The 57,671-nt window shown below is 58.6% G+C and carries 44 protein-coding genes (1 of these 44 running past the window's edge); 21 read left to right on the plus strand and 23 right to left on the minus strand.

Annotated features, from left to right (window positions below):
* The 7 genes from B1C80_RS26530 to B1C80_RS26560 form a co-directional block, all read left to right on the plus strand.
* Positions 1–1,435, plus strand: a 1,435-nt coding sequence (locus tag B1C80_RS26530; RefSeq protein WP_139361752.1) for a pseudouridine synthase, incomplete at its 5' end; no start/stop codon positions are given.
* An 86-nt stretch (positions 1,436–1,521) separates the two neighbouring features.
* Entirely contained in the window at positions 1,522–2,163 is a 642-nt protein-coding gene (locus B1C80_RS26535; protein WP_077924233.1) for a deoxyribose-phosphate aldolase, read from the plus strand.
* Between the two features lie 106 nt (positions 2,164–2,269).
* The gene (locus tag B1C80_RS26540; RefSeq protein ID WP_077924234.1) at positions 2,270–5,626 is read left to right on the plus strand and encodes a choice-of-anchor I family protein; all 3,357 of its coding nucleotides are present in this window, start codon (positions 2,270–2,272) and stop codon (positions 5,624–5,626) included.
* A gap of 124 nt (positions 5,627–5,750) precedes the next feature.
* Positions 5,751–7,208, plus strand: coding sequence for a TonB family protein (locus B1C80_RS26545; protein ID WP_077924235.1), 1,458 nt, complete (start codon positions 5,751–5,753; stop codon positions 7,206–7,208).
* Between the two features lie 203 nt (positions 7,209–7,411).
* On the plus strand, positions 7,412–8,884 hold the full coding sequence (locus B1C80_RS26550) for an energy transducer TonB (RefSeq protein ID WP_077924236.1): 1,473 nt from the start codon (positions 7,412–7,414) through the stop codon (positions 8,882–8,884).
* A 97-nt stretch (positions 8,885–8,981) separates the two neighbouring features.
* Positions 8,982–10,073: a glycine cleavage system aminomethyltransferase GcvT gene (gene gcvT, locus B1C80_RS26555; RefSeq protein WP_077924316.1), complete on the plus strand. Its 1,092-nt coding sequence runs from the start codon at positions 8,982–8,984 to the stop codon at positions 10,071–10,073.
* A 105-nt stretch (positions 10,074–10,178) separates the two neighbouring features.
* Positions 10,179–10,889, plus strand: coding sequence for a 2-phosphosulfolactate phosphatase (locus tag B1C80_RS26560; protein WP_077924237.1), 711 nt, complete (start codon positions 10,179–10,181; stop codon positions 10,887–10,889).
* Positions 10,890–10,972: 83 nt separating this feature from the next.
* Here B1C80_RS26560 and B1C80_RS26565 read toward each other — a convergent pair whose 3' ends face one another.
* From B1C80_RS26565 to B1C80_RS26575, 3 genes are all read right to left on the minus strand, one after another.
* Positions 10,973–12,304, minus strand: a complete 1,332-nt coding sequence (locus tag B1C80_RS26565) for a TolC family protein (RefSeq protein ID WP_077924238.1) — start codon at positions 12,302–12,304, stop codon at positions 10,973–10,975.
* Between the two features lie 81 nt (positions 12,305–12,385).
* Complete coding sequence (locus B1C80_RS26570) at positions 12,386–13,966, minus strand: DHA2 family efflux MFS transporter permease subunit (RefSeq protein WP_077924239.1); 1,581 nt, start codon at positions 13,964–13,966, stop codon at positions 12,386–12,388.
* A gap of 74 nt (positions 13,967–14,040) precedes the next feature.
* A complete protein-coding gene (locus tag B1C80_RS26575) occupies positions 14,041–15,159 on the minus strand; it encodes an HlyD family secretion protein (protein ID WP_077924240.1) in 1,119 nt (372 codons plus the stop codon).
* A gap of 128 nt (positions 15,160–15,287) precedes the next feature.
* Here B1C80_RS26575 and B1C80_RS26580 point away from each other — a divergent pair, with 128 nt between their 5' ends.
* Together B1C80_RS26580 and B1C80_RS26585 are read left to right on the plus strand one after the other, a co-directional pair.
* Positions 15,288–15,785, plus strand: coding sequence for a MarR family winged helix-turn-helix transcriptional regulator (locus B1C80_RS26580; RefSeq protein ID WP_077924317.1), 498 nt, complete (start codon positions 15,288–15,290; stop codon positions 15,783–15,785).
* A gap of 205 nt (positions 15,786–15,990) precedes the next feature.
* Positions 15,991–17,346 (plus strand): NAD-dependent succinate-semialdehyde dehydrogenase, encoded by a 1,356-nt coding sequence (locus B1C80_RS26585; protein ID WP_077924241.1) that lies wholly within the window; start codon positions 15,991–15,993, stop codon positions 17,344–17,346.
* Positions 17,347–17,365: 19 nt separating this feature from the next.
* On the opposite strand, the gene B1C80_RS26590 is transcribed toward B1C80_RS26585, so the two are convergent.
* From B1C80_RS26590 to B1C80_RS26605, 4 genes are all read right to left on the minus strand, one after another.
* Entirely contained in the window at positions 17,366–20,719 is a 3,354-nt protein-coding gene (locus B1C80_RS26590; protein WP_077924242.1) for a M4 family metallopeptidase, read from the minus strand.
* A 9-nt stretch (positions 20,720–20,728) separates the two neighbouring features.
* Positions 20,729–21,184, minus strand: a complete 456-nt coding sequence (locus B1C80_RS26595) for an FAD-binding oxidoreductase (protein WP_236648937.1) — start codon at positions 21,182–21,184, stop codon at positions 20,729–20,731.
* A gap of 134 nt (positions 21,185–21,318) precedes the next feature.
* Positions 21,319–21,825: a histidine phosphatase family protein gene (locus tag B1C80_RS26600; protein WP_077924243.1), complete on the minus strand. Its 507-nt coding sequence runs from the start codon at positions 21,823–21,825 to the stop codon at positions 21,319–21,321.
* A 90-nt stretch (positions 21,826–21,915) separates the two neighbouring features.
* Positions 21,916–22,704: a DUF1080 domain-containing protein gene (locus tag B1C80_RS26605; RefSeq protein ID WP_077924244.1), complete on the minus strand. Its 789-nt coding sequence runs from the start codon at positions 22,702–22,704 to the stop codon at positions 21,916–21,918.
* Between the two features lie 111 nt (positions 22,705–22,815).
* Between B1C80_RS26605 and B1C80_RS26610 the strand changes: the two genes are divergently transcribed.
* The 4 genes from B1C80_RS26610 (at position 22,816) to B1C80_RS26625 (ending at position 31,772) form a co-directional block, all read left to right on the plus strand.
* Positions 22,816–24,699 carry a DUF1080 domain-containing protein gene (locus tag B1C80_RS26610; protein WP_077924245.1) on the plus strand — a complete coding sequence of 628 codons (1,884 nt, stop codon included), beginning with the start codon at positions 22,816–22,818 and terminating at the stop codon, positions 24,697–24,699.
* A gap of 26 nt (positions 24,700–24,725) precedes the next feature.
* Positions 24,726–26,765 carry a c-type cytochrome gene (locus B1C80_RS26615; protein WP_077924246.1) on the plus strand — a complete coding sequence of 680 codons (2,040 nt, stop codon included), beginning with the start codon at positions 24,726–24,728 and terminating at the stop codon, positions 26,763–26,765.
* Between the two features lie 245 nt (positions 26,766–27,010).
* Positions 27,011–30,223 carry a SusC/RagA family TonB-linked outer membrane protein gene (locus tag B1C80_RS26620; RefSeq protein WP_077924247.1) on the plus strand — a complete coding sequence of 1,071 codons (3,213 nt, stop codon included), beginning with the start codon at positions 27,011–27,013 and terminating at the stop codon, positions 30,221–30,223.
* A gap of 16 nt (positions 30,224–30,239) precedes the next feature.
* Positions 30,240–31,772 carry a SusD/RagB family nutrient-binding outer membrane lipoprotein gene (locus B1C80_RS26625; RefSeq protein WP_077924248.1) on the plus strand — a complete coding sequence of 511 codons (1,533 nt, stop codon included), beginning with the start codon at positions 30,240–30,242 and terminating at the stop codon, positions 31,770–31,772.
* 220 nt (positions 31,773–31,992) lie between these two features.
* Here the strand turns inward: B1C80_RS26625 and B1C80_RS26630 are convergent, their stop codons facing one another.
* The 3 genes from B1C80_RS26630 to B1C80_RS26640 form a co-directional block, all read right to left on the minus strand.
* Positions 31,993–32,364 (minus strand): hypothetical protein, encoded by a 372-nt coding sequence (locus B1C80_RS26630; RefSeq protein WP_077924249.1) that lies wholly within the window; start codon positions 32,362–32,364, stop codon positions 31,993–31,995.
* Positions 32,365–32,423: 59 nt separating this feature from the next.
* Positions 32,424–33,080: an RNA polymerase sigma factor gene (locus B1C80_RS26635; RefSeq protein WP_236648939.1), complete on the minus strand. Its 657-nt coding sequence runs from the start codon at positions 33,078–33,080 to the stop codon at positions 32,424–32,426.
* Positions 33,081–33,204: 124 nt separating this feature from the next.
* Complete coding sequence (locus tag B1C80_RS26640) at positions 33,205–33,480, minus strand: UBP-type zinc finger domain-containing protein (protein WP_077924251.1); 276 nt, start codon at positions 33,478–33,480, stop codon at positions 33,205–33,207.
* A 67-nt stretch (positions 33,481–33,547) separates the two neighbouring features.
* Here B1C80_RS26640 and nhaA point away from each other — a divergent pair, with 67 nt between their 5' ends.
* Positions 33,548–34,870: a Na+/H+ antiporter NhaA gene (gene nhaA, locus B1C80_RS26645; RefSeq protein ID WP_077924252.1), complete on the plus strand. Its 1,323-nt coding sequence runs from the start codon at positions 33,548–33,550 to the stop codon at positions 34,868–34,870.
* A 346-nt stretch (positions 34,871–35,216) separates the two neighbouring features.
* On the opposite strand, the gene B1C80_RS26650 is transcribed toward nhaA, so the two are convergent.
* A complete protein-coding gene (locus B1C80_RS26650) occupies positions 35,217–36,563 on the minus strand; it encodes a sensor histidine kinase (RefSeq protein ID WP_077924253.1) in 1,347 nt (448 codons plus the stop codon).
* A gap of 167 nt (positions 36,564–36,730) precedes the next feature.
* Positions 36,731–37,234 carry a hypothetical protein gene (locus B1C80_RS26655; protein WP_077924254.1) on the minus strand — a complete coding sequence of 168 codons (504 nt, stop codon included), beginning with the start codon at positions 37,232–37,234 and terminating at the stop codon, positions 36,731–36,733.
* A gap of 237 nt (positions 37,235–37,471) precedes the next feature.
* Between B1C80_RS26655 and B1C80_RS26660 the strand changes: the two genes are divergently transcribed.
* The 3 genes from B1C80_RS26660 to B1C80_RS26670 all read left to right on the plus strand — a co-directional run bounded on the left by B1C80_RS26660 (position 37,472) and on the right by B1C80_RS26670 (position 40,526).
* Positions 37,472–38,518: a sensor histidine kinase gene (locus B1C80_RS26660; protein WP_077924255.1), complete on the plus strand. Its 1,047-nt coding sequence runs from the start codon at positions 37,472–37,474 to the stop codon at positions 38,516–38,518.
* Positions 38,519–38,536: 18 nt separating this feature from the next.
* Complete coding sequence (locus B1C80_RS26665; protein WP_077924256.1) at positions 38,537–39,607, plus strand: sensor histidine kinase; 1,071 nt, start codon at positions 38,537–38,539, stop codon at positions 39,605–39,607.
* Positions 39,608–39,734: 127 nt separating this feature from the next.
* Complete coding sequence (locus B1C80_RS26670; RefSeq protein WP_077924257.1) at positions 39,735–40,526, plus strand: LytTR family DNA-binding domain-containing protein; 792 nt, start codon at positions 39,735–39,737, stop codon at positions 40,524–40,526.
* Between the two features lie 24 nt (positions 40,527–40,550).
* On the opposite strand, the gene B1C80_RS26675 is transcribed toward B1C80_RS26670, so the two are convergent.
* The 8 genes from B1C80_RS26675 to B1C80_RS26710 form a co-directional block, all read right to left on the minus strand.
* Positions 40,551–41,249: a VOC family protein gene (locus B1C80_RS26675; RefSeq protein ID WP_077924258.1), complete on the minus strand. Its 699-nt coding sequence runs from the start codon at positions 41,247–41,249 to the stop codon at positions 40,551–40,553.
* A 298-nt stretch (positions 41,250–41,547) separates the two neighbouring features.
* Positions 41,548–43,077, minus strand: coding sequence for a PKD domain-containing protein (locus B1C80_RS26680; RefSeq protein ID WP_236648940.1), 1,530 nt, complete (start codon positions 43,075–43,077; stop codon positions 41,548–41,550).
* 135 nt (positions 43,078–43,212) lie between these two features.
* Positions 43,213–44,310, minus strand: coding sequence for a sensor histidine kinase (locus tag B1C80_RS26685; RefSeq protein WP_236648941.1), 1,098 nt, complete (start codon positions 44,308–44,310; stop codon positions 43,213–43,215).
* A gap of 154 nt (positions 44,311–44,464) precedes the next feature.
* Complete coding sequence (locus B1C80_RS26690; protein ID WP_077924259.1) at positions 44,465–45,406, minus strand: hypothetical protein; 942 nt, start codon at positions 45,404–45,406, stop codon at positions 44,465–44,467.
* A gap of 127 nt (positions 45,407–45,533) precedes the next feature.
* Complete coding sequence (locus B1C80_RS26695; protein WP_077924260.1) at positions 45,534–46,514, minus strand: cytochrome c; 981 nt, start codon at positions 46,512–46,514, stop codon at positions 45,534–45,536.
* Positions 46,515–46,553: 39 nt separating this feature from the next.
* Positions 46,554–47,879 carry a glycosyltransferase gene (locus B1C80_RS26700; RefSeq protein ID WP_077924261.1) on the minus strand — a complete coding sequence of 442 codons (1,326 nt, stop codon included), beginning with the start codon at positions 47,877–47,879 and terminating at the stop codon, positions 46,554–46,556.
* A gap of 324 nt (positions 47,880–48,203) precedes the next feature.
* Entirely contained in the window at positions 48,204–49,361 is a 1,158-nt protein-coding gene (locus B1C80_RS26705) for a hypothetical protein (RefSeq protein ID WP_077924262.1), read from the minus strand.
* A gap of 27 nt (positions 49,362–49,388) precedes the next feature.
* Positions 49,389–50,357, minus strand: coding sequence for a Gfo/Idh/MocA family protein (locus B1C80_RS26710; protein ID WP_077924263.1), 969 nt, complete (start codon positions 50,355–50,357; stop codon positions 49,389–49,391).
* A gap of 97 nt (positions 50,358–50,454) precedes the next feature.
* Here B1C80_RS26710 and B1C80_RS26715 point away from each other — a divergent pair, with 97 nt between their 5' ends.
* Complete coding sequence (locus tag B1C80_RS26715; protein ID WP_236648942.1) at positions 50,455–51,303, plus strand: DUF481 domain-containing protein; 849 nt, start codon at positions 50,455–50,457, stop codon at positions 51,301–51,303.
* Positions 51,304–51,324: 21 nt separating this feature from the next.
* On the opposite strand, the gene B1C80_RS26720 is transcribed toward B1C80_RS26715, so the two are convergent.
* The 3 genes from B1C80_RS26720 to treY form a co-directional block, all read right to left on the minus strand.
* The gene (locus tag B1C80_RS26720; protein WP_077924264.1) at positions 51,325–52,152 is read right to left on the minus strand and encodes a LysM peptidoglycan-binding domain-containing protein; all 828 of its coding nucleotides are present in this window, start codon (positions 52,150–52,152) and stop codon (positions 51,325–51,327) included.
* Between the two features lie 14 nt (positions 52,153–52,166).
* Entirely contained in the window at positions 52,167–52,652 is a 486-nt protein-coding gene (gene purE, locus B1C80_RS26725) for a 5-(carboxyamino)imidazole ribonucleotide mutase (RefSeq protein ID WP_077924265.1), read from the minus strand.
* Between the two features lie 127 nt (positions 52,653–52,779).
* Complete coding sequence (gene treY, locus B1C80_RS26730) at positions 52,780–55,494, minus strand: malto-oligosyltrehalose synthase (protein WP_077924266.1); 2,715 nt, start codon at positions 55,492–55,494, stop codon at positions 52,780–52,782.
* A 192-nt stretch (positions 55,495–55,686) separates the two neighbouring features.
* On the opposite strand from treY, the gene B1C80_RS26735 reads away from it, so the two are divergent.
* The 3 genes from B1C80_RS26735 to B1C80_RS26745 form a co-directional block, all read left to right on the plus strand.
* Entirely contained in the window at positions 55,687–56,211 is a 525-nt protein-coding gene (locus tag B1C80_RS26735) for a (2Fe-2S)-binding protein (RefSeq protein WP_077924267.1), read from the plus strand.
* A gap of 101 nt (positions 56,212–56,312) precedes the next feature.
* On the plus strand, positions 56,313–57,341 hold the full coding sequence (locus tag B1C80_RS26740; RefSeq protein WP_077924268.1) for a xanthine dehydrogenase family protein subunit M: 1,029 nt from the start codon (positions 56,313–56,315) through the stop codon (positions 57,339–57,341).
* Between the two features lie 159 nt (positions 57,342–57,500).
* Positions 57,501–57,671, plus strand: the 5' end (the start) of a protein-coding gene (locus tag B1C80_RS26745; RefSeq protein WP_077924269.1) for a xanthine dehydrogenase family protein molybdopterin-binding subunit. The gene runs 2,055 nt beyond the window's last position; the window shows 171 of its 2,226 coding nt (coding positions 1–171); its start codon is at positions 57,501–57,503; the stop codon falls past the right edge of the window.

A 57,671-nucleotide genomic window follows, 5' to 3' on the forward strand; every position in this document is an offset into this window, starting at 1 on the left:
CGACAAACCAGCTTTCAAACGCGTAGGCGGCTTCAACCGCGACGCCGACGAGCGTAACCGTTCGTTCGAGCGGGGCAACGACGATCGGCCGCGTTTTGACCGCAGCCGCGATGAAGATACCCGCAGCACCCGCCGGAACGATGATTCGCGCAGCAACGACCGCCCTGGCGATCGGCCCCGTGTTGACCGCGGCCGCGACGACCGCAACACCGACCGGCCCCGGCCTTTTTCGGATCGGCGGAGTCGGTCTGACGAAGGGGCATCCGAGCGCCCGCGCTTCGACCGCGGCCGAAACGACCGGCCCGACCGCGCCGACAAACCAGCTTTCAAACGCGTAGGCGGCTTCAACCGCGACGCCGACGAGCGTAACCGTTCGTTCGAGCGGGGCAACGACGATCGGCCGCGTTTTGACCGCAGCCGCGATGAAGATACCCGCAGCACCCGCCGGAACGATGATTCGCGCAGCAACGACCGCGACCGGACCGATGGACCGTATAAATTTACGCCGGAGCAACGCAAGGAATCGGGCGAACGGCGCACCGGCCGCTACGAAAAAGCGCCCAACTACAATATCGACCAGCGACCCTACGAGCGCCGGTCGCGCCGGGAAGACAGCGAACCATCGCGCCCATCGGCCGACCGTTCTGCCAAAGCCTACCGTACCGACCGCAAAGCCCCGGCGCGCCCCGTCGACGATCGGTCGCGCACCAGCGAACCGGGCGATCCGAACACGACCCGGCTGAACCGCTACATCGCGAACTCGGGCGTTTGCTCGCGCCGGGAAGCCGATGAACTGATCAGCAAAGGCGACATTACGGTAAACGGCAAAGTCGTAACCGAAATGGGCTTCCGTGTAAAAGACGGTGATACCGTGAAGTACGGCACCAAGGTGCTGAACCCCGAGCGCTTCGTTTACGTGCTGCTGAACAAGCCCAAAGATTACATCACCACCACCGACGATCCGGAAGAACGCAAAACGGTGATGGAGCTGGTAGCCGACGCCGGTAATTTCCGGCTGTATCCGGTGGGGCGGCTCGACCGTAAAACGACCGGTTTGCTCTTGCTGACCAACGATGGCGAACTGGCCGACAAGCTGACGCACCCCTCGAACAACATCCGCAAAATATACCAGGTCGAAATTGACAAACCCATTACCGAAGCGGATTTCGAAACGCTGCTCAAAGGGATTGAGCTGGAAGACGGCCCCATCAAGCCCGACTCGATGAGCATCATCACCCCCGACGCGCAGGTCGTTGGCATCGAGATTCACTCGGGCCGCAACCGCATCGTACGCCGGATGTTCGAGCACCTGGGCTACGAGGTTACCAAGCTGGACCGGACCACCTTTGCGGGGCTGACCAAGAAAGAACTCCCCCGCGGCAAGTGGCGCTTCCTCGACCCGAAAGAGGTAGTGAAGCTGAAATACCTGAATTAGCGATTGAGATGAATGAGTGATTGAGTGGAAAAACGGTAGATGCTTCCACTCAATCACTCATTCATTCAATCACTCAATCACTAGTTATGAATCACCTCTTCCCGTACATAGAGCGGACGCTGGTACACGCCAGCGTGACGATCAATGAACAGTACGAAGCGATGGACGATGTTACCCAGCTTGGCCTGGCGGGTCTGACCGTGGCGCCGTTCTGGGTAAAAAAAATCCGGCGGGAACTCGGCGACGATCATCCGGCGGTACTGTCGGCGGTGGTTGGCTACCCGTTCGGGTACCAGCGGACGGAGGTCAAGCAGCTGGAAGTTGAGCTCGCGCTCAAGGATGGCGCTACCGAGATTGAGGTGGTCATGAACACATCAGCGCTCTTCTCGCCGGCTTCGGTCTGGCTCAAAATCGAGGTAGCCAAGCTGGTGTCCATGGTTCACGCGCAGGAACGCCTGCTAACGGTTGTGCTGGACTCGGCCCTGCTAACCGATGACCAGCGCCAGCAGATGATCAAACTGGCAGCCGACGCCGGTGCTGATTTCCTCAAAGACCGGACCGGCGCTTTTCCATCGACTTTCTCGCTTGATGCCGCCCTTCGGTTTCGGCAGGAGGTCTCCCGCTCGGTCGGCGTCAAGATCGCGGCCGACGGAGCTACCCTGTCCGAGCTGGAAGCGCTGGTAGCGGCCGGGGTTGAGCGGCTGGCCATCCGGTCGGTTCCGGATTAATATAACCGGCACATTAAGCCCCCCGATTCATTCTTAAAATACTGATAATCTGTCAGTATTGAACTTTGCGTCAGTTCTAACCGACTACTAATCTGACCCAAAGTTCATGAAAAAACTTTACCTGTGCCTCCTACTCCTTTTGCCCCTTCTGTCGTTCGGACAGCTCTCGCCGGGCAGTATCGCCTTTACGGGTGTCAACGCTGACGGAACCGACAACTTCAACATTGTGGCCCTGGATGCCCTGCCGGCCAACACCACTATCTTTTTCCGCGACGACGAGTGGCAGAACCCGGGCTTCAATACCGGCGAAAGCATTCTGGTCTGGAACACGGGCGGAACCGTTATTCCGGCCGGTACGGTAGTGGCGTTCTCGAATATCAACCCCAGTCCGGCTTCGCCCGTGGTGGTGAGCGTCGGCTCGGCCACCATCAGCGGCAACCGGGGCCTCTCTAACGAAAACGATGCGCTGTTTGCCTACCTGGGCACCGATGCCGATACCCCGACCACGTTTCTGGGCGCCATCTCGAACAACGGCGTGGCGGCCAATACCTTCGGCACGCTGGCCGGAACCGGACTGACGCTGGGCGGCACAGCCCTGGCGCTAACCGGCGAAATTGCGGTGGGTATCTACACCGGTCCGCGTACGGCCATCAGCCGCAGCTGTTATCCGGTAGTCCTGAACAACCCGGTAAACTGGCAGGTACAGCCCAACAGTAGTGGCGATCAGTCTACCGATGGTATTGCCCCTGATCTGCCATTCAGCACGACGGCCTTTACGTTTGGCTCCGGTTGCCCGCTGCCGACGGTAGCCTTCAGCGCAGCCAGCCGAAGCGTCGGCGAAGCGTCGGGTACACTTTCGGTAACCCTCGCCGTAACCAGCCCCGGCAGCTCGACCGGATCGGTACAACTGGCGCTCGGCTCCGCATCGGCCCAGAACGGTCAGGATTTTGTGCTGGCCACGGCGCCCGTGACCGTTACGATTCCGGCCAATACCAGCGCCGTCACGTACCGGATTCCGCTCATTAACGATGGCCTGCCCGAAGCCGACGAATACCTGACGCTGCGGCTACAGAACGGCAGTGGCGTACAGCTTGGCTCGGTCAGCTCCCAGCTTGTGTTTATCCTCGATGACGACAAACAGGCACCGGCGCCCGGTTCGGCGCTCAGCCTGCAACTGCTGACCAGCTACCGCAACCCAACGGCCGGTTCGTCGGAGATTGTGGCCTACGAGAAAACCAGCAAACGGCTGTTTATCGCCAACTCGGTAGCTAACCGCATCGACATTGTCAACTTCGCCAACCCATCGGCCCCCGTAGCGCTCACGTCAATCAACGTAGCTGCGCTGGGTGGTAGCATCAACAGCGTTGCCACCCGCGACGGCCTTGTTGCAGCAGCCATTGAGAACACGAATAAAGTGCTGCCCGGGAAAGTGGTTTTCTTTGACCCGAACGGCCAGATTCTGAAGGAAGTAACAACCGGCTCACTACCCGACATGGTTGCGTTCTCGCCCGATGGCCGCTATGTAGTAACCGCCGACGAAGGCGAACCCAACGACGATTACAGCGTCGACCCCGACGGATCGGTTACGGTAATCGACCTGGCGGGTGGCATAGCCTCACTGACCCAGAGCCAGGTGACCACCGTCCGGTTCACCGCGTTTAACGATCAGAAAGCGGCTCTCCGCAGCGCGGGCGTCCGGCTCTACGGGCGAAAAGGCAATGTGGATAACGGGAGCAGCGTAGCCGAAGATCTCGAGCCCGAATACGTAACGTTCTCACCCGACTCACGCACGGTTTACGTAACCCTTCAGGAAAACAACGCGCTGGCCGTCATCAGCCTGACCAGCAAAACGGTATCGGCCATCAAGCCGCTGGGACTCAAGAACCACAACCTCGACAGCAACGCCCTTGACCCGACCGACCAGGGTGGCATACCGGCGCTGCAGAAACTGCCCGTGTTCGGCGTATATCAGCCCGATGCAATTGCTACGTTTACCTCGGGGGGCCAGTCGTACCTGATTACGGCCAACGAAGGCGATGCCCGCGAATACAGCGCCCTGAGCGAAGTGGTGCGGGCCGGAGCGGGTGGCTATGTACTCGACCCAACGGTTTTTCCGAACGCGGCCGACCTGAAAAACAATCTGCTGCTGGGACGCCTAAACGTGACGAACCAATCGGGCGATCTCGATAGCGACGGCGACTTCGACCAGATTCACGCGTTCGGGGCCCGGTCGTTCTCGATCTGGGATCTTAGCGGTAACCTCGTCTGGGACAGTGGCGATCAGCTCGAACGCATCACCCGCGCCCAGACACCCCTGCTCTTCAACGCCAGCAATACCGATGGCAACCCGGCCGTCAAAAATCGCAGCGACGACAAAGGCCCCGAGCCCGAAGGCGTTACAACGGCTATCATCAACGGGCGGGCCTATGCTTTCATTGCGCTCGAACGCATTGGTGGGGTCATGGTCTACGACGTGACGATACCCACCGCTCCGCAGTTCATCACCTATTCGGTAAACCGCACCGCACCTACGGCTACGGCCGCCACCGACGACCGGGGTGCCGAAGGCATCGTCTACATCGCGGCCGCCGACAGCCCTACCGGCAAAGGGCTGGTGCTGCTGGCCAATGAGGTCAGCAACTCGGTTTCGGTCTATCAGATCAGCAGCCCGGCCAGCAGCCTGTCGCTGGCGCAACCCGCCTACAACTGCGCTACGGGCCTGATCACGTACACGCCGGTGGGGGGCGATGGCTCACCGATTACCTTCCAGACGCCCGGTATCCGCAGTTCGGGGCCAACGAGCCTGACCGGTATCGTCGAAGCCGAACTACGGAACGACCCGAAACCCATTACGATTACCGCTACCCAGAGCGGCCGGTCGGTCAGCGTTACCTTCGATTTTGCCGCCTACTGCGCCGGTCAGAACCCAGGCAACGACCTGACGCTGCTGACACCCACGTACGACTGCTCGACCGGAGCCATCACGTTCGTAACGGCCGGGGGCGACGGCTCACCAATTACGTTCTTTGCGCCCGGTATTCGTCGGGCGTCGGTAACGAGTCCGACCGGTACGGTTGAGGCCGAGTTGCGGGGCGATCCGAAGCCGTTGTTCATTCAGGCTACGCAGGGTAACCGTACCGTCAGCACTACCTTCGACTTCGCGTCTTTCTGCGTGAGCCGCGCCCGGAAAGCCGCTGCGGAAGCCGAACTGGCCTTTACCGTCACAGTAGCAGGCAACCCCACCTCCGCAGATCAGGTGCTCGTTCGTGTGCGTGGAGCGGAGGGGCAGCCCCTGCGGCTGACCGTTCGCGATGTACAGGGCCGTACGGTAAGCGACCTGGCGGTAAAGCAGGCCGAAGCCATTGAGCAGCAGACCGTTGAACTGGGCCGCTCGTCAGGTCTGTACCTGCTGCAGGTCCAAACCCCCACCATGACCCGAACCGTGAAGGTAGTACTGCAGTAAATAGAATCGATACATACCCCGTCCCGATGACCGTTCGCTATCATGAATGATCATCGGGACATCTTTTTTTGGCCGAAAAGAACGTTTGGCTTATTTTAACCCTTGTTTACACCGCCTTCATCCTATGAAACTCTTTCCTTTTACCCTTCTTTTTCTATTGACCATCTCGTCGTTGGCTCAACCTGTTGTTTACCAAAGCTTTGAGACCGACAGCGCAGCCGAGCCCCGGGGCGGTATGCCTTCGCTGAGTACCTTTCTGCAAACGAATCTGCGTAAACCCATCGAAGCCGAGGCTCAGGGCATTGGCGGTCGCGTAGTTCTCTCGGGCATCGTAGAACCCAACGGACGCCTGTCTGACATCAACGTCGTTCAATCGCTGCGGCCCGATTGCGACCGGGAAGCCATTCGGGTCTTCAGCCGGTTTCAGGCCTGGCGACCAGCTTATAAAAACGGCAAAGCGGTGCGGCAGTTCGTTTCGTTTCCGGTTACGTTCAAAGCCAACAAGCCCTTCCCCTACGTGAATGGCAACCGGATCAGCTATTACGACGCCAATCAGAACCTGCTGCCCGACAGCAGCGACCTAGCCCAATACAAACAGCTCACCCCCACCGATTCTAATGGGCTTCCCAACGGAAATATCATGGTGTATCAGCTGAAACGGCAGGTCTGGAAAGAACAGGCAACCCTGCCATTTGTCCGGAAACGGAGCGACCTTTACAGCCGCTACGGAAAAGCGATTTATAGGATTGGGGTTGTACAACAGAACAACCAGTGGCAGGGCCGCGTAGCCGATGTCGACGAAATGGGCGCGCTGGTCAGGCAGGCCTTCTACAACAATGGCGAACGGGTTGGCTATCAGCTCGACTACTACAGCAACGGCCTGGTAGCCCAGCGCTCCGACGATGCCAATGGCCTGTATGTCTTCAACGCCTGGCACCCCAACGGGCAGATCAAACAGATCTGGACCGTTGACAAACCCAAACCCGGAACCCCAAAAAGTCCGGATCAGGTTATGGCCTACTGGGACAGCACCGGCCGCCAGCTCGTCAACGAAGGCAACGGCAGCGGCTCCTTTACCGAGTTGGTACAGTCGAAGCTTGACTCTACCCGGCAGACGTTGTTCATTGAAGAAGGCACCTACGCGGGCGGGCTGCGGGAGGGTCGCTGGACCGGCCGCTACGCCGATGGGTCTTATCTGTACGAAGAACAGTATGATAAAGGTATTTGCCAAACAGGTAAAGCCAGGACGGCCGGGCAGGATACGGTCCGGTATACCCAACGCGAGCAGCAACCCGAATTTACGGGCGGGATGCAGGGGCTGGGCCAGTTTCTGGCCAGTACGTTACGCTATCCGCCCGATGCGCAACGGGCGCACGTGCAGGGCCAGGTCATGATTAGTTTCGTGGTCTGCACCGACGGCACGCTCTGTGATTACGAAGTTGTCAAGTCACTACACCCCGCCATCGACCAGGAAGCCCTGCGCGTTGTCAAAGCCATGAATGGTCGCTGGAAACCAGGGGCTCAGCGCGGCCAGAACGTGCGGGTTCAGTATCGTATGCCCATCAATTTTGCGCTGGAGTAAGATTACTGCGGATAGCCTCCCCACTGCGCTTATTTGTCGGTCGTATCCATAGAGCGATGGCTAAGTTACAGCCGAATCTACTCCTGACATATCAAATTTTTAACGAGAGGTCGACTGTGAAGATGCAAGACCATTAGTATACAATTTTTTAATTTGTGTACTAATACAGTAATTTGACATTCTTCATACTATCCGCCTTTCTTATGAAATTGGTACGCTTTTTTATACTGCTGCTGATACCAGCATGCGGATTTTGCCAGTGGCCGGTTTACAAGTCTTTTGAGGTCGACACTGCGGCCCGGCCCCAGGGTGGCCCCGAAGCACTTCATTCCTTCCTGCTCACTAATTTTCAGATGCCACTGGCAGCCGGAGCGGCTGGCCTTAGCGGTCGTATCATCCTGGGTGGTATTGCGGAACCAGATGGTCAGATCAGCAACGCAATTATCATACGCGGTCTGCGGCCCGACTGCGACCGGGAAGCGCTGCGGGTCTTCAAGTTGTTCAATGCCTGGAAACCGGCCTTGAAAGCAGGACAGCCGGTACGTCAGGAGGTTGTTTTTCCGCTCATCATCAAGGCAGGCCCCCCGCTCTACGAGTATGCCGACGGTCAGTGTACTACCTATCTCGACGAGCAATTCAGTCCTGTCCAGCCTGGTAGTAGTCTAGCCCGGTACAAAGAAGTATCGCACCCGGACAGTACGGGCTTACCAACGGGCGATGCCGTTATTTATGAGCGCCATGGCAAACGCTGGGCTGAAAAACTAACGCTTAAGCTGGTTCGGGAGGAGCAGTCCGACACATCGCCTGACGGGCAGTTGATATACCGCATCGGCCTTAAAGCCCCGAATCACCAATGGCAGGGTCAGGTCTATGATTATACAGAGACCGGTCGCCGGATCGCTATCCGCAGCTTCACCAATGGTAACCAAACCTCCATTAATCGATTTGATCAGCATGGGATGCTGGTTGAGTCGGAACAGGATATAGCCCAGTCCAACAGTCAGGAGCCAGTGCAACAGACGCGGTGGCGATGGTACAGCAACGGCCAGCAGGAATCCATCGCTACCATCAATCGCTATAATCAATCGCGCGCCAAAGCCGAAAAATTCGAATCGATCTGGGATGCGTCGGGAAAGCAGATGGTGGCGGAGGGCAACGGACGGGCCATAATTCGCTCCCGCGTCGTTTCGAGAGCACCTCGTAAGCCTCCCATTGACATTATGGAAGAAGGTTCTTTTACCGATGGTTTCCGTGATGGCGTCTGGACGGGGCGTTATGCCGATGGGTCATTTTTTTACGAAGACCGTTACGATAAAGGCGAAGACCTGGGCGGCAAAGCGGTGGTTGGCACGCGAGATACCCTGCGCTATGCCAAAATTTACCAGCCTCCTTCTTTCAAAGGCGGTATGGCCGCACTGGGCGACTTCCTGAACAACACGTTACGCTACCCGGCCGAAGCACAGCGACGCGGAGTACAGGGCCGCGTTGTTATCGGTTTTGTGATCAGCGAAGAAGGGGCTGTAGACGACATAACAGTAATTCGGGGACTGGGCTACGGTACCGATGAAGAAGCGGCACGGGTGGTCAAATGGAGCAGTAGCCGCTGGACACCGGGTTATCAGCGCGGTCAGCCTGTGCGGGTGACGTATGTTCTGCCCATCAACTTTAGCCTGTAAGTTCCGATAACTACCCGGCGGTTATTGTGGTCACAAACATCCGGCGTGGAAAGCCGACCATCTGTTCGTAAATTTGCCCGATAACCTCCGGCACGAGATGTCCCTCAAGCAAGTTCCCCTTCATCATATTCATCAGCAACTAGGCGCGAAGATCGTGCCGTTTGCGGGCTTCGAGATGCCCGTTCGCTACTCGTCCGACCTCGATGAGCACCATACCGTCCGTAACGGCGTTGGCGTATTCGACGTATCGCACATGGGCGAGTTCATCGTCAAAGGCGATGACGCGCTGGCCCTGATTCAGCGGGTGTCGGCCAATGACGCCAGTACGCTCTTCGATGGCAAGGTGCAATACAGCTACCTGCCCAACGGCCGGGGCGGTATCGTAGACGATCTGCTCGTTTACCGAATCAACGAAACAGAGTACATGCTCGTTGTCAACGCGTCGAACATCGAAAAAGACTGGAACTGGATCAACCAGTACGTGCGCGACACCGATAACCTGACGCTCGTGAACGTATCGGACGATATGTGCCTGTTTGCGGTACAGGGCCCGATGGCGGCCAAAGCGCTGGAATCGCTGACCCCCGCCGATCTGGAAATGACCTATTACACCTTCGAGAAAACGGATTTTGCGGGCATGGCCAACGTCATCGTGTCGGCAACGGGCTATACCGGCGCGGGTGGTTTCGAGATTTACGTGTCCAACCACCAGGCCGAAACCGTCTGGAACGCGATTATGGAAGCCGGAGCACCCTATGGAATCAAACCCATCGGCCTCGGCGCCCGCGATACCCTCCGGCTCGAAATGGGCTATAACCTCTACGGCAACGACATTACCGACGACACCTCCCCTATTGAAGCCGGGCTGGGCTGGGTCACCAAATTCACCCACGACTTTGTAGATGCCGAAGTACTGAAACAGCAGAAAGAGCAGGGCGTTCCGCGCAAGCTGGTTGGCTTTACCATGATTGACCGGGGTATTCCGCGCGGCCACTATGCACTCTGCGATGCCGACGGCAATACCATTGGCGAAGTAACGTCCGGCACGCAGTCGCCCACGCTCGGCAAAGGCGTAGGCCTGGGCTACGTACCTACCGCCCTGAGCAAACCCGGTACCGAAATCTTCGTAAACGTGCGCGACAGACTCCTGAAGGCCGAAGTCGTAAAGCCCCCCTTTGTCCGGCGCTGAGACCTCACGGCCCGGCCGCCAGCCAATCGATTCATCTAAACACGGTCTAACTCATACCGATGGGCGGTAGTGACACTACCTACTGCTCATCGGCCAGCGACATACATGAAACACATTGACGTTTGTTTAACCCCGGACCTGCTGCATCTACACACGGTTGAAAACACCATCGTAGTCGTTGCCGACGTTTTCCGGGCTACTTCCTGCATGGTGACGGCTTTTGCCTATGGGGTAAAAACCATTGTACCGGTAGCGACTATCGAAGAATGTCAGCAGTGGCAGGAGCGTGGATATCTGGCCGCGGCCGAGCGTAACGCGCGCCGGGTCGACGGTTTCGAACTCGACAATTCGCCGTTCACGTATATGGACGAGCAGATTCGGGGGGCCAACGTGGCCATGACAACTACCAACGGTACGCTGGCCATCACCAAATCGCGGTCGGCGGTAAAAGTGCTGGTCGGCTCGTTCCTGAACCTCGACGCGGTGGCTCGTTTCCTGAAAACCGAGCCTTACGACGTCATGGTACTATGCGCGGGCTGGAAAGGCCGCGTCAACCTGGAAGACACCCTCTTCGCCGGCGCCCTCATCGACCGGCTCAAAGACAGCTACGCCCTGGCCGAAGACAGCGCCATTGTAGCACACCGGCTCTACTGCGACGGGAAAGAAAACCTGGTCGGCTACATGGCCAATGCCTCACACATCCGCCGGCTCCAGCGGCTCGGCATCCAGAAAGACATCACCTACTGCCTCCAGCATGACCTCTACGATGTCGTCCCCGTCCTCCGCGGCAACGCACTCGTAGCCATGGAAATGTAAAGGGAGTGATGAGTTAGTAGTGATGAGCGATGAGCGGGTGCCGGTCGCGTCCCACTCATCGCTCATCACTACTAACTCATCACTTATAACCCTTCTCCCAGCAGTCGTTTCAGTTCGAGCTGGTTGAGCAGGAGCTGGTATTTGAAGTTGAGTCGGCCCAGTTCGGCTTCTTCGACGCCGGTTTCGGCGCTTTGTAGCTCTACGTTCGTGATCACTCCGTTGCGCAGCCGGGCATTGGCGATGGTGAGCGCCTGACGCGCCTGCTGCACCTGCGTTTCGAGGTTGGCCAGGCGGGTCTGGTTGCTGCGGATGTCGGCGTTGAGCTGGGCGAGGTTCTGCCGAAGCTGCGCATTGGCGGTTTCTACGGCGTAGCGGCTGGCGTTCAGATTCAGCTGGGCGGCCTGGTTCTGTAACTGATAGCGCTTACCGGCGTAGAGAGGAACCACCACCGCAACACCGGCCGCCAGATTGGCACGCGGCTGCTCTACGTTGAGCGGATAGCCGTTTTTGAACCCCGCATTCCCGCTGAACCCGATGCTCGGCTTACCCGCCCGGCTGTTGACCAGAATTTCGGTTTCGGCCGCGCGGAGCCGGTCCTGCGCCAGCTGCACATCTTTGTTAGTCGCCAGCACCGGAGCCAGGTCGCCGTCGAGGTTGTAGGGCTGGGTGGCGCTGCTGGCCGCATCGGTCAGGTCGAACTGGGTAATGGCCTGGCTCACGTCCGGACTGGGATTGCCAGTCAGGAAGGTCAGCGCAGCCAGTTGCCGCTCCAGCAGGTTCTGAATCTCGATCCGGCGGTTTTGCGCGGCTTTTACCCGAACCGTCTGCGTCAATACGTCGTATTGCAGCGCATCGCCATTCTGCAGCCGCGTTGCCAGGAGCCGCACGTTGGCCCCGGCAGTCCGGATTACCGAATCCTGCACAACCAGGCTCCGCTGCAGAAAGCCCACCCCATAATAGGCTGCCGCTACCTGAAAGGCCAGGTTCTGCTGCGTAATCTCCAGCCCCCGACGCAACACCTGCACGTTGTCGGCAGCCTGCCGGACCGACGCGTCCGTTCGGCCAAAGTCGTAGATGGTTTGCCCGATCGATACGTTGCCGTTGAGGTTGTTGTTGGGCGCCAGCTTTAGCGTAGCATCCTGCCCGTTGACCGGAAAAGTCACCTGCGGAACGGGGGTCAGGTAGGTATAGCTACCGTTCAGGTTAACGGTGGGGCGTAATGCCGTACGGGCAATATCGACCCGCAGCTCGCCCGCCCGAATCAGCTCCTGCTGCTGTCGGAGTACGGGGTAGTTCGTGTTGGCCTGCTGAAGCAGCGCCCGCAGATCGGCAGGCACCGGAACCGGCTGAGGCTGCTGCGCCCGAACGCCACCGGCCGTTAGTAGGGCTATACAGGCAAGGTAATTTAACTGCATACGAATACGTGTTTGTCAGCCCCGGCGGGTTGCGGCATTATGAGATATACGGCCATGCATACCGCTCCCGGGAGCCAAGTACTAGTGAGCGGCATCGGCTACTGCTTTGGCAGCGGCCGGGTCCATTTTTTTGTTTTTCAGTAAGAACAGCAGCGGAAACGACACCACGAAGAACAGCCCCGCCAGCCGGAATGTGTCCAGGTACGAGACCATCAGCGCCTGCTTCTGAATAATCAGATCGAGGTTTCGGTATGCCCCCGTCGTGGCATCGAACGCATTGACGCCCCGCGCAATCAACCCCTGCGTGAGCGCGTTGAGCCGTTCGGTCAGGAGCGGATCGCCGGGTTGCAGGTTCGACACCAGGTCGCCCCGGTGAACGGCGCTGCGCTGGGTGACGTAGGTATTTGTGATGGCGACTCCGAAGGCCCCACCCAGCTGCCGCATCATGTTTACGATGGCGATACCCGTAGGCAACTGGCGCGGCTCGAGCGTCGATACCGACTGGTTGATAAGCGGCACATTGACCAGCGCCAGGCCGATGCCCCGAATGATCAGCGCCCCGATGAAATCGCCATTCGACGCGTCCATGTTGTAGGTAGACATCGTAAAGCAGAACGCAGCGAAGGCAATGTAGCCAAAGACCACGATCAGCCGGGGTGAGGTTCCTTTGGCCAGCAGCCGCCCCGTCAGCGCAAACATCGGTAGCGTGATAAGCCCGCCCGGAATCAGGAGTTTGCCGGTCTGGGTGGCCGTCATGCCGATAATTCGTTGCGCAAACAGCGGATACAGCAATACCGACGTAAACAGCCCGTAGCCAACCACAACGATCAGCAGCGAGCCAACCACCAGGTTTCGGTTCTTGAGCGTGCGCAGATCCACTACCGGCTCGCGGGTGCCCCGCAGCTCCCACCAGACAAACAGCGGCAGCGTCACCGCAGCGGCAAGGGTCAGGCCCGTAATCAGCGAACTATCGAACCAGTCGTCGGCTTCGCCCCGCTCCAGCACGTACTGCAGACTACCCACCCCAACGGCCAGCAGCAGAATACCGAACTGGTCAATTTTGATAGCAGCGCGGTTAATATTCAGCTCTTCTTCTTTTTTGTCGATGAAGGCCGAGCTGAGCATGACGGCCACAATCCCGATCGGCACGTTGATGTAGAACATCCAGCTCCAGTGGTAATTATCGATGATGTAGCCACCGAGCGTAGGGCCGAGTGTAGGGCCCAGTACAATACCCATCCCGAACAGGGCCGACGCCGTGGCCCGCTGCGAAGGCGGAAACGCATCGTACATCAGCCCCTGCGAGGTCGACAGCAACGCTCCCCCGCCAACGCCCTGCAGGAACCGGAAAAACACCAGCATCCACAAATTGTCGGACAGGCCACAGCCGTACGAAGCCAGCGTAAAAAGGAGTATGGAGCCGATGTAATAGTTTTTGCGGCCGAAGTACCGCTGCAAAAAACTCGTCATCGGAATAACGATCACGTTGGCGATGGCATAGGACGTCACCACCCACGATACATCCTCGATCGTAACGCCCAGATTACCGGCAATGTCGGTCAGACCCACGTTTACGATCGAGATGTCGATCAGTTCGATTATAGCTGCCGAAATGGCCGTGATCACCACGATCCACCGACGAAACCCGGTTGGTTGATTCATGTTCTAGGCCTGAAACAGGTAGCATGTCTTGTCCCGGGCACCGGCCTCACGGACAAACCCGTACATAGTATTCATTAGTCAGCAACCCGCACCTCGGCCTCTACGCTGAGGCCTGCCCGCAGCTGATTCCGGTACTTTTCGGGGTTCACGATCTCGATCTTGACCGGCACGCGCTGGGTGATCTTGACGAAGTTACCCGAGGCATTGTCGGGCGGCAGCAGCGCGAAACGAGCACCTGTTGCATCAGACAGCGAGGCTACCCGGCCTTTGATAGCGAGGTTGGGATACGCATCGAGTTTTACATCGACCTCCTGCCCGATTTTCATTTTCTCGAGCTGGGTTTCCTTGAAGTTGGCAACGACCCAGAACGTAGAATCGGCTACGATGGTGAACAGGTTCTGGCCGGGCTGTACGTACTGACCCGCTACCACGTTCTTACGACCTATTTTCCCGTCGATGGGGGCCGTTAGCCGGGCGTAGCCAACCCGCAGTCTGGCGTTATCGATGGCGGCCTGTTTGACCTTCAGTACGGCTTCGATCTTCTGGATGTTGGCCTGGGCTTTGGCAATACCCGCCTGCGCTACCCCCTGCGACGTACGCGCCAGATTGATCTGCTCTACGTTAGCCTCGTACTGGCGGCTCTGCACCTCAACGTTGTTCTGGCTGTCTTCGAGCTGTTTGCGCGTCAGCGATTGCTCTTTGTACAGATTCTGATCGCGCTGCAAATCACGCTGGGCCTTGCTCCGCCGGGACTCCTGCACCGCTGCGTTTGACTGAGCTACCCGGGCGTTCTGCACCACGTTACGGGCGTTGGCCTGCGCGTTCTGCAGATCGGCGCGGGCGTTTTGCAGATCGGCCAGCGACTGCTGATAATCGGCTTCGGCCTGCGCCAGCGCCACATCGTACTCCTGCGGATCGATCGTGACCAGCAGCTGCCCCTTTTTCACGTTGGTATAGTCGGCCACGTTGACAGCCTGCACATAGCCCGCTACCCGAGCCAGTACCGGCGCCGAGTTGCCTTCGATCTGCGCGTTATCCGTCGATTCGTATTGCCGGCCGTGTACGTAGGCGCTGTACCCGAAATAACCCCCGACCAGCAGCACGAGAACAACAATGATACGGGGTAAATAAGCCCGTACGCCATTATTTTGAGCAATATCCGGGCTGCTGTTTGTTGTAGTAGAAATAGCCATGAAACAGTTAATAAGTGTTGGCTTTGATGGGTACAAAAGTAAACCAGGTTGACTATAAAGTCAAACAAGTTGACTATATTTGTTTATGTACCCCACTTTGATTGATTGAAAAGATTATTTTTGTGTCTATGACCACGGAAACAGATAAAAATTCCTTTGATTTTGAACAATACCGCATCATGCGCGAACGGTCTATTGGCCGATTGCTCTGGCGGATGAAGCGGTACATGGAAAGCTTCGTTGAGCCCCGTCTGCACCAGCAGGGCTTCACCGACTTTAAAATGAGTTACCTGATGTTCCTGGCTAACATCGGCGAACGGGGAACGACCAATAACGAACTGGCCAAACGGGCCTGCGTTACCAAGCAGATGATGAGCAAGATTGTCGGCCTGCTCGAAGCCGACGGCTATATATACACCCAGAAAAACCCCGCGGACTCGCGCTCCAGCGTCATTTTCCTGAACGATCGGGGCAAAGAGCTATTCATGGCGCTCAAGGACAGCATGCAGCAGGCCCGCGACCAGTTCGACTCCATCGTGGGACACGACCGCATGGATCAGGTCATCGACACCCTGCTGGAACTTGTCACCGTCCTCGAAGCCGACAACCCAACGAGCGGAGAGTGAATGAGTTATGAGTTATGAACGATGAGTGGTTAGTCACCGTGGTGCGGGCGCCGTCACCGTGGTCCGTGTCCCCACGGACCACTCGTGCGTCAGCTATACCATCCGGTCATGTGTTCCGTGAGGACACGGACCACGGTAATAAGTACTCATTCATAACTCATCGCTCATCACTCATCATTCACAACTTACTCATCGTCCTTTAATTATGTTTGCCTCCATCAACCCCTACAATCAGCGTCGGTTGAAGACGTATCGGGCCGACAGTCTGGCAACTGTTGAACGAAAACTCAAACGAGCCGACCGGGCCTTTGCCGACTGGTCAGCTTTGTCGCTTCAGGAGCGGACTGACTTTATGCGCCGGGTCGGCTCCCAGCTGACAAACCGCCGGTCAGAACTGGCCGAACTGATTACGGCCGAGATGGGGAAAATTCGGCAGGAAGCCGAAGGAGAGATTCAGAAATGCGCCGATGCCTGCGCGTTTTATGCCGACCAGGCCGGGTCGTTCCTGGCCGATCAGGTTATAGAAAGTCCCGCCCGCCGGAGCTATGTCACGTACCAGCCGCTGGGAACGGTACTGGCCATTATGCCCTGGAATTTCCCGTTCTGGCAGGTATTCCGCTTCGCCATTCCGGGGCTGCTGGCGGGCAATGTTGGGGTATTGAAGCACGCGCCAAACGTATTCGGCTGCGCGCTGGCCATTGAACAGGTTTTCCGGGATGCTGGCCTGCCCGACGGCGTTTTTCAGTCGCTGCTGATCGATGTGGGACCCGTTGAAACGCTGCTAAACGATCAGCGCGTCAAGGCCGTCACACTGACGGGCAGCGGACGGGCGGGGGCGTCGGTAGCGGCCCTGGCCGGCAAAGCTATCAAGAAATCGGTACTGGAGCTGGGCGGTTCCGATGCGCTTATCGTGCTGGCCGACGCTGACCTCGATCAGGCCGCTAAAACAGCCGTGCAGTCGCGGATGCAGAACGCAGGCCAGAGCTGCATTGCCGCCAAACGGTTCATTGTGGAGAAGTCCGTGAAAAAGGCCTTTACCGAACGGGTAGTTGAACACATCAGCCAGATCCGGCAGGGTGACCCAACCCAGGATACAACGACCATGGGACCGATGGCCCGGCTCGACCTGGCCGACTCGATCGAACGGCAGTATCATCAATCACTGAAACAGGGGGCCAAATCGCTGACGGGTGCCCTGAAACGCGACGGCTGCAACGTTCAGCCCATGCTGCTCGACAAGGTCAGGCCCGGCATGGCGGCTTTCGACGAAGAAACCTTCGGACCGCTGGCCGTACTGATCGATGCCAAAGACGAAGCGGAAGCCATCCGGCTCGCCAATCGGTCGAACTTCGGCCTTGGCTCCGCCATCTGGACCCGGGACCTCGACCGCGCCAACCGGTTGGCGCGGCAGATCGAAGCCGGGTCGGTGTTCATCAACGGCCTGATGCGGTCCGACGTTCGGGTTCCCTTCGGCGGGATCAAACAGTCGGGCTTTGGTCGCGAACTGTCCGACGTTGGCATCCGGGAGTTCGTGAACATCAAGACCGTCTGGGTCGAGTAACCCAGGCTGGAGGCCGGGATCAGTCCTTCATCACCTTCCGGTGAGCCGTGCCACTGGGCGTCTGAACGTGCAGAAAATACAAGCCTTTGGGCAGGTGTTGCAGATCGAGCGTGGCGGTTCGCTGACGACCCCGAATGGCCGGCTGCGTAACAATAGCCCCGCTTACGGACCGGAGCGATATGGCCTCCAGCGTTTCGGAAGCAGGCAGGTCGACGGTCAGCGTGGCGCGGGTCGGGTTCGGGTATACCGACATGGCCTCGGACCAGGCCGGCTCCGTACCCGTAACGGCCAGCACCGTAAACGTACGCTCAACAGGTGTGGCGGCATAAAACAGCGTGTTCCCTTCCTGATAGGCCCGCACCTTAACGGCCCCAGCCGCGTTGATTTTCAATATATTGGCACTGGTCAGAACCGCCGGACCACCTATCACCTGAAACCCAACCGGCAACCCGGCCGACGAAGTAGCCCGTAGCGTCATATCGCCCTGATCCGTATATCGGTCGGGAATAGCGTCGAACGTTATCGTCTGGGTAGTTTTGGTTGGCAGCACCCGCGTAGCCTGCGTATACCAGACGGGCCATTTGGCACCGGTATACAACACCTGGGCCGTGCCGGAGGGCGTAAGCTTATCGGCTGCCAGACTGATGCCGGCCACATCTTCGCTGGTGCCCGACTCGGTGCTGAACACGATCCGGTTGTCGAGCCGCGAGTAGCTCGGGAAACCGAGCGTGTTGTTGCGGTAAATACCCCGCAGGTTATCGGCGTTCCTGCTCAGGTCAACGGCCACCACGTAGTAGATGTCATTCGCTTCCTGCACGTAGTCGAACGCGATGATGCCGGGCGAGTTTTTAGAGAAAGACGGGTTACCAATGCTTTCGCCCTCGTCCAGATCACTAAACAGTTTTTCGATGGTACCGGTAGCAAAGTCATTCGCCTTGTTGTCCCAGACGTTGATAAAGCCCACATCCCAGTAGTCGATGTTTTCACCGCTGGCGTTCTGCAGCTCGTTGAAGGCGTCGTATACGATAAACTCGCCCGTAAAGTCCCACTCAAACGAGTCGGCATAGCGTACATCGCCGGTTTCAACGCCCTCTGTATACGTAGGGTTGTACAGTTTAAATTCGGCCCACTTCTTTTTAGCGTAGCTGTAGACATAGATCGAGCCATCGCGGTCGGCGGTCAGGGCCGCCAGCTTGGTACCGTCTTTCGAGATAGCCACGTTATCCCAGATCGGCTCGTCGGAAATAATGGTTTCGACGGGCGTACCGGTCAGGTTCACCGACCGGATCCGCTTGTCAGACGACACGTAAAACGCCACTTTGCCATCGTCCGTTACGCTGGGGCGGTGGAGCAGCGACGAGCTGGTTTTCTGGTCGAACTTGGCCGTTGAGGTACCTACCGTTGTCGAATACAGCCGGCTGCTTTCGGCATCGGACAGCAGCAGCAGATCCTGACCAGAGGCTATCGGCACGTCGGGCTGGGTTGGTGTCGTGGGCGCACTGTCCAGAATACCAACGGCCGTAAACGCGTTCTGGGCCGCTGTTACCTCAGCGCCGGGCGTTCCGTACAGGTCGGCAGCGGCTTTGATGACGGCCAGCCGCAGATCAACGAACTGCGAGCTGCGGGTCAGGTAGGTCGTCAGCGCCCGATAATAGACTTTCTCGGCTTTTTCGCGCCCAACGGCCGTCGCAAACTTATAGAAGGCAAAATTCGGAATACCGCTGTTGATATGCACCCCGCCGTTGTCTTCGGTCGTGTTGTCATACTGAAGCATGGTAGCGGGCTGGTAGCCGTTGGGGTCGGCCGTGGGGCCGCCCTGGTTCGGGTTCGACAGGTCGCGCAGGGCACCGGACGGCAGCACGTTGGGTTGCGCCACATCTTCACCCAGCCGCCAGTCGTCCCGATCGATCAGCACCGCAAACACATCGGCCATCGACTCGTTGATGGCGCCCGACTGGTTTTTGTATTGCAGGTTAGCCGTATTCTGGATAACGCCGTGCGTCATTTCGTGGCCCGCCACGTCGAGGGCACCGGCCAGGGGTTTCAGCAGCTTTCCGTTACCGTATGCCATGATCTTACCGTTCCAGTAGGCATTATCCAGCGCAGCACCGTCATCGTCGACTACGTTAATGAGCGAAATCATCGTGCCGCCACTGCCGTTCAGGCCGCTACGGCCAAAGGTGGTTCGGTAATAGTCGTAGGCGATACCGGCATTGTAATGGGCCGATACGGCCGTTGGCGACCAGTCGGTATTGTTGGCCGAGGTGATCTGGTACACCTTCTGATTATCGCCATAGGTTTTCTGCGCGTCAACCGTCCAGATCGCCCCTACCGGCTCGTTGGGCATGGTCGATGCCTGAGCGTTGAACATAGGCCGCGACGTATCGATCAGAAAATAAGTCCCGCCCTGCTGATAGGTCTGGAACGTGCGGTTGGCCCCGTTGAGGTCGCGTCCCGAAGCCGCCACCAGCAGCGGAGCAGCTGCCGGGCGTTCGGCAGTGGCTGCGTCCGCACCGGCCGATACCGGAACCAGCGGCCGGGTGATGGAGCAGGTATGGTTGTATTTGTCCAGCACCTCGCCCGTCTGCGCATCGATGACGTATTCCCAGCGGTCGAGCAGGTTGGGTCGAACGGTGAGCTGATAGGCCAGCCGCGCCCCACCCGCCATCGGATACACGCATAGCGAGCCTTCGATTGGTTGTACGTTCAGGATATTGTCGCCAAACGAGCGAACGCGCACGGCCTGGCGTACATCGGTGAGGGCCCGTTTGGTGGCTTCGGCCAGGGCCAGCTTCGGCTGGGTCGACAGTTCGTTAGGGATGGGCTGGTAACGGCCGTTGAGCACCGTCACGTCGGTACCGGTCAGGTGGGCCACCAGTTCTGACCCCACCACAGGAACGCCCCGGTGCAGCTGCGTCAGCCGAACGTGGGTCTGGCCCAGCTCATCGGCCCGGGTGCTGGCCACGGTGAAGCTGGCTTCCGGTGCGTCGATCTGCAACAGGCCCCGGATCTGGCCCATAAACTGAAACGCAGCCGACGAAGCCGCGGCCGCCGACAGCCGGGCGCCTGCGTTCTGGTTGAGCTTCTGTCGTTTGCTCAGGGTTCGTTCAATGAATACCGGCAGTCCGGTACTGGTGTCGCGGATGACCCGCAGCCGCAGCGGTTCGGCCGATGGGCGACTGAGTCCGGTAGCCAGCAGCGTCTGCTGCCCCAGCCGGTTCTTAGGCGTCGGTATAACCTGTGCCCCCAGCCGCTGAGCTACGTTTACCGACGGGACCGATGTTTTGGTTTTACGGCTGAAACCTGTTTTGGGTGGCTGAGCCAGCGCGACCGATGCCGTGAGCAGGGTCAGAAAAAGTACAGGTGCTTTCATGGATAAGCGTTAGTTGAGCCGGACCGAATCCGGAATCATGGCCATAAATGCGTTATACAAGGCAGGATAGGCGGCCGGTACGGCTGTGTCGGCTACGGACCAGGTCACCCGATACGTTTGTTCACCCTGTTGCCAGCCCACAAACCGCGACCGGTTGCCGGGCTGGTCGTAGCGGGTCGTTTTGATCTGGCAGGTATCCTCCGCAGCGGTGAAGAACCGCCTGACCAGCGCGCGTTTCTGCTTGCCGAGGGGCAGATAGGTCGTATCCCCATGGTGCTTCCGGAAAAGTTGTCCGTTGTCGAGCAGGATATAGGTGGTTGTAAAGCCCGTAAACCCGCCCCCGCTACCGGCCAGCAGCTGCCGCCCGGCATAGCTGTCGGGTCGGGTTGCCAGCCGCTTCGTACAGCTCTGTGCAGCCAACAGACCTACCCCCAAAGCAGCAATCAGTAAAGCAAGGCGTTGCATACGAGTGAATCAGGAAGTTATCGACAAATGTATATATAGGGTCAGCCTTCGCCAATACGTACCCGGATGAATCGACTGAATAAGCGCAGGAACCGTACTTCAGCGGCTATGAAGTGGCCCGGTGGTATCAGCCGTCAGGGGGGTGTCGGTACGCCGTACGTTTTTTCGGTCAGGCTCACCGACGGTCCGAAGAGTCCGCGCCGGATGCGAACCTGAAACAGGTTGTCGTAATCGCCCGACGCAATTTTAGTGGCCCGTGGCTGCGCGCCCAGCGCCTGCGTAATCTCCAGAATGGTGTTGCTATGCCCTACTACCAGCACCGATTGCCGCCGGATGCGTTTAACCCGCCCCGCCACATCGCTGATGGACTTGGTCGAATAGCTGACAATGGGGAGCCGGAGCCGGGTGGCCAGCGGTTCGGCCGTCTGGCGGGTGCGCCGGTAGGGCGTCGTAAAAATAGAGTCGATTCCCGCGCGGGCCAGGGTATCGGCCAGGGCCAGCGCGCGCTGGCGCCCGGCGGGGCTCAGGTCGGTCGAGTCGGTTTCGTCCACTTTCTCGGCATGCCGCACCACATAAACTGTAGTTGTCGAGCAACCCGTAGCCAGCCAGCAGCCGATCAGTAATCCGTAGATAAAGCGCATCGTTCTTTTACCATTTTGTCTCACAATGATACAAAAAAAAGTCCCCGGCTGTAAACCAGGGACTCTTACTTGACAGACTATAGGCTGGGGTTACAGCTCACGTACCCAGATGTTGCGGAAACCAACGGGGTTGCCGTGATCCTGCAAAATGAGGGGGCCTTTGCCGTGTGCCTGCACTTTGGGGTAGCCGATGTATTCGGTAGTGCCGCGGATGGCTACGTGGTTCTGCACCAGTACGCCGTTCAGCAGTACAGTTACGAAAGCAGGCTCCAGCATGAGACCGGCTTTGTTGAAGCGCGGAGCCGTATAGATGATATCATAGCTCTGCCACTCGCCGGGCTTGCGGCTGGGGTTAGCCAGCGGAATAGCCTGCTTGTAGATCGAGCCAACCATCCCGTTTACGTAGGTTGGGTTGTTGTAGTTATCCAGTACCTGTAGTTCATAGCGGCCCTGCAGAAAGATTCCGCTGTTGCCCCGGCCCTGGCCGTTGCCTTCTACTTTGGCGGGCGTCTGGAACTCGATGTGCAGCTGCATGTCGCCGAACTCCTGCTTGGTTTTGGCCGACGATGCTGTAGACGAGTACAGGACACCATCGCGCACCGGCCACTTCAGCGGATCCGTGCTATTAGTTGGGTTATAGCCTTTGTTAGCGACCCACTGATCGGCATTGCGACCGTCGAACAGGATAATCGCGTCGGAGGGCGGGGTGGTACCGGCCGTACTGCCCGAGTAGGTGCCGGGTGTCACAACGGGCGGAACGGGTTCCCAGATTTCGGTCGACTCGGGCGTTTGTTTTTTAGGTTCGGTCTGGGCAGAAGCCTGGTTCATTACGAATAAGCTGGCTACACCAAAAACCAGCCATGTGGGCACATTTCTCATGGAAAAAGAAAGGGGGTTAATTGACATTCAAAGATAGGGTAAAAGGCACATTACGGCTTTTTTTCCTCAAAAATTGGTAAATTTCAGCCCCCAAATTTTTCCAATTGCTACATGATCAAACTTTCACGAATGGCTCGCTTCGGCGGGCTGATGGGTATCGGCTGGACGCTGAGCACGGGGCTTCTTACGGCTCAGCCCGCCCCCACACCCGGTATTCCGCTCACGCTCAACGACCTCAGTGCGTTTAAACCCGCAGCCGCTCACTGGCGAGTGGTGGGTGCCGTTCGCGCGGACCTGAACAAACCCAATACGCTCATTATCGACAAGGGAACCGGTATTGTGGTGGCTCAGCCAACCCCCGCCAAACCCGGTCAGCCAACCGACCCGAAGGCCAGCCTGTTTACCACCTTCGACCACGGCGACGTTGATGTCGAACTCGATTACCTGCTGGCGTCCAAATCCAACTCGGGCGTTTATCTGCAGGGCCGCTACGAAGTACAGCTGTTCGACAGCTGGGATATCCGTACCCCCAAAACCATCGACAACGGTTCGATCTACGAACGCTGGGATCCCAAACGGGGCGAAGGTCGCTATGGCTACGACGGCCACCCCGCCCGCCAGAACGCCAGCCGCGCACCAGGGCTGTGGCAGCATCTGAAAATATCGTTCCAGGCTCCGCGCTTCAACGCCAACGGCCAGAAAACCCAGAACGCCCGCATGGTTCGGGTCGAACTGAACGGGGTTGTCATTCACGAAGATGTTGAACTGACCGGCCCTACCCGCGCAGCCGCTTTCGACGACGAGAAACCGACCGGCCCGCTGATGCTCCAGGGTGATCACGGCCCCGTGGCGTTCCGCAACATCCGGTACGTCAGTTACGATAAACCCCGGCCCGAACTGCGTGACCTGAAATACGCGGTTTACAAAGGCAAGTACGAAAAGGAACCCCAGTACGACAAAACCGCCCCCGAGTCGGAGGGCACCTCAACCATACTGTCATCGTCGGTAAGCCGGATTCCGAACGAGTTCCTGATTCGCTATACGGGCACCCTGCGCGTGAGCGAACCCGGCGAGTACCGCTTCAACCTGGGCGTACCAGGGGGTGGGGGTCTGCTGAAAATTAACAATCAGCAGCTCATTGGGCCCGGCCAGTGGAACGGCAGCGGAAAAGCTACCCTGCCTAAAGGCGATCTGCCGTTTGAACTGATGTATACCAAGTTCGTCGACTGGACCAAGCCCGCGCTGGGCCTGACCGTTGCGGGTCCCGGCATTCGGGAGTACGTCATCAGCGACCAAAACGGGGGCGACGGCGAAGAAACCGACCCGATCGTAGTCGATGCACCGACCAGCACCGTCCTGCGTAGCTTCATGGATATGCCGGGCGAGAAAAACGCCCAGGGCGGCACCCTGCGCATTACCCATGCCGTATCGGTAGGCAGCCCGGATATTGTACACTATACCTACGATCTGGACAAAGGCGCCCTGGCCCAGGTATGGCGGGGGGCGTTTCTCGATGCCACGCCCATGTGGCACGACCGGGGCGACGGTTCGTCGCGGCCCCGTGGTATGGTACAGCGCCTGGGAGCACCGGTGCTGTTTCTGACCCAGCTGGCATCGACCCAGATGGCCTGGCCAACCGACACGACCGGTTCGGGTTTCCGGCCCAAAGGCTACGCCCTCGACGCCAGCGATCTGCCGACCTTCCGTTACCAGAGTTTCGGCGCATCGGTCGATGATAAGATTCGGGTGCTGCCCGAAGGACAGGGCGTTCGGCGGGAGGTGACCATTACCAATCCGGCCAGCAACCTCTACGCCCGGCTGGCCAGCGGCATGCGCATCAGCGCCCTGGAAAACGGCCTGTACGTTATTGACGACCAGCACTACGTCCGCATCGATGACCTCGGCGGTGCCAAACCGACCGTCCGCGAAAGCAATGGCCGACAGGAGCTGATTGTACCGGTAAAAGGCAAAGTGGTTTATTCGATCCTGTTCTAAACCACTCCTCCCCCATCTTACGTACCATGAAAAAATTACTCACAACCTTCCTGGCCGTTGCCAGTCTGGCAGCCGTTCGGGCGCAGGAGTCGCCCAAGGAAGAGGATTTCTTTAAAATTCTTAAGGTTACGGCCCCCGAAGGCACCCTGCTCGAAGTAGGTGGACTGGCCACCCTGCCCGACGGGAGTCTGGGCGTGGCGACGCGCCGGGGCGACGTCTGGATCGTTGAAAACCCGACGAGCCGCAAACCCTATTTCCGCAAGTTTGCATCGGGTCTGCACGAGATTCTGGGGCTTACCTATAAAGATGGGGCGCTCTACTGCGCCCAGCGGGGCGAACTGACCCGGCTGGTCGATACCGATCAGAACGGGAAAGCCGACCTCTTCGAGACCGTTTATGCCTGGCCGCTCTCGGGCCATTACCACGAGTATAGCTTCGGCCCCAAGGTGGCACCCGACGGGCAGTTCTTCGTAACGGGTAACGTAGCCTTCGGTGACGAAGAGTGGTGGCGGGGCGAAAGCCGGGTTCCCTGGCGCGGCTGGACGATGAAGATCAGCGAAAACGGCAGCATGCAGCCCTGGGCAACCGGGATGCGCTCTCCCTGCGGGCTGGGCATCTACGACGGTGAGCTTTTCTACGCCGACAACCAGGGCGACTGGATGGGATCGGGCGGTATTGTTCACGTGAAGCGGGGCTCGTTTGTGGGCCACCCTGCCGGTCTGCGCTGGACCGGTGCCGCCAACTCACCCGTGAAACTCACCGCCGAGCAGTTCAACGCCAAGATCGACGAGCGTCGGCGCCGGGACGAAAATGGCCGGGCCATCAAACCCGAAAACGTAGTGAACGAAACGCCCACCCTTCTCTATACGATGAAGGATCAGTTTCCGAACGCCGACATCCAAACGCCATCGGTCTGGTTACCGCACGGTATTCTGGGCATTTCGAACTCGGAGATTCTGGAGATTCCGGAGGGTACGTTCGGGCCGTTTGCGGGTCAGCTGCTGGTGGGCGATCAGGGCATGAGCAAGATCTCCCGCGTGTTTATGGAGAAGGTAAACGGCGAGTACCAGGGCGGTGCCATCGAGTTCCGCAACGGGTTCCGGTCGGGCGTACTGCGCATGGCCTGGGGTAAAGACGGCTCGCTGTTTGTGGGCGAAACCAACCGGGGCTGGGGATCGGCCGGCGAAGCCAACGAGGGTCTGCAGCGACTCGTCTGGAACAACGCCCTGCCGTTCGAAATGCGCACAGTGAAGGCCATGCCCGACGGGTTCGAAGTGGAGTTCACCTCGCCCGTTGACCGCAAGTCGGCCGAGGATCTGGCATCGTACCGGGTAGAGAGTTTCATCTATAAATACCATTCTGTATACGGTAGCCCGACCATCAACAAGGAAGCACTGCCGCTGAAAGGGGTAAAAGTATCGGCCGACGGCATGAAGGCCCGGCTGATCGTGGGCGACCTGCGTCGGTACTACATCCACCAGCTGACGCTCGATGGCGTTCGGGGCGCCCAGGGTTCCTATTCGCTCGTTCATCCGATTGCGTACTACACGCTCAACAACATTCCCGACGGTCAGAAACTGGCCCTGAGCGAAGTGAGTACGACCAACTCGGCCGCGGCACCGGCAGCTGCCCCCGCGACTGCGGCACCAGCTGGCCGGAAAGCCACCCCGGCTAAAGCAGGGACTCCTGCCAAACCAGGCACCAAAGCTGACCCCACGCGTGGAGCCAAACCCAAACTGGTAGAAGGGCAGGCCGTTACGATGGCCAAAGCGCCTACCTACGATGAGGTAAAAGGCCTCCTGACCCGCCATACCTGCCTGGCCTGCCACCAGACCAACAAACGGCAGGTCGGTCCGGCCTATGTCGACGTGGCTAAACGGAAATACACCAATGATCAGATCGTTGACCTGATCTACAACCCCAAGCCACAAAACTGGCCGGATTACGCTACCGAAATGCCGCCTATGCCGCAGGTACCGAAAGCCGATGCGCTCAAGATTGCGGCCTGGATCAACTCGCTGTCAACGACTGGCAGCAGCTCATCAGCCGGAGCCCCCAAGCCCTGAACGGTCGTGGCTACAGCCCGCTTGTAAAAAACGATACTATGCGGCAAAAACGCCCGGACCTGTAGGTTCGGGCGTTTTTTGGTAACAGGCTTGTCATCAGGTGAGCTATACGCAGCTTTTTCCTGAAATTACTCATCGAACTATAGTAGAAAATACGTGCACAGGGGCTTTATCTGGCTTGGTAATCTACCAAGAAATAGTTGCGTTATTCAAACAAGAGAACAGTAACTTATAAATAACCCTGTATGAAATACCATTTACTAACCCAATCAACAGGCACGTTGCGTGCGCTGCTGTGGGCGCTGCTTCTGCTCACCACCGCTGTTACGCACGCACAGGACCGCCGGATAACAGGCCGCATAACCTCCGGAAAAGATCAGACGCCTATTCCGGGCGTTAACGTGTTGATCAAAAACACCCAGACGGGTACTACCTCCGATGCAGACGGCAACTACGCGCTGAGCGTCTCGCCAAATGCTACGCTGGTCTTCAGTGCCATCGGATACGTGGGCCGGGAGGTAGCCGTCGGTAACCAGTCGCAAGTGAATGTCAGCCTGCAGGAAGGGGAACAGAACCTGAACGAGGTCGTTGTAACGGCACTCGGTATCAAGAAAGAAGCCAAACGCCTGGGCTACGCCACCGCTACGGTGAGCCCGGAACAGGTAACGACCAACCGGACGGTGAACTTCATGAACGCCCTGCAGGGCAAAATTGCCGGGGTTAACATCAGCAGCCTGGGTACCGGCGCTGCGGGCACCAGCAAGATCCGGATTCGGGGTCAGTCGTCATTTTCGGGGCAGAACAGCCCGCTCATCGTAGTGAACGGCGTACCGATCGATAATACGAACTTTGGCCAGAACAACGGCAACACCGGCGGTGACAACTCCATCGGCAACCGCGACCGCAACTACTCCGACGGGGGCGATGGCCTGTCGTCGATCAACCCGGACGATATTCAGGAGATGACCGTGCTGAAAGGTGGTACCGCAGCGGCCCTGTACGGCTCGCGGGCCAAGGACGGCGCTATCCTGATTACCACCAAAACAAAAGCCAGCGGCCAGGGTATCGGCGTTACCTATAACACCAACTTCACCACCGACACGCCCCTCGACTTTACAGATTATCAGTACGAATACGGCCAGGGCGAATACGGCGTACGGCCAACGGCACCTAACCCAACATCGGGCGTGTGGAGCTTCGGCGAAAAGTTTGCGGGGCAGACCCAGGTGCTGTTTGGGGGCGTTACCGTTCCTTACGAGCCAGTTCGGGATCGGATCGCCAAGTTCTACCGCACCGGCTCTACCTGGACCAACTCGGTAGCGGTTTCGTCGGGCAGCGAGAAAGGCGGGTTCAACCTGTCCGTTTCCAATACCGACAACAAGGGTATTGTGCGCAACAACACCTTCAACCGGAAAACCATCAACCTGGGCTTCAACTATAATATCGCGCCCAAGCTGAACGTGTCGGGAACGTTGAACTACTCCAACGAGTACAACAAAAACCCGCCCCAGATCGCCCAGCAGGATAACAGTACCCCTACGGTTATCTACACCCTGGCCAACTCGATGCCGCTCGACGTGCTGGAAGCCAACCAGATCAACCCGGCTACGGGCAATGAATTTATCTACTCGCGCTTCCAGAACCGGACCAACCCGTACTTCGTGCTGAACCGGAAATTCGAGACCATCCGGCGCGACCGCCTGTTCGGCAACCTGACCGCCCGCTATAACTTCACCGACTGGCTCTACGCGCAGGTTCGGGTTGGTCAGGATTACTGGTCGCGGGATCAGGACTACAACTTCCCGACCGGACAGGCATCGCTCTCTGCCGCACCCGCCGGGTTTGTTAACGGGGCTTACGTGCAGGAGGCCCGCCGGTTCCGCGAACTCAACAGCGACTTCCTGATTGGGGCCAACCGGACCTTCGGCAAATTTGGCGTTGACCTGACAGCGGGCGGCAACCAGCTCTACCGCCGGAGCGACCTGAACAGCGTACAGGTAACCGACTTCATTATCCGGGATCTGTATACCCCCCAGAACGGCCGTCTGAAAGACCCCACCTTCGGGCTGAGCGAGCGGAAAGTTAACTCCCTCTATGGAGCCGCCGAATTCTCTTATAACGACTACCTGTTCCTTGGCGTTACGGGCCGCAACGACTGGTTCTCGACCCTGGCCCCCGCCAACCGCAGTATCCTGTACACGTCGGTAACGGGTAGCTTCGTGTTCTCGCAGGCGTTCAACAACCTGCCTTCCTGGCTGAACTTCGGAAAGCTCCGGGGCGCCTATGCCGAGGTGGGTAGCGACGGGGACGTAGCGCCCTATTCCAACAACCTGTTCTACGGCGTCAATGCCAACCTGTTTCAGGGACAGCCGCTGGCGTTCGTTACCTCCAATACCATTCCCAGCGCCAGCCTGAGACCAAGCCGGACCACCGAGACCGAATTAGGCCTTGAGTTACGGATGTTCAACCGGCGCGTTGGCCTCGACCTGGCCGTTTACAACAAAATAACGAGCGATCAGATTGTTGCCGCTCAGTCGTCTGACGCATCGGGCTATACCAGCACCCTGATCAACAGCGGGCAGAGCCGCAACCGGGGTATCGAAGTATTGCTGAACCTGACTCCGATCCAGAGCACCAATTTCAAGTGGGACATAACCCTGAACGGTTCGTATAACGAGACCAAGCTGCTCAAGCTGCTGACCGACGACGACGGCAGCCCCGAAAAAGACTACAACAAAGACAAGCAGGCCGAACAGATCGTGGTCGGTAACGGCATCTATGTTGGTGAGCTGCGCCACGTGGTGGGCCAGCCGCTGGGTCAGCTTTATACCTTCGGCTACCTCCGCGATGCGCAGGGCCGGATTGTGCACGATGGCAGCGGACTACCCGCCCGTACGGCAACGCCCATCTCGTTTGGTTCAGCCCTGCCCAAGTACGTAGGCGGTATCACGAACGCGTTCACTTACAAAGGCCTTAACCTGTCTGTCCTGATCGACTTCAAGCTGGGTGGAAAAATGATTTCGGGCACCAACCTGAACGCCTACCGGCATGGCCTTCATAAAGAGTCGCTGGTTGGTCGGGGCGACGCCGACAACAAGATGGTGGGCGTAGGCGTGAACGACAAAGGCGAAACCAACGCGGTTCGTGCCTTCGTGCAGGATTACTATTCGGTGGGCCGGTCGAGAAGTCTGGGCGAGCAGGTAGTTTACGACGCCGGTTTCTGGAAACTGCGCCAGATCTCGCTCGGGTACGACTTCACCCGGTTCTTACCCAAAAATCTGTTTATCAAGGGCGTCCGGCTCAACGTGGTATCGAACAACGTAGCCGTGCTGAAGAAGTGGGTCCCCAATATCGACCCGGAGCAATTCGGCTTTAGCTCAGACAACCTGATCGGTCTGGAATCGACAGGCTTACCCATAACCCGGAGCACCGGTTTCAACCTCAATGTCAGATTCTAATTCTCAGACAGCATCCATGAAAAAAATAAGCCTTACGCTCACGCTGGTTGCCCTCCTGACCTGGATGAGCAGTTGCGAAGAAGGATTCGACACGCTAAACGTGAACCCTACGGCGGCTACCACGATTAACCCGGTTTTTGTCTTCAACAATGCCGTCGTTAACACGTCATTCCCGACGTCGACCCTCGTTTTTGAACATGCCATTGTGCAGTATATGTACTCACCGAACTCGGGCGTACTGGCCGGCGGCAACTTCAACGTTGGGAACCCCGGCCCTACCGGCCAAAACGCGGGCATGTGGCAACGGTATTACCGCGACGTGATCCGGTACGTGGTCGATGTGATTTCTAAAACGAAGGATGATGCCAACCGGAGCAACCTGTACCACATGGCCCGCATCTGGAAAGCCTACGCGTTCATGGTCCTGACCGATACCTATGGCGATGTGCCGTACAAAGAGGCTGGACTAGGGTATCTGAGCGGAAACATCAGACCCAAATACGACGCTCAGCAGGCTATCTATGAGGATATCATCAAAGAACTCACCGAGGCCACAGCGGCTCTGGACGCCAGCAAACCAACCGAAGCCGGTGAGGTCATGTTCGGCGGTAACATTCCCCGCTGGAAACGGTTCGGCAACTCGGTACTGTTTCGGGCCGGTATGCGTCTGACGAAAGTCAACCCGACGCTGGCGCAGTCGACGGCCCAGAAGGCCATTGCCGGCGGACTCATGCAGTCTAATGCCGACAACGGTATCGTTCGTAACAACGCTACCTTCAACAACCTGGTAGGATCGCTACTGAACTCGACCGAAGCGGCTAACTTTTACCTGACCCGCTATTTTGTCGATTACCTCCGCACAACTGGCGATCCCCGCCTAGCGTCTATTGCGGCTCGGTATGTAGGGGCCCGGAGCGGCTCGGAGCAAACAGCGGCCCGCATCAACCGCGATCCGGCGGTGCAGATCGGTATGCCGCTCGGCTTCGACAACGGCACCGTAGCCACGCAGGTAGCCGCCGACAAGCTGGCGAGCTTCTACGACTACTCACAGCTGGACCGCACGCGCCTGGGCAAGCTGGATGCACCAACCTTCCTGGTCACCTATGCCCAAACCCAGCTGTTGCTGGCCGAAGCGGCCCAACGGGGCTGGACAACCGGCAGCGCAGCCGACTACTACAAAGCGGGTGTTACGGCCCACATGCAGCAACTTGCCGATGCAGACGCTACCGCAGCAGTCCCGGCCGCAGCCATCACCGCTTATCTGGAGAAGAATCCGTACGATGCCGCCCGGGGTCTGGAGCAGATCAACACCCAGTACTGGCTCGCTTCGTTCCTGAACGGTCCCGAAGCATTTGCCAACTTCCGGCGCAGTGGTTTCCCCAAACTGACGCCCAACCCGTATCCGGGCAAGGAAATTAAAGGCAGTTTCATCAACCGGATTCCGTATCCCGATTCCGAGATCGCCGTCAACCAGGCCAACGTAAGCGAAGCTTCGGCACGGCAGGGCGCCGACAACCTCGACACCCGTGTCTGGTGGGATAAACAGTAAGGGCCCCAACTATCCGAATCCGGGGTCCGTGTTTCCACCACCTTGGTCCGTGTCCCCACGGACCACTCGTGCGACAGCAAAACCATCCGGTTAGGAGACGCAACCCATCCGGTCAGGAGACGCAAGGGCCGGGCCGCCGGGCGGTTGCGTCTCTACGTGCAAAACCCCGATCCGGTGGATCGGGGTTTTGTTATTTTGGATAATTCTGGGCGGTCCGGTTTTATTCGGCGCGGGGGTCAGATGGAGGGCTGCCCCACCGGCCACGTCCGGAACAGCGGTCACGCCAGCGGGCTTTCATCTGTTCGCGTTCCTCGGGGGTTATCTGCTGCCAGCGCTCGGCCATCTTTTCTTTCCAGGCTCTGCGGCCTTTCCAGCCACCCTCCCAGCCCCGGCCCCGAACACCATACCCACCGAACAGGATGCGGCTGAGGAGTAACAGGCCCAGCGCCTGCCAGAAACCAATGGCCGATACACCCAGGATAGAGGGCAGCAGCGCGTTCCAGAGCGTCATGACGGTCAGGCCAGCCAATCCGGCCAGTACGATAGCAAAGCCAAGAAAGCGGGCCGCCCGGCGAATCCAGAATCGTTTCATTTGTCGATAGATGCGGTTACCCGCAGGGTGTTATAGTTCGTTACGGACACCAGACGTGATTACTCGTTGAAAAAATCGTCGTACCAGTCGCGCAGGCGCTTGCGCAGGTGCAGCACCGCATAACGCTTGCGCGACAGAAGCGTGTTGAGCGGCACCTGACCAGCGGCTGCTATATCGTTAAAACTGCGCCCTTCCAGTTCATGCTGCACAAAAACATCGCGCTGTTCGGCTGGTAGCTCGGCCAGCGCATCGGCCAGGGCTTCCATGAGCGTTTCGCGGAAGAACTCGCTTTCGGGTCCGGCCTCGTCGGTCATGGCGAGCCATTCTCCCAGGATTGGCTGGTCGGGGTCGTCGTCGGCATAGGGCGGCTCGCTGAGCGAAATGGTGGGGGTTCGGTTCCGGCCACGATACCAGTCGCTGATTTTATTACGTGCCACGGCAAACAACCACGACGCCACTCGCCCAATGGGTTTGGCGGCCTGATACGCTTCGGTCAACTCCACGAAGACATCCTGCACTATATCTTCGGCATCGTCGGGGTCGGGCAGTCGCCGGCGTATGAAGGCCAGCAGCCGGGCCCGCTCCTGCCGAACGGTCTCGCTCAGCGGGCGTGTCGGCCCCAACTCCTCATTACCGCCCAATCCTGCACTGGTCAGGGTCAGGGCATATTGCGGAGACAGGGCGTCGATAAACTGACTACTACGGGCTGGATTCACATTCGGTTTCGTTCGTACATACAGGTAGTCGGAAACAGAAGGAAAATATTGTCTGGCAAGTGCCCGCAGCCCGATCCTTATCGGAAGAGCGGAACGTACCGGGGACAAACGGCGGGTTACCGGGCTAATAGCCAGCCATCTGCTCATCGGCATAGCACCACAGCCAGCGTTCGCCCGGCTCAGCCGAGGCTACGACCGGATGCTGGCTGGTATGATAATGCCGGGTGGCGTGTCTGTTGGGTGATGAGTCGCAGCAGAGGGTCGTGCCGCAGGTCTGGCACGTTCGGAGATGGACCCAGGAGTCGCCGGTTTTTATGCACTCCTCGCAGACATATTCCTGAGCCGAACGAACGTCGGTCAGCGCCGACAGATGGGTACAGAGTTGAGTTTGTTTTAGCATCTCTAGCGGATTTACAGGTTGAACTTACGTTTATTTGCGTGAATTTTCCATGACTACATAGCCGCTTATGAGCAACAGTTCTTTACTCCGGCGACTAGGGAAGCCGCTGATACAGCCCTTTGCCGAGTTTTTCCAGCGGGAGGCTTCCAGCGGCATTATCCTGCTTCTGAGCAGCATCGTAGCGCTTCTTCTGGCCAATACTGACGTCGGCATCGGCCGCTATTTCCCGGCCATCTGGGAAAACCATTTTTCGATAGCGGTGGGTAGCTTTCAGCTCGAAAAAAGCCTGTCGCACTGGGTCAACGACGGGCTCATGGCGCTGTTTTTCCTGATTGTCGGCCTCGAGATCAAGCGCGAGGTGCTGGAGGGGGAGCTGGCGTCGGTGCAGCAGGCCGTTCTGCCCATGGTTGGAGCGCTGGGCGGCATGTTGCTTCCCGCCGGGCTGTTCTGGCTCGTCAACCAGGGCACCCCCACGGCGGGCGGCTGGGGCATTCCGATGGCGACTGATATTGCCTTCGCGCTGGCCATCGTGAACCTGCTGGGCAACCGGGTTCCGCTCTCGCTGAAAGTGTTTCTGACGGCCCTGGCCATTGTCGACGACCTCGGCGCCGTACTCGTCATAGCCGTTTTTTACACCCAGTCTATCGCGGTTGATTATCTGGTCGGGGCCGGACTGGTCTGGGCTGGCCTGCTGTTGCTCAACCGGCTGGGCGTACGGGTCCTGAACGTCTATCTGCTGCTGGGGCTGGTATTGTGGTATCTGACGCTTAAGTCGGGCATACACGCTACCATAGCCGGGGTACTGCTGGCCATGGCGATTCCTTTCCGGACCCGCCTGACCGACCGCGCTGCCGTACAGCAACGGCTGAATACCATCCAGACGATGGTAGGTACCCAAAGCTGTATAGCCCGCGATGTCAGCGAAGAGCTGGAGTCGCTTTCAGAAGAAATTAGCTCACCCTCGCAGCGACTCGAACAGGTTCTGCACAGCCCGGTGGCATTTTTTATCATTCCTTTCTTTGCGTTCTGTAACACGAGCATCACCATCGATCTGTCCACGCTGGGTCAGCTTACCGAACCGCTGGCACTGGGGGTTATGGCGGGGCTGCTCGTGGGAAAACCGGCGGGGGTTTTTCTGCTTTGCTACGGTACCGTACGGCTGGGCTGGGCGGCCCTTCCCGCCGATGTACGCTGGTCTCAGCTCCTGGGAGTTTCGGTACTGGCCGGTATTGGCTTCACGATGTCGATTTTCATCACCCTGCTTGCCTTCGACGGACAGCCCGCTCTTCAGGATTCGGCGAAGATTGCTATCCTGCTGGCGTCTCTGGTAGCCGGTCTGGCGGGCTATGGCTTGCTGCGTCGGGTATCGTTTATTGACGATGGGGATTAATGCACCGGTAGGTTACGTGTTGCTACCGCCTGCGCTACCGACGCTGCGCTGTTATGTCCCTACGGGACGGTGGACGGGGTGTGATGGGTATCTACCGACGCTGCGCTGTGAAGGTCCTATGGACCTGTGGATGATCCTGAACGTTTGCTACCTGCGCTACCGACGCTACGCTGTGAAGGCCCTAACGGGCCTGTGTATGGGGTGTGATGGGTACTACCGACGCTGCGCTGTTGTGTCCCTACGGGACGGTGGATGGGGGTGATGGGTACCTACCGACGCTGCGCTGTTGTGTCCCTACGGGACGATGGATGGGGGTATGGGTGATGCGATGGGTATCGACGTTACCCTATTGGCCTGGGGTTGGGGGCAAGAGTGGCAGGGATACGACGAAGGTGTTGTTTGTTTCTTCGACACGGGGGGTACGCTGACCCAGCAGCTGGTATTTGTTCAGGATATTGAGCAACCCTTTCTGGGTGGAGCTGACCCGGTTGGCGGGCTTGCGCTGGAGGGTGTTACTGATCGTTAGCCAACCGTCGGGCGTGGTCGACAGGCGGATAATCAGCGGCTGGTCGGCCGAGACGATGTTGTGTTTGATCGCGTTTTCGAGCAGCAGGTGGAGGGTCAGTGGCGGAAGTCGATAGGCCAGCAACGAAGCGTCGATGTCCCTGATCAGGTCGATCCCACTGCCGTAGCGGGTTTTCAGCAGGTGGTAGTAGGAGTCGACAAACGTCAGCTCCGTTTGCAGGGTTGTCAGCTCGATATCGTTGGTTCGGAGCAGGTATCGATACACACTCGACATCTCATCGACGAACCGTTCGGCTTTGGCAGGCTCGTCGGCAATCAGCGACGAGAGCGAGTTGAGGCTATTGAACAGAAAATGGGGGTTCAGCTGCGCCTGCAGGGCCATCATCTGTACCGTAGCCATCTGCTGCTGAAGCTTTTCCGTAACCAGCTCGGCCTCTACCCGTTTCCGTTGCAGGTACTCGTGTTCGCGGGCAATTCGCTGCTCGACAATGGCACTCCTGATGGCCCCCCGACGCTGCCGGTACCCCAGCACCAGCGTGAAACAGAGCAACTCGGCCAGAATCCCGAATTCCATATAAGTCAGCGGAGCCTGCAGAAACAGCAGGGGCGTATCGGCGGGTAGCCCGGTCATGGTCAGCACCATAGCCGTAATACCACCGATCAGCAACAGCCCCGATCCCGTCGATACGTAACGCGGCACTACGCCCCTCAGCCCACGAATCTGAACAATACCGAACGTGGCCAGGACAACAATCAGCAGCCGCATACTGGTATGAGCCGTATCATACACGGCTGCGTACCAGGTGTCGAGGCCGAAACACAGCACGCCGATCAGGATGGCATAGAGTATGATAACGAGCCGGGCCAGCCGAAACAACCGAAACAGAACCGGCAGCCGCGCCTGTAGCTGAATCAACGCATCGGCAAAATCGAAATAGATAAGGTAAGCCAGCATGGGTGCCACAGCCCGGACAAAATACAAAACCGAACCCGGCACGTAGGCATTGATTTCGTCGACACGCAGGCCGAAATAAACGAGCCAGGCCAGCATGTACAGCGTATAAAGCCCGTAAATACGCTCGCGGTAGATAATCCACTGCACCACGTTCAGCAATAGAATAGAGCTGATCATGCCGGTAAACAGCAGATTCCAGGTGGCAAACGTCATGATGGCGAACTTCTCTTAGTCAGGCGAAATAGAGCAAAATTTGCCAATAATGGTAGGTGAACGCAACGGCAGGCCCGATGAACCGGAAGAAGCCCCCGATGAACCGTCACACCGGGGGCCTGAACCGAACGGGTCGGTTCGGCGGGTTTAGGAAGAATACGAGCCGGCTAGGGAACGGCTTTCCAGACTATGGTGGTCCGGAGCGGCTTGCCTTCTTCGGTAACGGTTGCGTGGATTGTCAGGGTCTGGCTGGTCAGGTCGGCCACCTCCCAGGTCGTTACACTGCCGGCAGAGCCGTGGGTAATGGTAATGGTTCGGGTGGCGTAGTTGTACGTCCAGCTGCCGCCCCGCACGGCTTCCGTTTCGGGGGTGTCGCAGGTGATCTGGCCGTCGGTCGTAATCAGCTTCCCGGCCGGGTCGAACACCAGCGCATTGTCGCGGTCGCAGGCGGGCATGAACGAGAGCAGGTCGGTATCCAGCTTTCCATCGCCATCGAAATCGGTTTGCGGATCGAGCCGGAAAGCCGTCATCTGCCAGCGGGGTCCAACAAAAGCCGGAGCGGCTACGGATGCGCTGCCGGGTGCCGGGCTGGCCTTATCCTGTTTACAGGCTACCGTTCCGAGCAGAACGCCCAGCAGAACGCCGGGCAATAAAATTATCATGCGTTTCATCGTATTGTTGTTGATTTTTAGAGGAAAGAGTGCTGTCGTTTGACAGGGCAAAGGTGGCCTCCCCCGGGCGGGTTGCCAGTGCTGTTCCGGATCAGAGCGCAGAGTCGGCCCTTAGACCGGAATAAATTGCATTTCAACCGCCAATCCTGCGTATTCATCGGCGTTCCAATTGGGGGTTCGTACAAAATGGATCAAGTTTGAGCAAGAATTAGTTAGCAACCGTTTCCTTTATTTTTTGTGGAGCGCCCCAACGACAAATGGTTCAGACGCCTGGGTATACCCGCCCTGATCATGCTGGTGAACCTGTTTTACCTGCGTGACTATCAGTACAATCCGGTAACGTATTTCAGCTGGGTAGCCGTGGGGGTCGTATACCTGATTCCGGTCTGGGCGCTGGTGGTTCAGTGGCTGATGTTCGTTCGTCGGCGTTACCACCGGATTCGGCAGACGCACCGCCGGATCGTGCTCACCTTCATCGGCTATGTGCTGATCACGCTGGTGTCGCAGCTGCTGTTCACCACCGCCATCGACCATTCGGGTCTGGCTGCTAAACCGCTGACCATCCGCTCCTACGTCGTCAATGTGCTGGTTGGCTTTTTCGCAACGGTTCTGGTGGGGGCTATCTACGAAATCATCTACTACCTCCGGCTTTATCGGCTGGCCGTTGCCGAGAGTCAGGCCGTACAGCAGGCCAGCCTGCAAAGCCAGCTCGACAGCCTCAGGAGCCAGGTCAATCCCCATTTTCTGTTCAACAGCCTCAACGCCCTGTCGGCCCTGATCAGCGAAGACCGAACCCGCGCTAACGATTTTCTCGATGAGCTGGCCACCGTGTATCGCTACCTGCTCCAGACCGAGAAACAGCAGCTGGTGCCGCTAAAGACCGAGCTTACCTTTATCCGGTCGTTTCTCTACCTGTTCAAAACCCGCTACGGAGCCGCGTTCACGTATCAGATCGACGTTGACGACGCCCTGCTCGACCGGCTTCTGCCCCCGCTGACGCTCCAGACGCTGGTCGAAAACGCCACTCGGCACAACATCATCGAGGCCGCCAAACCGCTCTGCATCCGTATCTACACCCAGGATAACACGCTGGTAGTCAGCAACACCCTCCAGCGCCGAACCCGCCTGCTCGATACCCAGCCCGGCGGCCTGGATCGGCTCATCAGCCGATACCTTGTGCTGCATCTGCCCCCGCCCCAGATCGTCGACGATGGCTCTCTGTTCAGCGTTCGGCTGCCGCTCGTTGCCAAAAGTGTAGACAGTGCGGTGCTGCTGAAAGTCTGACCTAACCTGCTCCCGACCATGAAGACGACGGCCTATACCAGACGAGACAATCTGATTGCGTTAGGCGTGCTGCCCTGTTACTACCTGCTCTTCAACTACCTGTTGTTCGGCGCGACCTATGTCCGGCGGCTCGATGTGTTCGTCTACGCCACGCTCAGCATCGTACTGGTTCTGACACCCCTTTACTTTCTGCACGCGATACCGGCTCTCTACTTCCGCCAGCGGCTCCCAGCCATTCGCCAAACCTGGCAACGGATGCTGCTGTCGTTGCTGGCTCATGTGGTGATGAGCTGGCTTGTCGTCCTGTTGTTCTTTTACGGCTACGACTGGATCGGTTTTCCGGGTTATACGTTCGATCCGGGGCGGCTCCAACGGGCGCTGCTGCTGAGCGTGGTTGGCAACGTGATCGTGAACGTCATTCATGAGAGCGTCTATACCTTCGAGCGCTGGTCGCAGGCGCTGAACGAAACCGAGAAACTGAAAAAAGCCAACCTGCAAAGCCAGCTCGACGGACTTAAACAGCAGGTCAGCCCGCATTTTCTGTTCAACAGCCTCAACTCGCTCTCGTCGCTGATCGACGAAGACCCCGGGCGGGCCGAAGAGTTCGTAGCGGAGCTGGCCAGCGTATACCGCTATCTGCTTCAGAACAACACCGACGAGCTGACCACCCTGGCTACCGAACTGCGATTTATCCGGTCGTATTTCCATCTGCAGCGCACCCGCTACGGCAACGGCCTGACCATGCAGATCGACGTGGCCGATACCTGGCTGGACGCCCGCATACCGCCCCTGACGCTGCAACTGCTGGTCGAGAATGCCATCAAGCATAATATTGTCTCGGCCGATCAGCCGCTGCACATCCGCCTGGCCACCAATTCGGCCGGTTGCCTGGTCGTTAGCAACAACCTGCAGCGCAAACCGGCCCGCACCGACCGCCAGACCGTCTTGTCGAACGGCGTCGGGCTGGCTAACATTACCACTAAATACCGATTGCTGAGCCGATCAGCCGTGCATATTGAAGAAACCAACGGGCAGTTTACGGTAACGCTGCCCCTGCTCGGCCAAACCACCCTGCTCAGCGAAGCCTGACGGCTGATGCTGCGTTTGGGTGGGTTCAGTGCCTGTTTCTGCGGGTTGGCCGCGAGTCAGGTTGCTCCGGCATTGGCCCGTACCGTATTTTTAGTCTTTACCTCTTTTGCGTAAACCCTTGCTGACCATGAATGTACTTATTATCGAAGACGAAGAATTAGCCGTCCGCAAGCTGACCAAACTGCTACAGGACGTTGACCCTACCCTGCACGTTGTGGGCACAGCCGCCAGCGTACGAGCTTCGGTCAGCTGGCTCGAGGCCAACGCACCCGGCCAGCCCTCGGCGCCGGATCTGATTCTGATGGATATTGAACTGGCCGATGGGCAGAGCTTCGAAATCTTCGAGCAGACGACCGTTACGGCGCCGGTCATTTTTACAACCTCCTACGACGAATACGCGCTGCGGGCTTTTAAAGTCAACAGCATCGATTACCTGCTGAAACCCATCAAACGGCAGGAGCTGGAAGCCAGCCTCGAAAAACACCGGCGGCTCAGCAGTGGAGCCGCCACCGACCCCACCCCGCAGGTATCCATCGACGCCCTGGTGCAGCAGCTCCGCAAACAGGTAGCCCCCACCGAACACCGGCGCCGGTTCCTGGTCCGGCATCTGTCGCAGTGGGTACCCATCGAAGTGAGCGATATCGCTTATTTCTATTCGGAAGAAGGGGTGAGCCTGTTCCGCACCCGCAGCAACCAGAAATTCTCCGTCGACTATACCCTCGATGAGCTGGAGTCGATGCTCGATCCCGGCCAGTTTTTCCGGGCCAACCGTCAGTTTATTGTCGATATCAATTCCGTACAGCAAATCCACCCCTACTTCAACAACAAACTGAAACTGACCCTGAAACCCAGCCCCGACGACGAAGTTCTGGTCAGCCGCGAACGGGCCACTGATTTTAAGAAATGGATGGGCAAGTAAGTGTACCTGTACACTCACTTGCGCTTACAACGCCGACACGACTTTACCGATCGGCAGCTGGTTCACCTCGTACGACGTCATTTCATGCACCACCCCACCCGGCTCATTCACGAACCGGACCCGGCAGTAGTTAAGTCCCGCCGGTGTACTGGTAAACAGCCAGTTGCGCCCCACTTTTGACAGAATAAACAGGCCGTTATCGTCGCCCAGCGCCGTGAAATCGGCCGTGGGTGCCGACCGGCTGAAAGGCGGTACCCCAAACCGGCGCTGGAGCTGACAGGCGGTACTGGCTACGTCTTCGGTGCCGATGCCGATCTCGCTCACGCCCTGAAACAGGTCATTGATGGTCAGGTTCGGATCGTCGAGCGGCAGGTCCGTACGGGCAATAAACTCCAGCAGATTACCCGTGCCATCGTAGAAGTAGCAGGCTTTAGCGCGCCAGTCCGGCAAATCGGCGATGATGTTGTCCGGTCTGTCGGTATCCAGATAATCCAGATCGAAATAATACATGACCACATCGAGCGAGCTACGGGGTACGTTGATCGCCAGGTGGTACGGCGCTACGGGTCGATTGGTCAGGTGAAAGGTCAGTCGGGTCCAGCCGATCATCAGGGTCAGGTGGTCATACGAGCGCGACAGGACGGGCAGGCCCAGCCGACGAACGTAAAAGTGCCGGGTGGCGGTCAGATCGGTTGTGTACAGATCAAGATCAAGGAGTTTCATAAGGGAAGAGGCAGCCTGCGCGACAGCCTGTTTAGGAGTTGTTTACTATAGTAAAGATCAGCCTTTGGGCGCCAGCTATCAATGAGTTACCAGATGAAGCGCCGAAAACCACGGATGAAGTGAAGTCATCGCACCCACCCGTCGCGGTGTCCTCACCGGGACGCGTAGTCCGCGACCTGACCGGAGGGGTTTTCCGGCTGACGCATAGGTGTCCGTGGGGACACGGGCACGGGTGGCGGAAATAAAGAGGCCAGGAACCACCCGTAAGGGCAGCGCCTGGCCTGTTTCGTTGATCCGGTTATTTCTCGATCAGCACGTTGGTCTGAGCGTTGGTTTCGAAGGTATTGACCGTCATCAGGTCGGTGTTGGCCGATGCGCCGTAGCTCACGAAGACGCCGTAGCCACCGCTGCCGCTGATGCGGGTGTTGCGGATCGTCATGGCCGCTTTTGTGCCGTAGATGGCCACATTCGCCTTTTTACCCGACACAATGATGCCACTGCCGGCATTGGTTACTTCGGCGTTTTCGAGTACGTTTTTCGAATCCTGCGAGTAGCAGATGAGGCCCCGCCAGTACCCGGCCGTGCGCTCGGCACCCGTCAGCACGACTTTCTCAGTAGCCGTTCCTTTGGCACTCAGGTACCCACTGCTGTTGACCCGAATAACGGCGTCGCGGTTCATTTCCATCGTAACCCCCGGACTCAGCCGGAAGCCCGTATTGATCGTGAACTCCCCATTGATGCGGTAAGGCGTTTTGTCGGCGAAGGCCATCCAGGTTACCTCGTTGGTGCCGTTGACCGAGGAGGGCGTGACCTCGACTACGTTTCGGCCGTTCCCCCCCGTGAAGGTCGAGGCCGCATCCAGCTTCCGCACGTTTTCCGCATCCAGCAGCATACCTGCTTCGGTATGGCTGGTAAACGTATTCTTCTCGAACTCGCGCAGGATACCGCCGTCGTAGACGTAAACCCCATAGCCGTCGTTCTGGGTAAACAGGCTGTTTTTCAACGCTATCTGGGCCCGGCTGCCGCCCGACAGGAACAGGGCCGCTTTGGTGGTGCTGTAGATAGGCCGGCTTCCCGCATGCATCACCTCTACGTATTCCATCAGGTTGGCGTTGCTGCCCGAATAGAGCGCTATACCCAGCCAGTAACCTTTGATTTTCTGCACCCCAACAAACCTGATTTTTCGCTCGGGCTCGCCTTTGGCGATGAGCAGGCCGCCGTTGTCATTCACGTTCAGACGTACGTCGCGTTCGAAGGCGATAACCACGCCGGGGTTGATGGTCAGTTCATGGCTGACATCGACGGATTTGGTCACAATATAGTCGGGCAGGTCGGGGTTGACGATCCGGTCGACCAGCACGGTTTTGACCGTGATGTTGGCGCTGATGGCGATTGGCTCGGCCACCGAAGCCGCCACGATTACCTTGTCGGTGCTTTTGCCGTTGGCGCTCGTAACGGTCAGCTCCAGCTCGTACTCCCCTACCTCGTCGGGTCTGAAAGTCGGTTTGGCGGTGGCGGGGCTGCTCAGCGCTGCGCTGCTTTTGGCGGGTCGACGGATCAGGGTCCACTGGTAGGTCAGCGGCTTGCCATCGCTGTCGAGCGAACCGGCGCCATCGAGGGTAACGAGCTGCCCAACCTGCACCGACTGGTCGGGCCCGGCGTTGGCCACGACCGAGCCGCCTGGCGTTACTTCGGTATCTTTCTTACAGCCTGTCATCAGAAACAGACTGGCTATCAGGGCGATAAATACGAATCTCGATGCGTACGAGACAGCAAGCGAGGCAACAGGAACGGGAATGTTCAGGGCGATGTATTGACTGGTTTTCATAAAAAAGAGGGGTGATTTGTGTTTACCTGCCCAAAAGTATCCGGCCCCGTTGGGCTCCGAAACCAGCAGTCGGCTGAAACGGAAAAAGCCGCTGGTGAAGCGGCTTTTTCGGCAAACGTTAGCGGGCAGGCGGTCCTAAGGCGTAGCGCCAACCAGCGGCAGCGTCACCACAAACTGCCCTTCATCTTCGCGGATGGTTGGCTCGGGCAGGTTCAGCATCTGGTACTTCGACCAGATGTTCGACAGGCCGACGCCGGTCGACGCCACCCGTACAGTCTTACGCTGTACGTTATTCCGCACCTGTAGCTGCGCCTGCGCATCGGTTTGTATGTTGATTATCAGCGGCTGATCGGGCAAAACGACGTTGTGTTTAACCGCGTTTTCGACCAGCAGTTGCAGCGTCAGGGGAGGCAGCCGGTAGGTCTGGTAGCGCGCATCGACGTTTACGTTCATGGTCAGGCCCGAGCCGTGGCGGGTTTTGAGCAGATGGTAGTACGACTGAATGAAGGCCAGTTCAGAGTCGAGTTCGGTTAGGTGCTGGTCGTTCGAGCGCAGCAGGTAGCGATAGACCGTGCTCAGCTCGTCGAGGAAAACGCGGGCCTGCTTCGGGTCCTCTTCGATGAGCGAGTCGAGTACGTTCAGGCTGTTGAACAGAAAGTGGGGATTGACCTGCTGCTTGAGCGCATCGAGCTGGCTTTGCAGATTGGCGGTCCGGAGCTTTTCTTTCTCGACCTCGGCCTGCTTGAGCCGTTTCTGGTACTGCGACGAATCCCGGGCAAAGAACAGCGTTTCGTAAATGGCCTGAAAGAAAATGAAGTTCGTGGTGGCCTGCACAAAGTCGAACCCGTACAGATTCAGCGCAATGGTCATTTTGTTGACCGTTATGCTGGCCATCTGCCCCGAATCCCGGAAGTTGTCCAGGTTACCATGCAGCGCCAGGTACCGTAGCGCACTGGTTATCCAGGTAATAACGGTACTGGCTATACTACCGGCCAGAAACGTCAGGAGCAATCGCTTGCCGGTGTCGTGTCTGGCAAAAAACCGCCGTCGGAAATAGATGATCAGCGCCCGGATCACATGCCAGGTAACGGTAATCGACACGAGGCTGATCAGCATACGGAGCAGGACAAAGCCCGTCAGCGGTTGCTCGTGGAAGCCGTTGCCCAGTACGCTCATCAGAAACAGCAGCGTAATGCCGATCACACGCAGCCATTTATCGTTAACAGTATCCAAGGGGTTAAGGCTTTAAGTCAGGCAGGTTAAATATACGACTCCCCTGGTCAGGTACTCAACTATACTTCATAATCGGTCACTACGCCCAGCCGTGGTGTACTCCCTCCGGCCCGCTGGCAGGTTGAAGAAACCGAACCGATTCGGAGTCAGTTCTTTACGACAAATCCTTCAGCCAGGCGCGGGCCATGTCGCGGGCCGCCATCACCGGCTCGCGACCGATCCGGTAGAGCAGTTTCCAGTCGTCGGACTGCTGGCGGTAGTCGGCCCGGACAAATTCCAGCTTATCGCCCTGTCGACTGACCTTCGCATCGAAATCTACCGACTCGGCCAGGGCGACGAATGCCGCCAGCCGTTTTTTGAGGAGCGGGTTGGGATTGGCGTTGGCCTGGTACTGCGCCAGACGGCTGCGGTAATCGGCGGCTTTGGCTTTGCTGTCGGCCAGGCGCGTTTCTTCGTTGTCCAGCCCGTGGCTCATCTGGCGGGCCATGTACCGGTTCAGGAAAGCCATGTACTGCGTTTTGAACTCGGCCGGTTTGGTAGTTGCCAGCGGCTGTAGCTGCCGCAAGACCATCAGGTCGCGGGTCAGGGCGGCTTTGGCGGGTGCATCGGCGTCGGCAATCTGCTGCTGCAGCTGGGTCATCTGTTGCTGAAGCATCATGGCCAGCGTAGCCGGTGGCATCTGCGCAAAGGCCGCGTTGGTCTGCCCTACCTGCTGGTCGGCCAGGGCGCGAACATTGGCCATGGAGGTCTGTCCCGTCTGGCGGGCGTCGGCGGTCTGCTGATCGCTGACCTGGTACTGCTCCTGTAGCCAGCGATCGTAGCGGCTCCGGAACCCGGCCGATTGAACATAGGTCCGAACTACAGCCCCCATGGCCCGAACCGCCGAGGTACGGGCACTGACCGACAGCCGTTTGCCAACCTGGCGGGCTTCGTAAGGCAGATCGACCGACGCGGCTTCGGTCGTTAGCTGATAAAATGTTTGATCGTGTACCGCTTCGGTGGTCAGTTTCAGCTCGGTCAGTACGTCAGCGGGGCGGGCCGCCAGCCAGAGCGTAGCGCCAGCCAGCAGCAGCAGGGTCGCATTGCGGGGTGTCATGGGTAGATGTTGTTTGGGTTGCTGCAAAAGTGGGCGGTGGCGGGCGCTGGCCCAATACCCGACCTGCCGAAACGGAAAAAGCCCGCCATGAACCGAATCATAGCGGGTTTGAACAGACGCAACTCGTTTACTTCTTCGCCAGCTGCAGTTCCGCGGTTTTCCGGGCGATATCGTTCTGGATTTTGGGCACCGTTTTCAGGTACTCGTAAATGGCGCCGACTTCCCGGTCCGACAGCATCGGTTTGGGCTCCATCGGGTATCTGATTACGCTCCCGTCGGGACGAACCCCGGCTTTTACCATCCGGATAAACTGCTCTTTGGTATATCGGGCCACGGCGCCGGTTTTCTGATCGGCCGTCAGGTTGGCCGTGATAATCGGCTGTCCTCCGTCGCCGGTCATCTCGATACCGCCCCCATAATACCCCTTGGTTTTTTCGGGATGTACTTTATCCTGGTCGATCAGATCGCCCGAATGGCAGGCGTAACAGTCGCCGATGGCATCGGCCGTGTAGCGACCCAGCGCAATGGGGTTGGTACTGTCGGGGAAAGCGATCAGCTGCTGCGGATACGGCAGCGGTTTCATCAGCGTATGGGTCAGCAGTTTCGAGACAAAGCTCAGTTCGGAAGGGGGCGCTTCCCGGCTCGACGGCTGCACCGGGAACCGGTCTGAGCGCAGCCAGGCCACCACCGCTTTCAGGTCTTCGTCGGCCATGTTGGGGTACTGCGGCATAATGGGCGCAAAGGAACCGTCGCGCCGAACGCCCGTCCGCAGGAAGTAGAGGATCTCACCGTCGGTCCAGCTACCGATACCTTTCTGTTTGTCCTGGGTAATATTTTTGGTGTAGATTTTTCCGAACATAGCCGGTACATCGGCCATGTGTTTACCCGTGAGCCGGTTGTCGCGGTCGGCATGGCAGGCCGCGCACTGAATCTGGGCTATGACTTCGCCCCGGGCAATGCGCGCTGGCGTACGTTCGACGGATAGCTCCGGAATCGTTGGCGGATCGTAGGTAGGTACCCCCGACAGGGCCACGTAGGCGCAGAAGCCAGCTACCATCAGCAGCAGCCCACCCAGGAACAGACCGGTTAGTTTGAGCAGTTTTTTCATGATTTTCGGGTGAAAGAGGATCGTTGGCCTAGACAGAAACTAGTAACTAACCAGCGTAGCCGATGCGGCCGGGGTCCCGGTCAGCGCCTGGATATACTGCCCGGCCAGCTGGTTAGGCTGGTAGGCGCTGAACTCGAGGCCCAGCGTATGCACGGCCTGGCGGTAGTGCCCATCGGCCAGCACCGTATGAACCGCCTTCTGAATCTGCGCCGAGCTGGGCGTTTCGGTCTTCAGATCGATTCCGACCTGGCAGTAGCCGATGCGGGCTGCGATTTCGTTTTTACCCTCGTGAACCCCGGCCGCCACGACCGGCAGCTGGTGTTGCAGAGCCAGCATAACGCCCCCGTAGCCTCCGTTGGTCACGTACACATGCGCATAGGGCATGACGGCGTTGAAATCGATAAAATCGTCGATGATGAGGTTGTCCTGCGGAAATCGCCGGCGGAGTTCGTCGGTCTGCGAGCCGCCCGTTGTGGCAATGACCAGCGTTAACGGATCGTTCTTAAAGGCCTCCAGCGCCGGAACGAGGATTTTCTCTACGTTTCGTTCTACGGTGCCCTGCGTTACCAGCACAACCCGTTTGTAGCTCAGCGCTTTGGCGGCATACTCGAACGGCTGTTTCCGGCCCGAGTTGTAAGGCAGCAGCGGCCCCACGAACCGAACGTTCGGGCTGATGCGTTTGCGCGGAAACTCGAAGCCCGGCACCCCGCTCTGCAGGTACAGATCGGCCGACCGAACCATGGTGTCGAACATGAAGCCCGGCACCGGCTGCAAGCCGTACTGCTGGCGAAGCTCGTTGTGCAGGTCGTTGCAGGGCTTGAACAGAATCCGTTGTACAACAAACCGCGACAGGCTCTGCAGCCAGCGCCCCACCATCCCCTTGGCGGGTAGCTTGCCCATACCCGAAGGCGGCACCAGCTCGTCCGATTCGGCCAGCGGCACCACCCCAACGGCAACGGCTTTGACCGGCAACAGCTCCTGCAGGAACGACCCAGCCATAAAGGCCACGTCATGAACGATCAGGTCGAACGGCCAGCGGGCGTGAATCTCGCGCAGGTCGTCGATAAACTCCGGTACGCGCAGCAGAAACACCTGGCTGATGTCGAAGCGCAGGCGGGCTACGGTGCCTTTGATGGCCGACCGTTCGGGAAACAGGGCTTCGAGGTTCTCCTGATTGACGGTTTTGGCCCGAACAGGTTGGTAGTGGTGCAGGCCCAGTTTCTTTACCTTGTCGCCGTAGTGTCCGCCTACGTACCAGCGGACGTCGTAGCCCAGTTCGCGAAGGTGAACGGCAAGGCCCGTCAGGGGGCTGAAATGGCCATCCATCGGCATGGTGGCAAAGAGGATGCGTGGGGGTGTTGTCATGAGTAGTCGTTGTTTGGTGGAACAAAGTTGTCCAACGCCCCCCCTGCGCTCAACCCCTTCCCCGATGAACAGGAAAAAGCGGCCAGTCAACCGTTATTTTCAGCGGCTTATACCAGTGCCAGTAATTTCTAATCGTTTTCTAACCATCTCCTAATTTCCCTCTTACGCTTGTTACGCACCTTTGCTCCACAACAAAACAGGTAAGGCTAAAAGAAAAGTGTAGGACCATCAGTGTGAACTGATATTGGGGTGTTAACGGAAACAGCCAGGCTTCTAGCCCGGCTGTTTTTATATACATCCTGCTGATTTTTAAAAGACTACCAGCTACTTCGGAGCAACGTAGCTAATGGGCACGATACCGGCCGCACGCGCTACCCCGATATCGACCAGCGCATAGCCCGTTTCTTCATTCTCGATCGAATCCTGGTGGTTGACAAACGTACGGTTGCCGGCTTCGACAGCCGCCACGAACGACTTCATGGCCAGCTGCGCACCCAGCGTGGCCTGGCCGTTCAGCAGGGTTTTATAAAGCGCATTGTTCTGGATGGCGGTTCGGCGGGTGTCGGCCCCCAGGAGCGTTGTTTCCAGATACGCCTGCTGTTCACCGTCATCGTCGAGGTCGAAGCCGAGAAACATGTGCCCCGGCACCACCACCAGCGTAGGGTTCAGCCCCACCCGGCGCAGCACCGACGCCAGCAGCACACAGCCGTCGGCACAGTTGGCCTGGGTATACTGCGCCATGTCGTCGATGAGCCGAACCGGCTGCGAGGCAACCCCTTTCTGCACCGGAACGACCGCCGGACTGCTGCTGTACCGAATACCCCGCTCCTGCAACACCCGCCAGATAGCCGCCACCTGCCGGTAAACGGCGCTCGGTCCGGCCTGGTAGCCAACAAATGCATCGACGTATTTTTTACGCAGAGCTTCCTGGAGGAGTTCCTGAATCCAGGGGTGGTCTTCGTTCACATAAGCCGCAAACATGAAGTCGATAGCCAGCTCGTCGTCATCGCCGACCACCGCAAACGGACAGTCGTTGATGGACCGGACGCGGAGCCGTTCGGTACGGGGCGGCTGGGGCTGGTCGTTGATGGTTACATGGTAGGTAACATAGGTCGTTGTAGCCTGCCGCAGCGCGGCCAGCCGGTTGGGGCTGAACGGGATCAGGGGCGTTATCAGATACTCCTGGCCCGCTTCGGGAGCCGTAACCTCCAGCACCACGGGCGCAAACAGGTTCAGGGCATCGTCGGAGCGGAGTTCCAGCCGCACCTTCGTGTTGGGCTGGTTCGTGGTCAGGGTAATGCCCATAAACCCGTTCGGATCGCCCAGCGAGTAGGCCCGTTTGTCTTCATCAGGAACCAGGTTCGCCACCGCTATGGCATAGGATGGGTACAGGTCGCCGAGTTCGTGATACGGTTTCCAGGATTGAGCCAGCGCGGGCCACGAAGCCAGCAGGGCCATGAACAGAGGAAATAGGCGGAGCATGATAACAGGTTGAGTAGAGACCAGACGTTATTCGTAAACTATACCGGCCTCGGCCCGAACGCTGTCCAGCAGGCTCATCAGGTTCAGGCTGTCGGTCAGCGACCAGAGGGGGCTTTCGGTACGGCCGTCGCGCAGACACTGCATCACGTGCTGGGCTTCGTACTCGTAGCCGAAGGTCGAACGGGCAGCTGTAAACGTTTCGGGTTCGTGTCCGTTCCGCACCAGCGTAAGCCCCTCGGTTTCGTGCCAGCGGCCGTGTACGCGAATCTGCCCCTCGGTACCGTGGATGAATGCTTCGCAGGGCGTTTTTGTACGCAGGGTGCTATCCAGCAGGGCCAGTTCGCCGTTGGGATAGGTCAGCACCATGCCGCATTGTTCGTCAACGCCCGTTGTTCCGAACGTTGCCGAGGCTTTGATCGAAGCCGGCATACCCAGCATCAGGTACGACCAGAACAGCGGATAAATACCGATATCGAGCAGCGAGCCGCCCCCCAGTGCCTTGTTGTATAGCCGGCCGTCGGGCGTAAACGGAGCCGCAAAGCCGAAATCGGCCCGCACGCCCGTAACCGTTCCGATGGCGCCGTCGTCGACGAGCTGTTTGGCCCGCAGCAGGACCGGCATGAACCGGCTCCACAACGCTTCCATCAGAAAAACCGACTTCGACCGGGCCGTATCGACCATTGTCTGCACCTGCTGGCTGTTCATGGCGAATGGCTTCTCGCCCAGCACAGGGATGCCCCCGTTGAGCAGCATCATCACGTTTTCATAGTGTTTAACGTGGGGGGTAGCCACGTAAACCACGTCCAGATCGGGTAACGTCAGCAGGCCTTCGTAGCTATCGAGTGCATGCGGAGCGCCATACTGCCCGGCAAAGGCCTCGGCCCGCTGCTGATCGGTAGACGCTACGGCGTAGAGTTGTGCGTCGGGTACGGTTAGCAGGTCCTGCGCAAATTTGTGGGCGATGCGCCCGGGTCCCAGAATTCCCCAGCGGGTCATAACGAATAGGGTTAGTGCTGAATCTTCAGTCGATAGGTTTTACCGGCTGAATTTATCCTTTTTTCCTAAGTTGCGGCCTGTACCATTGGCTTCCGTTGTGAAAAAACGTCATTATCTGCTTCTCCTGCTTGTTTTCTTACTGAGCCCGATCCTGACCCTGGCCCAGATTGTGGAACAGCCCGACCCGCTTCGCCCCTCTACGCCCGACAGTACCCAGGCCACCGCCGATTCGGTTCAGACCGACAGCACACTGGCCAAAACGCCCGCTCCAGCCGCCCCCAAACCGGTTACCCGGATTGTCCGATATCGCCTGGCGGCCGACGGGACCCTCACGGCCGGCAACATCAACCGGGCGCTGGTGCAGCTGGCGGGCGCTGTCGATTATCAGCTGAGCAATCTGTTCAAACTATCGACCACCCCCTCGTTTGTATACGGGCGGCAGAACGGCATCCTGGCCGAGCGCGAATGGTTCGGCGATTTCCGGGCTACGTACCGACCCGAAAAACGCCTGTATTACCTGGCCTTCGGCTCCTACGAGCGCAGTAACCTGCGGCAGATCAGCCACCGCTGGACCATTGCGGGCGGGGCCGGCTACAAACTCGTTGACCGCAAACGGGCTTATCTGTCGGTTACCAACGTGGTGCTGCAGGAGTACACCAATTTTGTCGAGCTGGCCAACATCAACGTCATCCGGAATTCGACGCGGCTGTTTGGCGAATACACCTTCGGGAGCGACCGCTGGACCCTGACGCATACGGCTTTTTACCAGCCCGCCCTCAACCAGCGGAACGTTCGCTGGAATGCCAGCCTGAGCCTGTCCATCAAGCTGAATACCGTTATCAGTCTGCGCTCGTCGCTGGCCAATGCCTACGAGAGCGTCGTGGCCCCCGGCCGTCAGAACAACGACCTGCGCTTCACGGCCGGGCTCGTCTACGAACGAAAATAGGCGACCAATGGCCGCCTATCGTTACTGTTTTTCGGGGAAGGGGATGATTAGTTTCTCACCCCGGGTGGCTATGTCCTTGTCTTTTCGGTTGGCCCGCATGAGGGCTTCCTTGCTGACGCCGTATTTCTGCGCCACCACCCGCAGCACGTCGCCCGGCCCGACCGTATGGACGGCCATGACCTTCACGTTCAGTTTGGTCACGCCGGCCTTGATCTGCTGCTCCGTAACGCCCGGGTTCAGCTCTTTCAGGGTGTTGATCTTCATGTTGTAGCGGTTGGCCACCCCATAGAACGTCTCGCCCGACCCGACGGTATGCGTGTTGGTAACGCCCCCGGGTTTCACTTTAGGCTTCTCCACGACGGCCACTTCGGTCTTCGGCTTTTCTACCTTTTTCTCTTCCTTAGGCTTTTCGTCTTTCGGCTTCTCGTCCTTCGGTTTCTCGACTGGTTTTTCGGGCTTCGGCGCAGCGGCTGCCGGCTTCTCGTCGGCCGGAGCGGGTTTGCCGGCCGTGGTTTCGCGGTTGTCTTCGGCCACTTCTTCGGGCTGGGCACTGGCATCGGCCACCCCGGCAGGCGGCTCGGCCTGCGACAGATCGACCGGCGCGGGCTGCGACGAGGTATCGACTTCTTCGGGAGCCATCAGCATGTCCGGATCGGTCTGCGCCAGGGGCTGCTGCGAGGTCGTGTCCAGCGCCACATTGGTCAGCTCGTCGGAGCCGTCGGTATTGTCGACAAAATAATCGTAGCCTACGTACAGCAGAGCAGCAATCAGCCCCACCAGCACGACCAGAGTCAGCGCCGGCAAACTGTTACTGCCCGTAGGCCGGGGATTTTTGGGTTGTTCTTCCATAGCCTTGTTCGTTTTCACTTGGTTGCCAGCAGCTGCTGGCTCATTTCGGCCACTTTTGCTTTCAGCTCTTCTTTAAACCGGGCCAGGTTCTGCGCCACCGTCTCGTCGGCGGTACCGATGATCTGCGCAGCCAGAATACCGGCGTTGCGGGCCCCGTTGAGGGCCATTGTCGCTACCGGAACGCCCGCGGGCATCTGTAGAATCGACAGCACTGAGTCCCAGCCATCGATGGAGTTACTCGATTTGACCGGTACACCAATAACGGGCAGGGTAGTCAGCGACGCTACCATACCGGGCAGATGAGCGGCCCCGCCCGCCCCGGCTATGATCACGCGCAGCCCGCGATCCCGGGCGCTCTGGGCGTAGTCGACCATTTTTTCGGGCGTGCGATGTGCCGAAACGATGTCCATTTCGTAAGCAACGCCCAGGGTGTTCAGAATGTCGGCGGCCTCCTGCATCACGTTTCGATCGGAGAGGCTGCCCATGATAATACCTACCATTGGGGGTGGATAAAGTTGACTGTCTGCGAAATAACGCAGATTGCGGCACAGTATGACAGAAAGGCCCCTAATTTTTATCGGATTGCCTGTAGAGACGCGAGGGGTCGCCGTAACAACGGACCGGGCCCTACGATGTCAACACCGATATGGGCAGGGCGCGGAACAGGGTTTGCAGAGATAGCTCCGATACGGACTCGCCCGTCAGGCGGCTTGTCCAGCTAGAGGGGGCGTCGGCAGGCAGGGTGATGCGGGTGTCCTGCCAGTCGAGCAGCCGGGCATCGGGCTGCTGCTGTTGCCGAACCAGCTGGGCTACGTGCAGCGGCACGACAACCACGCACCAGTCGGTATCCAGCTGCCGCGCAAAGGCCAGCACGTGGTCACTATACGTACCCGCTACGGGTAACGGCAGATAGGCACCCTCGGCAAACAGCGTTTCGTGCTCACGCCGGAGATGCAGCAGCGTCCGGAGCAGCGCCAGCTTGATACGACTGTCGAACCGGTTGGCCCAGAGGTCGGCCCAGTCGGCGGAGCTGGGTTCGCCAAGCGCGTCGAGGAACCTCAGTCGACGGTCAAAATCGATGGGTCGGCGGTTGTCGGGATCGACCAGGCTCAAATCCCAGTTTTCGGCCCCCTGGTACACATCGGGCACCCCGGGACAGGTACATTTCAGCGTAGTTTGTACCAGGGAGTTGAGCACCCCCAGGTCGGCCACGCGCCGGTGAAACGGCTCGAACCGCTGCCAGAACTCGCTCTGCTGATCGAACATCCGGTCAATAAACCGCCGGATTCCCTCGTGGTAAGTCTCCTCAACCGTCCAGCCCGTCGTATGGCGTTTGGCTTCCTGAAGCGCTTTTTCCATGTACAGCCCGAAGCGGTTCCGGAAGTCGTCGTCGTGCTGACCGGGCATGGGATAGCCGCCAATCATGTTTTGCAGCATAAAGTACGCATCGTTCGCATCGGGCACACCGGCATACGCATCGGCGCTGGAGTTTGTTTCGGCCAGTATCGCCAGCCACTGCTGCACCTCGGTCAGCCATTCGTCCGACAGATCGGTCAGCACGTTGAGCCGGGCCCGCACGTCCTCGCCCCGTTTGGTATCGTGGGTCGTGGTCGTATTCATGGCCAGTGGCCAGTGCTGCTGCCGGTGCTGCATGAGCTGGTGGAAGGCGTCGGGCCGCATACCGTGCCGCTCGGGCGCGTCGCCCACTTCGTTATGACCCACGAAAGCGTTGTAGGTATAGAGCAGCGTATCCTCAACGCCCTTGGCCATGAGCGGACTCGAAAACTGCATCAGCCGCTGGTAGAACCGCCGGGCGCGCCCGTTATAATCCGCATCGGCCGTTTGGGGGCGGGTCAGCAGAACGTCGTCGAGCAGCGCAGCCGCGTCGGTCAGTTCGGGTCGTTTCTCGAGCGTTTCGGCCAGAATAGCGCGCAGGGCGTTGGCTTCGTCGGTCGGCAGGGGCAACTGGTTGCCGTAGTACCGGTAAACGGGACAGCGTACCAGCACCTCCCCGATGGTTTGTTTCAGCTGGCCCTCGCGCAGCTGAGCCAGGGCAGCTTCGTCAGCCAGATTCAGCGACCGGAAATAATGGTACAGATTATCGAGTTCTCCGCCCATGTACTGCGCCAGAAAAAACGCCTTGCGGTCCCGAACCTGATCGTGTACCGACGTTTCGTTGCCGACCAGCTGCCGGTAGAACGCCCGGAAAGCCGGTTCGCTGCGGGTGTCGGTCAGGAGGTTGTTGACCATAGCCAGAAACTCGTAGCCCGATGCCCCTTCGATGGGCCAGTGGTGGGGCATGTCTTCGTCGGCCTGCAAGATTTTCTCGACGATCAGGTACGTGTCAGGCCCCATTCGTTCCCGCAGCCGGTCGAGGTATTGCGTCGGGTCATAAAGACCATCGACATGGTCGACCCGCAACCCCTGAAACAGGCCCTCGTCGACCAGTCGCTTGGTGAGCGCATGGTACGCATCAAAGACAGCCTGGTCGCGCATGTTAAGGCAGATCAGCCCGTTTACGGTGAAAAACCGCCGGTAGTTCATCTCCCGTCGCGTTTCCGGTTCGGTCCGGAACTGATAATACTGGCTGGTGGCCAGGTCGGTCATCAACTCCGAGGATTCGTTGATCTGATCGATAGCTGATTGTATATAGGTCGCCGTAGCTTCATTTTTCATCAGCGCCACCAGCTGCTGCCGGAACTCATCCCAGGCCACCGCGTAGGCTTCCGGTTCGTCGTTATGTTTCAGCTGATCGATCAGGTCGAGCAACTGCTGGAGGGCCGTATTGGGCTCACCCGCCCCGGCTCGTATAACTTTCGCATAGCCCCCCGGATTGAGTGGCAGCGTGTTGCCCTGCACCTGAAGCACCAGCCGATCGTCGACATAGGCCAGCGTCAGCGCCCCGTCGGCAATGCTCTGATCGAGCGGGCCGGGCAGAAAAGGTGCTTCGATACGACCCCGAAAGAACGAGCTGCTCAGCGATGTTTCGAAAAAGCGGGCGTAGCGCGACATACCGCCTTTCTCCAGCATGTCCATCAGCCATTCGTTGGTCGGATGGTAGGCCATGTGGTTAGGCACGATATCCTGAAACCAGCCCATGCCGGCCGCCCGAAGCCGCTCGCTAATAGCGCGCAACTCGGCTTCCGTACCTATTTCGGGATTGATGCGGGTGGGGTCTACGGCATCGTACCCGTGCGAACTCTGCGGAGTCGATACGTAGATCGGCGACCCGTATATGGTTTTGATACCCAGGGCTTCGAGATAGGGCAAAAGGCGGTCGAGCTTGCTGAGCGTGAAGGTGCTGTTGAACTGAAAGCGGTACGTAGAGACCGGGTTATACATAATGTTGAGTCTGTTAAACAACCGTTGAGGAGGGAGCCAACGAACCGGAGCCCCTTACCCTACAACACGCAGCCCCGGACTTGTGTTGGATTTTAGCGTTGCCCGGCGCGAATCTGTCCCGCACAATAATATACCCGTGTTCATTCGGGGCTACGCTGGTTTGACTCTTATCAACCCGACTACTCATCCCCTATGCTAACGGAAACGCTGCCCGTGGCCAACGCGCCCGACGCCCTGCCCGCCACCCGGCCTATCGAGCTGACTATCAACGGCAAAAAACGTCAGTTCAGGCTCGCACCCTGGACAACCCTCCTCGACGCCCTCCGCGAATACGCCAACCTGACCGGCACCAAAAAAGGCTGCGACCACGGCCAGTGCGGGGCCTGTACGGTACTGATCGACGGAAAGCGGGTGAACGCCTGCCTGACCCTGGCCGTCATGCACGAAGACCATGCCATCACCACCATCGAGGGCTTAGCCGACTCCGCCACGGGGCAGTTTCATCCACTGCAACAGGCGTTTATCGACCATGACGCCTTTCAGTGCGGCTACTGCACGCCCGGTCAGATCTGTTCGGCGGTTGGTATGCTGAACGAAGGCAAAGTCGAAAACAAAGCCGATCAGATTCGCGAGCTGATGAGTGGCAACCTTTGCCGGTGCGGAGCCTATCCCCACATCGTCGATGCCATTCAGGAGGTAATGAACAAAGACCGGTAAGATCGTGGTCCCTGCGGTCGGCGCTGTGCCACCGTGGTGATAAGAGCGGTAAGACCACGGCCAGGAAACCAATATACCGTACACGCAAACTCAACATACTTATGAATCCATTTGCATACAGTCGGCCTGCGTCGCTGGCGGATACGGTCAACGAGCTGGCCGGGAGCAGCCGAAGCCGGATCATTGCGGGCGGCACCAACCTCATCGATTTGATGAAGGAGAACGTGGAGCGGCCCGCCCAGCTTATCGACATCAACCGGCTTCCGTTCAGCACCATCGACGAACTACCCGACGGCGGTTTGCGGCTGGGCGCCCTCGTCACCAATGCCGACACGGCCTATCACCCACTGGTCGAGCAGCGGTATCCGCTCCTGTCGCAGACGATCCTGGCCGGTGCTTCGCCCCAGTTGCGGAATATGGCTACGAACGGCGGCAACCTCTTTCAGCGAACCCGCTGCTATTACTTCTACGACACCTCCATGCCGTGTAACAAACGGGCCGCTACCAACAACGGGCCGGGCGGCTGCGCGGCTTATGGAGGCTACAACCGAATCCACGCCATCCTGGGTACAACCGACGACACCAATGGACAGTCGTCCTGTGTGGCCACCTACCCATCCGACATGGCCGTAGCCCTGACCGCACTCGACGCCGTGGTGCAGGTTACCGGCCCCAACGGCGACCGCAGCATTCCCATGGCTGACTTTCACCGGCTACCCGGTGCCGAACCCTGGCGCGACAATACGACCCAGCCCGGCGAAGTGGTCACGGCCATCGACCTGCCCGCCCGCGGGTTCCCGGATCATTACACATATATAAAAGTGCGCGACCGATCGTCCTATGCTTTCGCCCTCGTATCGGTGGCCGTAGGACTGGAGATGGACGGCGATGTTGTCCGCGACGCCCGCATTGCCCTCGGCGGAGTGGCCCATAAGCCCTGGCGTAAGTCCGAAGCCGAGCAGCTCCTGATCGGCAAAACGCTTTCGCCCGAAACGATCCGTCCCGTGGCCGACGCGCTGCTGGCCGGTGCCCGCGGTTACGGTCATAACGACTTCAAAATCGAGCTGGCCCACCGCGCCATCATCCGGGCCGTACTGAAAAGCGGATTGGATAATGGTGCGGTAGAGTAACGGTCTGTACCACCGTTAGTACCCCGTCAGTGGTCGAAGACCCTGGCGGTGGTAAGGCGGTGGTAAATCGACACGCGGGTACATCCACCCTTAGGGTCTTCGACCACTAACGGGGATGTACCCATACGCCAAACAAATCATCCATCTACTCTTTATCTTATGATCGGAAAACCCATAAGCCGCGTCGACGGTCCTGAAAAAGTGACCGGGCAGGCTAAGTATGCCGCTGAATTTAACGTGCCTGACCTGACCTACGGCGTCGTTGTGTCGAGCACCATCACCAAAGGCACCATTACCCGTATCGATACCAGCAAAGCGCTGGCTCTTGAT

Origin of the sequence: Spirosoma sp. 209 (genome assembly GCF_002006735.1) — a bacterium.
In the GTDB taxonomy this organism is placed as follows: domain Bacteria; phylum Bacteroidota; class Bacteroidia; order Cytophagales; family Spirosomataceae; genus Spirosoma; species Spirosoma sordidisoli.

Bases quoted from the DNA above. Each gene is read 5' to 3' on its own strand.
- B1C80_RS26535 (WP_077924233.1), top strand. From the start codon at position 1,522: ATGAATCACCTCTTCCCGTACATAGAGCGGACGCTGGTACACGCCAGC.
- B1C80_RS26540 (WP_077924234.1), top strand. From the start codon at position 2,270: ATGAAAAAACTTTACCTGTGCCTCCTACTCCTTTTGCCCCTTCTGTCG.
- B1C80_RS26545 (WP_077924235.1), top strand. From the start codon at position 5,751: ATGAAACTCTTTCCTTTTACCCTTCTTTTTCTATTGACCATCTCGTCG.
- B1C80_RS26550 (WP_077924236.1), top strand. From the start codon at position 7,412: ATGAAATTGGTACGCTTTTTTATACTGCTGCTGATACCAGCATGCGGA.
- gcvT (WP_077924316.1), top strand. From the start codon at position 8,982: ATGTCCCTCAAGCAAGTTCCCCTTCATCATATTCATCAGCAACTAGGC.
- B1C80_RS26560 (WP_077924237.1), top strand. From the start codon at position 10,179: ATGAAACACATTGACGTTTGTTTAACCCCGGACCTGCTGCATCTACAC.
- B1C80_RS26565 (WP_077924238.1), bottom strand. From the start codon at position 12,304: ATGCAGTTAAATTACCTTGCCTGTATAGCCCTACTAACGGCCGGTGGC.
- B1C80_RS26570 (WP_077924239.1), bottom strand. From the start codon at position 13,966: ATGAATCAACCAACCGGGTTTCGTCGGTGGATCGTGGTGATCACGGCC.
- B1C80_RS26575 (WP_077924240.1), bottom strand. From the start codon at position 15,159: ATGGCTATTTCTACTACAACAAACAGCAGCCCGGATATTGCTCAAAAT.
- B1C80_RS26580 (WP_077924317.1), top strand. From the start codon at position 15,288: ATGACCACGGAAACAGATAAAAATTCCTTTGATTTTGAACAATACCGC.
- B1C80_RS26585 (WP_077924241.1), top strand. From the start codon at position 15,991: ATGTTTGCCTCCATCAACCCCTACAATCAGCGTCGGTTGAAGACGTAT.
- B1C80_RS26590 (WP_077924242.1), bottom strand. From the start codon at position 20,719: ATGAAAGCACCTGTACTTTTTCTGACCCTGCTCACGGCATCGGTCGCG.
- B1C80_RS26595 (WP_236648937.1), bottom strand. From the start codon at position 21,184: ATGCAACGCCTTGCTTTACTGATTGCTGCTTTGGGGGTAGGTCTGTTG.
- B1C80_RS26600 (WP_077924243.1), bottom strand. From the start codon at position 21,825: ATGCGCTTTATCTACGGATTACTGATCGGCTGCTGGCTGGCTACGGGT.
- B1C80_RS26605 (WP_077924244.1), bottom strand. From the start codon at position 22,704: ATGAGAAATGTGCCCACATGGCTGGTTTTTGGTGTAGCCAGCTTATTC.
- B1C80_RS26610 (WP_077924245.1), top strand. From the start codon at position 22,816: ATGATCAAACTTTCACGAATGGCTCGCTTCGGCGGGCTGATGGGTATC.
- B1C80_RS26615 (WP_077924246.1), top strand. From the start codon at position 24,726: ATGAAAAAATTACTCACAACCTTCCTGGCCGTTGCCAGTCTGGCAGCC.
- B1C80_RS26620 (WP_077924247.1), top strand. From the start codon at position 27,011: ATGAAATACCATTTACTAACCCAATCAACAGGCACGTTGCGTGCGCTG.
- B1C80_RS26625 (WP_077924248.1), top strand. From the start codon at position 30,240: ATGAAAAAAATAAGCCTTACGCTCACGCTGGTTGCCCTCCTGACCTGG.
- B1C80_RS26630 (WP_077924249.1), bottom strand. From the start codon at position 32,364: ATGAAACGATTCTGGATTCGCCGGGCGGCCCGCTTTCTTGGCTTTGCT.
- B1C80_RS26640 (WP_077924251.1), bottom strand. From the start codon at position 33,480: ATGCTAAAACAAACTCAACTCTGTACCCATCTGTCGGCGCTGACCGAC.
- nhaA (WP_077924252.1), top strand. From the start codon at position 33,548: ATGAGCAACAGTTCTTTACTCCGGCGACTAGGGAAGCCGCTGATACAG.
- B1C80_RS26650 (WP_077924253.1), bottom strand. From the start codon at position 36,563: ATGACGTTTGCCACCTGGAATCTGCTGTTTACCGGCATGATCAGCTCT.
- B1C80_RS26655 (WP_077924254.1), bottom strand. From the start codon at position 37,234: ATGAAACGCATGATAATTTTATTGCCCGGCGTTCTGCTGGGCGTTCTG.
- B1C80_RS26665 (WP_077924256.1), top strand. From the start codon at position 38,537: ATGAAGACGACGGCCTATACCAGACGAGACAATCTGATTGCGTTAGGC.
- B1C80_RS26670 (WP_077924257.1), top strand. From the start codon at position 39,735: ATGAATGTACTTATTATCGAAGACGAAGAATTAGCCGTCCGCAAGCTG.
- B1C80_RS26675 (WP_077924258.1), bottom strand. From the start codon at position 41,249: ATGAAACTCCTTGATCTTGATCTGTACACAACCGATCTGACCGCCACC.
- B1C80_RS26680 (WP_236648940.1), bottom strand. From the start codon at position 43,077: ATGAAAACCAGTCAATACATCGCCCTGAACATTCCCGTTCCTGTTGCC.
- B1C80_RS26690 (WP_077924259.1), bottom strand. From the start codon at position 45,406: ATGACACCCCGCAATGCGACCCTGCTGCTGCTGGCTGGCGCTACGCTC.
- B1C80_RS26695 (WP_077924260.1), bottom strand. From the start codon at position 46,514: ATGAAAAAACTGCTCAAACTAACCGGTCTGTTCCTGGGTGGGCTGCTG.
- B1C80_RS26700 (WP_077924261.1), bottom strand. From the start codon at position 47,879: ATGACAACACCCCCACGCATCCTCTTTGCCACCATGCCGATGGATGGC.
- B1C80_RS26705 (WP_077924262.1), bottom strand. From the start codon at position 49,361: ATGCTCCGCCTATTTCCTCTGTTCATGGCCCTGCTGGCTTCGTGGCCC.
- B1C80_RS26710 (WP_077924263.1), bottom strand. From the start codon at position 50,357: ATGACCCGCTGGGGAATTCTGGGACCCGGGCGCATCGCCCACAAATTT.
- B1C80_RS26720 (WP_077924264.1), bottom strand. From the start codon at position 52,152: ATGGAAGAACAACCCAAAAATCCCCGGCCTACGGGCAGTAACAGTTTG.
- purE (WP_077924265.1), bottom strand. From the start codon at position 52,652: ATGGTAGGTATTATCATGGGCAGCCTCTCCGATCGAAACGTGATGCAG.
- treY (WP_077924266.1), bottom strand. From the start codon at position 55,494: ATGTATAACCCGGTCTCTACGTACCGCTTTCAGTTCAACAGCACCTTC.
- B1C80_RS26735 (WP_077924267.1), top strand. From the start codon at position 55,687: ATGCTAACGGAAACGCTGCCCGTGGCCAACGCGCCCGACGCCCTGCCC.
- B1C80_RS26740 (WP_077924268.1), top strand. From the start codon at position 56,313: ATGAATCCATTTGCATACAGTCGGCCTGCGTCGCTGGCGGATACGGTC.